The 56,050-nt window shown below is 55.9% G+C and carries 56 protein-coding genes, 1 tRNA gene and 1 pseudogene (2 of these 58 cut by a window edge); 24 read left to right on the forward strand and 34 right to left on the reverse strand.

Going from position 1 to position 56,050, the window contains the following annotated elements:
- Nucleotides 1-1,003, reverse strand: partial view of a cystathionine beta-lyase gene (metC, locus tag AC4OVS_RS03610; protein ID WP_023306940.1) — the 5' portion only. The gene continues 185 nt to the left of window position 1, outside the view; only the first 1,003 of its 1,188 coding nucleotides appear in the window; the start codon lies at nt 1,001-1,003; its stop codon lies off the left edge, out of view.
- Between the two features lie 251 nt (nt 1,004-1,254).
- Between metC and exbB the strand changes: the two genes are divergently transcribed.
- Together exbB and exbD are read left to right on the forward strand one after the other, a co-directional pair.
- Complete coding sequence (gene exbB / locus AC4OVS_RS03615) at nt 1,255-1,986, forward strand: tol-pal system-associated acyl-CoA thioesterase (RefSeq protein WP_023298602.1); 732 nt, start codon at nt 1,255-1,257, stop codon at nt 1,984-1,986.
- A 4-nt stretch (nt 1,987-1,990) separates the two neighbouring features.
- Nucleotides 1,991-2,416, forward strand: a complete 426-nt coding sequence (exbD, locus tag AC4OVS_RS03620; protein WP_023298601.1) for a TonB system transport protein ExbD — start codon at nt 1,991-1,993, stop codon at nt 2,414-2,416.
- Between the two features lie 91 nt (nt 2,417-2,507).
- On the opposite strand, the gene AC4OVS_RS03625 is transcribed toward exbD, so the two are convergent.
- The gene (locus AC4OVS_RS03625; RefSeq protein ID WP_023298600.1) at nt 2,508-2,945 is read right to left on the reverse strand and encodes a hypothetical protein; all 438 of its coding nucleotides are present in this window, start codon (nt 2,943-2,945) and stop codon (nt 2,508-2,510) included.
- Nucleotides 2,938-3,342, reverse strand: a complete 405-nt coding sequence (locus AC4OVS_RS03630) for a hypothetical protein (protein ID WP_023330187.1) — start codon at nt 3,340-3,342, stop codon at nt 2,938-2,940. The genes AC4OVS_RS03625 and AC4OVS_RS03630 overlap by 8 nt, the downstream gene beginning before the upstream one ends.
- A 102-nt stretch (nt 3,343-3,444) precedes the next feature.
- Between AC4OVS_RS03630 and AC4OVS_RS03635 the strand changes: the two genes are divergently transcribed.
- Nucleotides 3,445-3,948 (forward strand): ESA_00282 family adhesion-associated protein, encoded by a 504-nt coding sequence (locus AC4OVS_RS03635; protein ID WP_023298598.1) that lies wholly within the window; start codon nt 3,445-3,447, stop codon nt 3,946-3,948.
- A gap of 43 nt (nt 3,949-3,991) precedes the next feature.
- The gene (locus AC4OVS_RS03640; RefSeq protein ID WP_006811956.1) at nt 3,992-4,480 is read left to right on the forward strand and encodes a TIGR00645 family protein; all 489 of its coding nucleotides are present in this window, start codon (nt 3,992-3,994) and stop codon (nt 4,478-4,480) included.
- Nucleotides 4,481-4,593: 113 nt separating this feature from the next.
- Here the strand turns inward: AC4OVS_RS03640 and AC4OVS_RS03645 are convergent, their stop codons facing one another.
- A complete protein-coding gene (locus AC4OVS_RS03645; RefSeq protein ID WP_192970452.1) occupies nt 4,594-5,634 on the reverse strand; it encodes an aldo/keto reductase in 1,041 nt (346 codons plus the stop codon).
- Nucleotides 5,635-5,716: 82 nt separating this feature from the next.
- Here AC4OVS_RS03645 and yghX point away from each other — a divergent pair, with 82 nt between their 5' ends.
- Nucleotides 5,717-6,604, forward strand: a complete 888-nt coding sequence (gene yghX, locus AC4OVS_RS03650; RefSeq protein WP_048966576.1) for a YghX family hydrolase — start codon at nt 5,717-5,719, stop codon at nt 6,602-6,604.
- Between the two features lie 113 nt (nt 6,605-6,717).
- Nucleotides 6,718-8,265: a methyl-accepting chemotaxis protein gene (locus AC4OVS_RS03655; RefSeq protein ID WP_022649391.1), complete on the forward strand. Its 1,548-nt coding sequence runs from the start codon at nt 6,718-6,720 to the stop codon at nt 8,263-8,265.
- A 2-nt stretch (nt 8,266-8,267) separates the two neighbouring features.
- On the opposite strand, the gene fucR is transcribed toward AC4OVS_RS03655, so the two are convergent.
- Together fucR and yghU are read right to left on the reverse strand one after the other, a co-directional pair.
- Entirely contained in the window at nt 8,268-9,017 is a 750-nt protein-coding gene (gene fucR, locus AC4OVS_RS03660) for an L-fucose operon activator (RefSeq protein WP_038416725.1), read from the reverse strand.
- Nucleotides 9,018-9,093: 76 nt separating this feature from the next.
- Complete coding sequence (gene yghU / locus AC4OVS_RS03665; RefSeq protein ID WP_023298592.1) at nt 9,094-9,960, reverse strand: glutathione-dependent disulfide-bond oxidoreductase; 867 nt, start codon at nt 9,958-9,960, stop codon at nt 9,094-9,096.
- A gap of 183 nt (nt 9,961-10,143) precedes the next feature.
- Here yghU and gss point away from each other — a divergent pair, with 183 nt between their 5' ends.
- The gene (gene gss, locus AC4OVS_RS03670) at nt 10,144-12,006 is read left to right on the forward strand and encodes a bifunctional glutathionylspermidine amidase/synthase (RefSeq protein WP_155026025.1); all 1,863 of its coding nucleotides are present in this window, start codon (nt 10,144-10,146) and stop codon (nt 12,004-12,006) included.
- A 52-nt stretch (nt 12,007-12,058) separates the two neighbouring features.
- On the opposite strand, the gene pgaD is transcribed toward gss, so the two are convergent.
- The 4 genes from pgaD to pgaA are packed head-to-tail and all read right to left on the reverse strand — an operon-like array spanning nt 12,059 to nt 18,198.
- A complete protein-coding gene (gene pgaD, locus AC4OVS_RS03675; RefSeq protein ID WP_192970451.1) occupies nt 12,059-12,493 on the reverse strand; it encodes a poly-beta-1,6-N-acetyl-D-glucosamine biosynthesis protein PgaD in 435 nt (144 codons plus the stop codon).
- Nucleotides 12,490-13,821 carry a poly-beta-1,6-N-acetyl-D-glucosamine synthase gene (pgaC, locus tag AC4OVS_RS03680; RefSeq protein ID WP_022649386.1) on the reverse strand — a complete coding sequence of 444 codons (1,332 nt, stop codon included), beginning with the start codon at nt 13,819-13,821 and terminating at the stop codon, nt 12,490-12,492. The genes pgaD and pgaC overlap by 4 nt, the downstream gene beginning before the upstream one ends.
- Nucleotides 13,814-15,751: a poly-beta-1,6-N-acetyl-D-glucosamine N-deacetylase PgaB gene (pgaB, locus tag AC4OVS_RS03685; protein ID WP_154051593.1), complete on the reverse strand. Its 1,938-nt coding sequence runs from the start codon at nt 15,749-15,751 to the stop codon at nt 13,814-13,816. The genes pgaC and pgaB overlap by 8 nt, the downstream gene beginning before the upstream one ends.
- 8 nt (nt 15,752-15,759) lie before the next feature.
- Nucleotides 15,760-18,198 (reverse strand): poly-beta-1,6 N-acetyl-D-glucosamine export porin PgaA, encoded by a 2,439-nt coding sequence (pgaA, locus tag AC4OVS_RS03690; protein ID WP_491922182.1) that lies wholly within the window; start codon nt 18,196-18,198, stop codon nt 15,760-15,762.
- Between the two features lie 668 nt (nt 18,199-18,866).
- On the opposite strand from pgaA, the gene AC4OVS_RS03695 reads away from it, so the two are divergent.
- Nucleotides 18,867-19,394, forward strand: coding sequence for a helix-turn-helix transcriptional regulator (locus AC4OVS_RS03695; RefSeq protein WP_045308383.1), 528 nt, complete (start codon nt 18,867-18,869; stop codon nt 19,392-19,394).
- 61 nt (nt 19,395-19,455) lie between these two features.
- Here AC4OVS_RS03695 and AC4OVS_RS03700 read toward each other — a convergent pair whose 3' ends face one another.
- Together AC4OVS_RS03700 and AC4OVS_RS03705 are read right to left on the reverse strand one after the other, a co-directional pair.
- Nucleotides 19,456-22,503, reverse strand: coding sequence for an autotransporter family protein (locus AC4OVS_RS03700; RefSeq protein WP_063843662.1), 3,048 nt, complete (start codon nt 22,501-22,503; stop codon nt 19,456-19,458).
- A gap of 114 nt (nt 22,504-22,617) precedes the next feature.
- A complete protein-coding gene (locus AC4OVS_RS03705; RefSeq protein ID WP_003862457.1) occupies nt 22,618-22,932 on the reverse strand; it encodes a lipoprotein in 315 nt (104 codons plus the stop codon).
- Between the two features lie 175 nt (nt 22,933-23,107).
- Between AC4OVS_RS03705 and AC4OVS_RS03710 the strand changes: the two genes are divergently transcribed.
- The 3 genes from AC4OVS_RS03710 to AC4OVS_RS03720 all read left to right on the forward strand — a co-directional run bounded on the left by AC4OVS_RS03710 (nt 23,108) and on the right by AC4OVS_RS03720 (nt 26,252).
- Nucleotides 23,108-23,740, forward strand: coding sequence for a response regulator transcription factor (locus AC4OVS_RS03710; RefSeq protein ID WP_003862456.1), 633 nt, complete (start codon nt 23,108-23,110; stop codon nt 23,738-23,740).
- Nucleotides 23,737-25,524 carry a hybrid sensor histidine kinase/response regulator gene (locus tag AC4OVS_RS03715; RefSeq protein WP_491922183.1) on the forward strand — a complete coding sequence of 596 codons (1,788 nt, stop codon included), beginning with the start codon at nt 23,737-23,739 and terminating at the stop codon, nt 25,522-25,524. The genes AC4OVS_RS03710 and AC4OVS_RS03715 overlap by 4 nt, the downstream gene beginning before the upstream one ends.
- A gap of 401 nt (nt 25,525-25,925) precedes the next feature.
- The gene (locus tag AC4OVS_RS03720) at nt 25,926-26,252 is read left to right on the forward strand and encodes a hypothetical protein (RefSeq protein WP_023298582.1); all 327 of its coding nucleotides are present in this window, start codon (nt 25,926-25,928) and stop codon (nt 26,250-26,252) included.
- Here the strand turns inward: AC4OVS_RS03720 and AC4OVS_RS03725 are convergent.
- From AC4OVS_RS03725 to AC4OVS_RS03735, 3 genes and pseudogenes are all read right to left on the reverse strand, one after another.
- Nucleotides 26,230-27,048 (reverse strand): annotated as a pseudogene (locus AC4OVS_RS03725) (DUF4225 domain-containing protein). The gene AC4OVS_RS03720 and the pseudogene AC4OVS_RS03725 sit on opposite strands and share 23 nt — an antisense overlap.
- Nucleotides 27,049-27,569: 521 nt before the next feature.
- Nucleotides 27,570-27,645 (reverse strand) — tRNA-Phe (locus AC4OVS_RS03730).
- 95 nt (nt 27,646-27,740) lie between these two features.
- Nucleotides 27,741-28,454 (reverse strand): DUF554 domain-containing protein, encoded by a 714-nt coding sequence (locus AC4OVS_RS03735; protein WP_003862452.1) that lies wholly within the window; start codon nt 28,452-28,454, stop codon nt 27,741-27,743.
- Nucleotides 28,455-28,635: 181 nt separating this feature from the next.
- Between AC4OVS_RS03735 and AC4OVS_RS03740 the strand changes: the two genes are divergently transcribed.
- Complete coding sequence (locus AC4OVS_RS03740) at nt 28,636-30,771, forward strand: ornithine decarboxylase (RefSeq protein WP_491922184.1); 2,136 nt, start codon at nt 28,636-28,638, stop codon at nt 30,769-30,771.
- 99 nt (nt 30,772-30,870) lie between these two features.
- Here AC4OVS_RS03740 and AC4OVS_RS03745 read toward each other — a convergent pair whose 3' ends face one another.
- Together AC4OVS_RS03745 and AC4OVS_RS03750 are read right to left on the reverse strand one after the other, a co-directional pair.
- Nucleotides 30,871-31,563, reverse strand: coding sequence for a response regulator (locus tag AC4OVS_RS03745; RefSeq protein WP_022649373.1), 693 nt, complete (start codon nt 31,561-31,563; stop codon nt 30,871-30,873).
- Complete coding sequence (locus AC4OVS_RS03750; RefSeq protein ID WP_022649372.1) at nt 31,553-33,190, reverse strand: ATP-binding protein; 1,638 nt, start codon at nt 33,188-33,190, stop codon at nt 31,553-31,555. The genes AC4OVS_RS03745 and AC4OVS_RS03750 overlap by 11 nt, the downstream gene beginning before the upstream one ends.
- Before the next feature lie 345 nt (nt 33,191-33,535).
- Between AC4OVS_RS03750 and AC4OVS_RS03755 the strand changes: the two genes are divergently transcribed.
- From AC4OVS_RS03755 to citG, 8 genes are read left to right on the forward strand one after another with little or no spacing between them, the layout of a single operon-like run.
- Entirely contained in the window at nt 33,536-34,897 is a 1,362-nt protein-coding gene (locus tag AC4OVS_RS03755) for a 2-hydroxycarboxylate transporter family protein (protein ID WP_022649371.1), read from the forward strand.
- Between the two features lie 17 nt (nt 34,898-34,914).
- On the forward strand, nt 34,915-35,778 hold the full coding sequence (locus AC4OVS_RS03760) for a fumarylacetoacetate hydrolase family protein (RefSeq protein ID WP_015571851.1): 864 nt from the start codon (nt 34,915-34,917) through the stop codon (nt 35,776-35,778).
- A gap of 13 nt (nt 35,779-35,791) precedes the next feature.
- Nucleotides 35,792-36,814, forward strand: coding sequence for a [citrate (pro-3S)-lyase] ligase (gene citC, locus AC4OVS_RS03765; protein WP_022649369.1), 1,023 nt, complete (start codon nt 35,792-35,794; stop codon nt 36,812-36,814).
- Between the two features lie 16 nt (nt 36,815-36,830).
- Complete coding sequence (citD, locus tag AC4OVS_RS03770) at nt 36,831-37,124, forward strand: citrate lyase acyl carrier protein (protein WP_017382935.1); 294 nt, start codon at nt 36,831-36,833, stop codon at nt 37,122-37,124.
- On the forward strand, nt 37,121-37,996 hold the full coding sequence (gene citE / locus AC4OVS_RS03775; protein ID WP_032626185.1) for a citrate (pro-3S)-lyase subunit beta: 876 nt from the start codon (nt 37,121-37,123) through the stop codon (nt 37,994-37,996). Before citD ends, citE begins: the two co-directional genes overlap by 4 nt.
- Nucleotides 37,997-38,006: 10 nt before the next feature.
- A complete protein-coding gene (citF, locus tag AC4OVS_RS03780; RefSeq protein WP_045308348.1) occupies nt 38,007-39,524 on the forward strand; it encodes a citrate lyase subunit alpha in 1,518 nt (505 codons plus the stop codon).
- Nucleotides 39,525-39,526: 2 nt separating this feature from the next.
- Nucleotides 39,527-40,066: a citrate lyase holo-[acyl-carrier protein] synthase gene (gene citX / locus AC4OVS_RS03785; RefSeq protein ID WP_022649366.1), complete on the forward strand. Its 540-nt coding sequence runs from the start codon at nt 39,527-39,529 to the stop codon at nt 40,064-40,066.
- Entirely contained in the window at nt 40,044-40,847 is an 804-nt protein-coding gene (citG, locus tag AC4OVS_RS03790; protein WP_491922185.1) for a triphosphoribosyl-dephospho-CoA synthase CitG, read from the forward strand. Before citX ends, citG begins: the two co-directional genes overlap by 23 nt.
- Before the next feature lie 81 nt (nt 40,848-40,928).
- Here citG and AC4OVS_RS03795 read toward each other — a convergent pair whose 3' ends face one another.
- The 4 genes from AC4OVS_RS03795 to mutY form a co-directional block, all read right to left on the reverse strand.
- A complete protein-coding gene (locus AC4OVS_RS03795) occupies nt 40,929-42,185 on the reverse strand; it encodes a nucleoside permease (protein ID WP_022649364.1) in 1,257 nt (418 codons plus the stop codon).
- A gap of 291 nt (nt 42,186-42,476) precedes the next feature.
- Complete coding sequence (mltC, locus tag AC4OVS_RS03800) at nt 42,477-43,553, reverse strand: membrane-bound lytic murein transglycosylase MltC (RefSeq protein ID WP_032621902.1); 1,077 nt, start codon at nt 43,551-43,553, stop codon at nt 42,477-42,479.
- A 124-nt stretch (nt 43,554-43,677) separates the two neighbouring features.
- Nucleotides 43,678-43,950, reverse strand: a complete 273-nt coding sequence (locus AC4OVS_RS03805; protein WP_003862425.1) for an oxidative damage protection protein — start codon at nt 43,948-43,950, stop codon at nt 43,678-43,680.
- Nucleotides 43,951-43,976: 26 nt separating this feature from the next.
- Nucleotides 43,977-45,029, reverse strand: a complete 1,053-nt coding sequence (mutY, locus tag AC4OVS_RS03810; protein WP_023306917.1) for an A/G-specific adenine glycosylase — start codon at nt 45,027-45,029, stop codon at nt 43,977-43,979.
- 144 nt (nt 45,030-45,173) lie between these two features.
- Here mutY and trmB point away from each other — a divergent pair, with 144 nt between their 5' ends.
- The 3 genes from trmB to AC4OVS_RS03825 are packed head-to-tail and all read left to right on the forward strand — an operon-like array spanning nt 45,174 to nt 46,993.
- Complete coding sequence (gene trmB / locus AC4OVS_RS03815; RefSeq protein WP_022649361.1) at nt 45,174-45,893, forward strand: tRNA (guanosine(46)-N7)-methyltransferase TrmB; 720 nt, start codon at nt 45,174-45,176, stop codon at nt 45,891-45,893.
- The gene (locus AC4OVS_RS03820) at nt 45,893-46,219 is read left to right on the forward strand and encodes a YggL family protein (RefSeq protein ID WP_003862421.1); all 327 of its coding nucleotides are present in this window, start codon (nt 45,893-45,895) and stop codon (nt 46,217-46,219) included. Before trmB ends, AC4OVS_RS03820 begins: the two co-directional genes overlap by 1 nt.
- Nucleotides 46,220-46,276: 57 nt before the next feature.
- Nucleotides 46,277-46,993: a YggN family protein gene (locus tag AC4OVS_RS03825; RefSeq protein WP_491922186.1), complete on the forward strand. Its 717-nt coding sequence runs from the start codon at nt 46,277-46,279 to the stop codon at nt 46,991-46,993.
- An 83-nt stretch (nt 46,994-47,076) separates the two neighbouring features.
- Here the strand turns inward: AC4OVS_RS03825 and AC4OVS_RS03830 are convergent, their stop codons facing one another.
- The 6 genes from AC4OVS_RS03830 to AC4OVS_RS03855 are packed head-to-tail and all read right to left on the reverse strand — an operon-like array spanning nt 47,077 to nt 50,792.
- Complete coding sequence (locus AC4OVS_RS03830) at nt 47,077-47,415, reverse strand: endonuclease domain-containing protein (RefSeq protein ID WP_023298571.1); 339 nt, start codon at nt 47,413-47,415, stop codon at nt 47,077-47,079.
- A gap of 56 nt (nt 47,416-47,471) precedes the next feature.
- A complete protein-coding gene (gene hemW / locus AC4OVS_RS03835) occupies nt 47,472-48,620 on the reverse strand; it encodes a radical SAM family heme chaperone HemW (protein WP_491922187.1) in 1,149 nt (382 codons plus the stop codon).
- A complete protein-coding gene (locus AC4OVS_RS03840; protein WP_045308344.1) occupies nt 48,613-49,206 on the reverse strand; it encodes an XTP/dITP diphosphatase in 594 nt (197 codons plus the stop codon). The genes hemW and AC4OVS_RS03840 overlap by 8 nt, the downstream gene beginning before the upstream one ends.
- Nucleotides 49,207-49,209: 3 nt before the next feature.
- Nucleotides 49,210-49,506, reverse strand: coding sequence for a DUF167 family protein YggU (gene yggU / locus AC4OVS_RS03845; RefSeq protein WP_022649356.1), 297 nt, complete (start codon nt 49,504-49,506; stop codon nt 49,210-49,212).
- On the reverse strand, nt 49,503-50,069 hold the full coding sequence (locus AC4OVS_RS03850) for a YggT family protein (RefSeq protein ID WP_491922188.1): 567 nt from the start codon (nt 50,067-50,069) through the stop codon (nt 49,503-49,505). The genes yggU and AC4OVS_RS03850 overlap by 4 nt, the downstream gene beginning before the upstream one ends.
- 21 nt (nt 50,070-50,090) lie before the next feature.
- The gene (locus AC4OVS_RS03855) at nt 50,091-50,792 is read right to left on the reverse strand and encodes a YggS family pyridoxal phosphate-dependent enzyme (protein ID WP_023298569.1); all 702 of its coding nucleotides are present in this window, start codon (nt 50,790-50,792) and stop codon (nt 50,091-50,093) included.
- 17 nt (nt 50,793-50,809) lie between these two features.
- Here AC4OVS_RS03855 and AC4OVS_RS03860 point away from each other — a divergent pair, with 17 nt between their 5' ends.
- Nucleotides 50,810-51,790, forward strand: a complete 981-nt coding sequence (locus AC4OVS_RS03860) for a type IV pilus twitching motility protein PilT (RefSeq protein WP_022649354.1) — start codon at nt 50,810-50,812, stop codon at nt 51,788-51,790.
- Nucleotides 51,791-51,800: 10 nt separating this feature from the next.
- Here AC4OVS_RS03860 and ruvX read toward each other — a convergent pair whose 3' ends face one another.
- The 7 genes from ruvX to galP form a co-directional block, all read right to left on the reverse strand.
- Complete coding sequence (gene ruvX / locus AC4OVS_RS03865) at nt 51,801-52,217, reverse strand: Holliday junction resolvase RuvX (protein ID WP_006811925.1); 417 nt, start codon at nt 52,215-52,217, stop codon at nt 51,801-51,803.
- Nucleotides 52,217-52,777: a YqgE/AlgH family protein gene (locus AC4OVS_RS03870; RefSeq protein WP_022649353.1), complete on the reverse strand. Its 561-nt coding sequence runs from the start codon at nt 52,775-52,777 to the stop codon at nt 52,217-52,219. The genes ruvX and AC4OVS_RS03870 overlap by 1 nt, the downstream gene beginning before the upstream one ends.
- Nucleotides 52,778-52,851: 74 nt before the next feature.
- Nucleotides 52,852-53,799, reverse strand: a complete 948-nt coding sequence (gene gshB / locus AC4OVS_RS03875; protein WP_003860032.1) for a glutathione synthase — start codon at nt 53,797-53,799, stop codon at nt 52,852-52,854.
- 31 nt (nt 53,800-53,830) lie between these two features.
- On the reverse strand, nt 53,831-54,562 hold the full coding sequence (gene rsmE, locus AC4OVS_RS03880) for a 16S rRNA (uracil(1498)-N(3))-methyltransferase (RefSeq protein WP_003860033.1): 732 nt from the start codon (nt 54,560-54,562) through the stop codon (nt 53,831-53,833).
- 51 nt (nt 54,563-54,613) lie between these two features.
- Complete coding sequence (endA, locus tag AC4OVS_RS03885; RefSeq protein WP_023306912.1) at nt 54,614-55,321, reverse strand: deoxyribonuclease I; 708 nt, start codon at nt 55,319-55,321, stop codon at nt 54,614-54,616.
- 94 nt (nt 55,322-55,415) lie between these two features.
- On the reverse strand, nt 55,416-55,913 hold the full coding sequence (locus AC4OVS_RS03890) for a SprT family zinc-dependent metalloprotease (protein ID WP_032626162.1): 498 nt from the start codon (nt 55,911-55,913) through the stop codon (nt 55,416-55,418).
- Nucleotides 55,914-55,972: 59 nt separating this feature from the next.
- Nucleotides 55,973-56,050, reverse strand: partial view of a galactose/proton symporter gene (galP, locus tag AC4OVS_RS03895; RefSeq protein WP_023298566.1) — the end only. The gene runs 1,320 nt beyond the window's last position; 78 of the gene's 1,398 nt are visible here — the last part of the coding sequence; its start codon lies beyond the right edge, outside the window; it ends in the stop codon at nt 55,973-55,975.

Here is a 56,050-nt window from a genome sequence, read left to right on the forward strand (position 1 = left end):
TGAAGAGGGTAAAGTTATCCAGATAGCTTGCCAGCTCGGCGTCATTCAGGCGCTTCTTAAGAACAAATGAGAACAACCCGCTGCTGCCCGTAAAGTCACGTTGCCAGTATTCGTGGCCCTTGCTGCCCGGCAGCGCCGGATGGTTAACGCGCTCCACCTGCGGATGCAGCGCCAGCCACTGTGCAATTTGCAGGCTGCTTTCGTGATGCTGACGCAGACGCACGCCGAGCGTACGGATGCCCCGGCTGGTCATGTAGGCGGTATCGGCATCCACCATCTGGCCCATCAGGTAGGCGTTTTCACGCAATTGCTCCCAGCAGCGGGCATTAGATACCGCCGTACCGATCATGCCGTCTGAGTGGCCAATCAGGTATTTGGTCGCCGCCTGAATGGAGATATCGATGTCAAATTCCAGGGCTTTAAACAGCACACCTGCCGCCCAGGTGTTGTCGATCATGATGATCGCTTCCGGCGCTATGCTGCGCACCGCCTTCACGATGGCCGGGACGTCATGCACTTCCATAGTGATGGAGCCGGGAGATTCCAGGAACACAACGCGCGTGTTGGGCTGAATAAGCCCGGCAATACCGGCCCCAATCAGCGGATCGAACCAGCTGGTGGTGACGCCGAGCTTGCTGAGTATTTTGGTGCAGAAGTCCTGGCTTGGCTCGTAGGCGGTATTGGTCATCAGGATGTGGTCACCCTGTTCAACAAACGCCAGAATGGTATTGGCGACCGCCGCCGCACCGCACGGGAACAGCGCGCAGCCCGCGCCGCCCTCCAGTTCGCACATGGCTTCCTGCAACGAGAAATGGGTTAACGTGCCACGGCGACCGTAAAACAGCCCGCCCTTAGCGCGATTACGCGTGGCGATTTTTTTATCTTCGACGGTATCAAACACCAGCGAGGAGGCACGCTGGATCACGCTGTTGACCGAGCCCTGGGTGTATTTTTTACTGCGTCCTGCCTGCACCAGCGTGGTCTCAAGCTGCTTTTTAGTCATGTTCGCTAACCCTATTTTTATACGTCTGGACGTCCAGACTACCACGATTGTCACAATGTGCATCCGGATGCTTATCGAATAAGCAGAAAATATTATCAAATATTCGCATAAGAAATTTTTACTGCGTAAGCGCAAGGAAAGTGAGCGAAAATTACGGCACTATGTAAATACTAATGAGAACTACTATCAATTCGACGACGTTTTGATATTATTACGTTCAGATTGTGTGATTTGCGTCCTGGAGATACAGAGTGGGTAATAATTTGATGCAGACGGATCTCTCCGTTTGGGGCATGTATCAACATGCTGACATCGTCGTTAAGGTTGTGATGATCGGCCTGATTCTGGCGTCCGTGATCACCTGGGCTATCTTCTTCAGCAAGAGCGCCGAACTTCTTTCACAAAAACGCCGCCTCAAGCGTGAGCAGAAGCAGCTGGCGGAAGCCCGCTCTCTGGATCAGGCTTCTGATATCACCTCATCCTTCCATGCGAAAAGCCTGACTACCCTGTTAGTGAACGAAGCGCAGAACGAGCTGGAACTCTCCGCAGGCAGTGAAGATAACGAAGGCATTAAAGAGCGTACCGGCTTCCGTCTGGAGCGTCGCGTTGCGGCCGTGGGTCGTCATATGGGCCGCGGTAACGGCTACCTGGCGACTATCGGCGCTATCTCCCCGTTCGTCGGCCTGTTCGGTACCGTCTGGGGCATCATGAACAGCTTTATCGGTATCGCCCAGACGCAGACCACTAACCTTGCGGTCGTCGCGCCGGGTATCGCAGAAGCGCTGCTGGCAACGGCTATCGGTCTGGTTGCCGCTATCCCTGCGGTAGTTATCTATAACATCTTCGCGCGCATGATTGGCAGTTACAAAGCCACACTGGGTGACGTTGCCGCGCAGGTTCTGCTGCTGCAAAGCCGCGATCTGGACCTGAACGCCAGCGCCGTTAAACCGGTGCATGCGGCGTCCAAACTGCGCGTAGGTTGATTGTATGGCAATGCGTCTTAATGAAAATCTGGACGATAACGGTGAAATGCATGAGATCAACGTGACGCCGTTTATCGACGTCATGCTGGTTCTGCTGATTATCTTTATGGTTGCCGCGCCGCTGGCGACGGTGGACGTGAAGGTGAATCTGCCAGCGTCCTCCAGCCAGCCGCAGCCGCGTCCGGAAAAGCCTGTCTACCTGTCCGTGAAGGCCGATAAGTCCATGTTCCTGGGCAACGATCCGGTGACGGATGCCTCGGTTATTCCGGCGCTGGACCAGCTGACCGGCGGCAAGAAAGACACCACCGTCTTCTTCCGCGCGGATAAAACCGTCGATTATGAAACCATGATGAAGGTAATGGACACGCTGCATCAGGCGGGATACCTGAAGATTGGTCTGGTCGGCGAAGAGAAAGCGGCCGCGAAGTAAAACGAAGGCGAAGCCGCCTTCCGTGCCGGGTGGCGGCTTCGCCTTACCCGGCCTACAATCTCAGGCTAGCGCCGCCGGGCGAACCACGTTGTCAGCAGTTAGAAGATGTTGTTGACGCCTCTTCATCGAGCGCCACGCAGGTGACGTTTGATGTGCGATAGTTGCCTTCCGAGAGTTTACGGGTCAGGCGCAGGGTGGCTGTCTCGCGTGCCAGCAGGTACTGATAGTTCGTCTCCAGTCGCCCAAGGATCTTCTCTTTAAGCTCAGGGCGCAGCTCAATAATGGCGTTCATCACCGCGCCGTAAATCTCCTCTTTGGCCTGCAAGGCATAAATTTCCCGACGGTTCTGCCATTTCAGGCGCACCAGCGTGGCCGGAATCGAAACCAAGTCCTGCGTTATTCGCGTCATCTCGTCATTTTTTATCTTTTTCAGGGCGTCGAGATTCTGCTTTAAGATAAATTCATCGCTTTTCTTATCATCTAAAGTCAAATAAACGTTATTACCGCTATCATCATTCACGTTAATCATCCCCCAGGTTATAAAAAATGGGATTGCTTTTTTCACGCGTAATTAAGTTAAGCCAAATTTCATTGCCAGCTTCATTTATTTGCTGTGTTTTCTCGGCCATTATTTGACTTAGAGCCTGGGCATCTATTTCCCCTTCGGCCTGTAAATCATTTAGCAGATGAACTAAGGCTTCAATCTTGATGGCACGAAATAACCGTTCTTTTAAATGGCGATCGTGCTCTTCCAGCACCATATTACGGGATTTGCCGGTGCGTGAAACACCAATTAATATATCGGCTTCATAGTCGGAGAGTTTTCTTTTTCCTTGAGTGAAATTCGCCTCTTTATCTGCTTCCGTCGAAGGCTGTTCCACAGGCGTAATGTGGTACTTTGCCGGGACAAGATTGTCGGGCAGCATTTTAATTTCCTTTAATTTCAAAAGGGTGGGGTTGGAAAAAGGGTGAGATTCGTTGACAATATCATGAGGCAATTTTAAAATCAAAAAAAATGGAGCCTACCCATGAACAGCATTTTCTTCACGGTCGTAACGTTACTATTACTGACCGCTGGCGTGCTTTTATTGATGCAAGAGTTCAATAAAACGAAAGTGTCAAATGACGCCAGTGAACCACCGCAGCCTGAATTGATGTCCAAAGAGGAGGGGGAAGATCATTTCTCCGTCTTGATGAACGCCGTGACGCCAGTCTGGTACTGGCGGGTGAATCACGAATATATCGATTTTCTCCATGCGACAATTAAGCGAATGAAAATGGCCGAAATTAATGATACGCCCGGCCTGTTCGACGCGCAGCGCCGCTGTAGCGACCTTAATTCGGCGGTCTATAAATATTACGACAATATCAAAAAGCGCTGTCTGAATGGCGAGAAGGTGTCGTATTCCGATTTAGACGTATTAAATCTGCGCCAGTGTTTTCGCGAGTTTAGCCTGGAAGCCTACCCGGAACTGGTCGCACTGGTCTGGCCGGAGTATGCGCGTCCGGATGTGGATCCCAACGAGGTATAGTTGAGATATACTGAGCGCTGGTTTCGTTTGCAGACAGGATTTTATGGAACGCTTCTTTGAAAACGCAATGTATGCCTCTCGCTGGCTGCTCGCACCCGTCTATTTTGGTCTCTCTCTGGCGCTGGTCGCCCTGACGATCAAGTTCTTCCAGGAGATATTCCACGTCCTGCCAAACATTTTCTCCGTGGCAGAAGCCGATTTGATTCTGGTTCTGCTGTCGCTGGTGGATATGACGCTGGTAGGAGGATTACTGGTGATGGTGATGTTCTCCGGTTATGAGAATTTCGTCTCTCAGCTTGATATCGCCGAGCACAAAGAAAAGCTCAACTGGCTGGGGAAAATGGACGCCTCATCGCTGAAAAATAAAGTCGCGGCGTCGATTGTGGCGATTTCGTCTATTCACCTGTTACGTGTCTTTATGGATGCTAAAAACGTCCCGGATAATAAGCTGATGTGGTATGTGATTATCCACCTGACGTTTGTACTGTCGGCGTTTGTGATGGGATATCTGGATAAGATCAGTAAGAAATAAATTTACCAGGCCCCTCACCCTGCCCTCTCCCCAGAGGGGAGAGGGTGTTCAAGTTCCCTCTCCCCTCTGGGGAGAGGGTTAGGGTGAGGGGCGAAAGCATCGGACCGCACTATTTATTTATCCGACGACGCCTGCCACAAATTCAGCTCACCATCCGCCACGTGCTGGTCAATCCGCGTCAGTTCATCTTCGGTAAAGCACAGGTTATTCAGCGCCTGAACGTTCTCTTCCAGTTGCTCCGGGCGGCTCGCGCCGATGAGCACTGACGTTACACGTGTATCTTTCAACAGCCAGCTTAGCGCCATCTGCGCCATCGTCTGCCCGCGCGCGTGCGCCATCTCGTTCAGCAGACGAAGGCTGCTCAGGTTGGCTTCGGTCAGCATTTTCTCCGTCAGGCCGCGCGCTTTTTTCCCTTCGCGCTGCATACGTGAACCGTCCGGAATACCGTTCAGGTATTTCCCGGTCAGCAGGCCCTGCGCCAGCGGGGTAAAGGCGATACAGCCCGTTCCGTTTTTCTCCAGCGCGTCCAGCAGACCAGTCTTGTCGACCCAGCGGTTAAGCAGGTTGTAAGAGGGCTGGTGGATCAAAAGCGGGATCTTCCACTCGCGCAGCAATTCGGCCATCACCGTCGTGCGTTCCGTGGAGTAGGACGAAATGCCGACGTACAGCGCTTTTCCGCTCTGCACCGCGTGTGCCAACGCGGCGGCGGTCTCTTCCATCGGCGTGTTTTCGTCTACGCGGTGAGAATAGAAAATATCCACATACTCCACGCCCATGCGTTTCAGGCTCTGGTCGAGGCTGGCGAGCAGATACTTACGTGAACCACCCGAACCATACGGTCCTGGCCACATGTCGTAGCCCGCTTTGGTGGAGATGATCAGCTCGTCGCGATACCCGGCAAAATCTTCTCGCAGCAGGCGGCCAAAATTTTCTTCAGCGCTGCCTGGAGGGGGGCCGTAGTTGTTGGCAAGGTCAAAATGGGTAATGCCGAGATCGAAGGCCTTACGCAGCAGCGCGCGCTGGGAATCGAGCGCCTGAACGTGGCCAAAGCTGTGCCACAGACCCAGCGACAGCGCCGGTAAGCGCAGGCCGCTTTTGCCGCAGTATCGGTACTGCATGTTTTCGTATCGGCCGGTGTAAGGGTGCCAGGACATGATGTCTCCTTTCTTATCGGTGAATTTTCGAAACAGCGTTTTTATTCTAAGCTTATCAAATCATAAATCATGGAGATAAGCGATGACGCGCCTGACTGCCAAAGATTTTCCGCAAGAGCTGCTTGATTACTATGACTATTACGCCCACGGTAAAATCAGCAAACGCGAATTTCTGAATCTCGCGGCGCGCTATGCCGCAGGCGGCGTAACGGCGCTGATGCTGTTTAATATGCTTAAACCCAACTACGCCCTCGCGGAGCAGGTTAAATTCACCGATCCCGATATTCGTCCGGAATACATCACTTATCCCTCGCCCAATGGTCACGGCGAAGTGCGCGGTTACCTGGTGAAGCCGGCCAAAGCTACCGCGAAAACGCCCGCGGTAGTGGTCGTGCATGAGAACCGGGGGCTGAATCCGTATATTGAAGACGTGGCACGACGCGTGGCGAAAGCGGGGTATATCGCGCTGGCTCCCGACGGCCTGAGCTCGGTGGGGGGATACCCCGGCAACGACGACGAAGGAAAGGTTTTGCAGCAGAAGGTCGACCCGACAAGGCTGATGAACGACTTTTTTGCCGCCATAGAGTTTATGAAAAATCATCCGGAAGCCACCGGTAAGGTGGGGATTACCGGTTTTTGCTACGGCGGCGGCGTATCGAATGCCGCCGCCGTAGCGTATCCGGAACTCGACTGCGCGGTGCCCTTCTATGGTCGTCAGCCGCGGGTGGAGGATGTGCCAAAAATTAGCGCGCCGCTCCTGCTTCATTATGCCGAGCTGGACAAAAATATTAACGAGGGCTGGCCTGCCTATGAAGCCGCGCTGAAATCAAATAATAAGGTTTATGAAGCGTATATCTACCCCGGCGTAAACCATGGATTTCACAACGATTCTACCCCACGCTATGACCAGCCCGCAGCCGAGCTGGCCTGGTCGAGAACGTTAAGCTGGTTTAAAAAATATCTGGAATGATAAGCCCTGCTTAAATAAATCATCATAAAGGGTTATCTTTTCCCCTGTCCCTGCCGATAACGAGGGTAGTACTCGCCTCTGGGCGAATTCACCCTCACGGCAAGGAATACTCAATGAAGATGCTTCGTAATTTCACCATCCGTTTCGTCATGCTGACGGTACTGGGGATCTTTTGTGTCATGTGGGCAGGCGTGGGGCTTTACAGCACCTGGTCTCTGTCTCGTGTTTCTGATGGTAATGACGTTGACCGCCAGCTGGTCAGGCAGATGACGGTGCTGAGCCAGGGCAACGATCAGTATTTCCGTTTCGTCACCCGCCTGAGCCGGGCGATGGAAGCTAAAGCAGCGGGCGGCACGCCGGACCTGGCTCCTGCTCAGCAGGCGCTGGATAACATGAGTAAAAAGCTGGCAGAGATGAAAGCTATCTCCCCGGGCCCGATGGATGAAAAGGTCTCTGCGCAGGTGATTTCCACCTGGCAGGCGCTGCTCGATCGGGGCGTTACGCCTCAGATGGTGCAGGCAAAGCAGGCGACGCTCGAAGGCTATCGTCAGCATGCCAACAACGTTACGCCGCCGCTAAGCCGCGCGTTTGGCGCCGCGGTTGAGAACTTTAACAATTCTGCGGTGAAGGCGCTCGACAGTACGCGCGTTGTGGTCGACAGCCTGACCAGCATGACCCGGACGGTGATTATTACCGCCACGATCGTGGGTCTGCTGATCCTGCTGTTCACCGACCGCTACCTGGTGGCGCTGCTGGTAAAACCGCTGGAGCGTATCCGTCAGCAGTTCCGCCAGATTGCGCAGGGCGATCTCAGCCAGCCGATTGAGCCCATTGGCCGCAACTGCGTGGGGCAACTGGTTCCGCTGCTAAGCGCCATGCAGGACAGCCTGCGGGAGGCGGTCAGCACGATTCGTTCCGGCAGCGAGAATATCTGGCGCGGGGCAACGGAGATCTCCAGCGGGAATAACGATCTCTCTTCGCGTACCGAAGAGCAGGCCGCTGCGCTGGAAGAGACCGCGGCCAGCATGGAGCAGCTTACCGCAACGGTGAAGCTGAACGCCGAAAGCGCGCGCCAGGCCAGCCAGCTTGCGGATGTCGCCTCCAGTACGGCCAGCCGCGGCGGGTCGCTGGTAGACGATGTGGTCACGACCATGAGCGGCATTTCGGACAGCTCGAAGAAAATTGCTGAAATCACTACCGTTATCAACAGCATCGCCTTCCAGACCAATATTCTGGCGCTGAACGCCGCGGTGGAAGCGGCTCGGGCCGGGGAGCAGGGGCGCGGTTTTGCGGTCGTGGCGGGTGAGGTGCGTAATCTGGCCAGCCGCAGCGCGAATGCGGCAAAAGAGATCGAAGGGCTGATTGCGGATTCCGTTGCCCGCGTGGAGCAGGGGGCGCAGCTGGTGAACGATACCGGCACGACGATGGAAGCTATCCTGCGCGACGTGACGGAGGTGACCGTCATTATGAAGCAGATCGCCACCGCGTCAGAGGAGCAGAGCAAAGGTATTTCTCAGGTCGGCGTAGCCATCACGCAGATGGACGGCGTGACCCAGCAGAATGCCTCGCTGGTGGAGCAGGTTTCCGCCGCTGCGGCCGCACTGGAACGGCAGACCGAAGAACTCCAGCGCTCAGTGCAGAAGTTCCGTCTCTCCGCGTAACATCATCGCGTCAGGCCGTCTCTGGCGGCCTGACATTTATCGCTCTGAATAATCTGTGTCACCTGCGACAGCTGACCGATTTTCACTTCGCTTGCCCGCATAAATTTACTTTTGTCGATCAGCAGCAGCGACTGGCTGGCCCGGTTTAACAGCAGCGCCTTAAAGCCCGCGTTGTGCTCGGACGGATCCCAAAGGATGCCATGCTCATCAACCCCTTCACACGAGAAGATAAACAGATCGATCTCCAGTCCTTTAAGCTGCGTCACCAGCGCCGGATTAACATAGCAGCGATACTTACGCTCAAGCGTTCCGCCGGAGCAGATAAGCGTGATCCGCTCGCGCTTTGCCATCTCGTGGCAGACAGGCAGGCTATTGGTAAACACGGTGAGTTCGATATCCGGAAGCTGGCGCGCCAGATGAAAGCAGGTCGAGCTGGCGTCGAGGGCGATGGTCATCCCTTCGCTGATCCAGCCCAGCGCGTGTCGGGCAATATCGGCTTTGTCGGCATAATGGCTTTTCAGGCGTGCGCCAAAGGGTTCACCGCTGTCGCGGCTGTCCGGGTGAATCAGACGCGCACGCCCGTGCTGGCGCAGAAGTTTCCCCTGCTGCTGTAACGACTTCAGATCCCGGCGGATCGTCTCTTTGCTGACGGAGAGCTTTTCAGCCAGGGCATCGGTGGTCAGCCAGTCACTTTTACTCAGCAGGGTGATGATGCTCTGCTGTCGGGTCGCTTTTAGCGTCTGGTCTGACATTCGAGGATCCTTGCTCACGCGTGCTGACTCATTTTTCTCATCGCAGAAGAGGGGCGGCGAACCGCCCGGTCATGGGTCAATCCTGACGTTTATCTTCCGTCTGGGTATCGAAGTCGCTCGCTGAATGGCGCTCATGCAGCTGCTCGTTCAGCTCGCCGTTGGTGCGGTTAACAATGCGCCCGCGTTTAACGGCCGGGCGATTCGCCACATCTTTTGCCCAGCGCTGCACGTTGGTGTACTTCCCGGCGTCGAGGAATTCGGCGGCGTTGTAGACGCTGCCCAGCGCCACACAGCCAAACCACGGCCAGATCGCCATATCGGCGATGGTATATTCCTCACCCGCTACATAACGACCGCGCCCCAGCTGCTTGTCCAGCACGTCGAACAGGCGTTTAGCTTCCATGGTGAAGCGATCGATAGCGTACTCAATCTTCACCGGCGCGTAGTTATAGAAGTGGCCAAAACCGCCGCCGAGGAACGGGGCCGCGCCCTGTAACCAGAACAGCCAGTTCAGGGTTTCCGTTCGTCCTGCCGGATCTTTTGGCAGGAAGTGACCAAATTTCTCGGCCAGATAGAGCAGGATATTGCCGGATTCAAAGACGCGCGTCGGCGGGGTGGTGGAGTGGTCACGCAGTGCCGGGATCTTCGAGTTCGGGTTCACGTCGACAAAACCGCTGGAGAACTGATCGCCCTCACCGATGCGGATTAACCATGCGTCGTATTCCGCGCCCGTCACGCCCAGCGCCAGCAGCTCTTCCAGCATGATGGTAACTTTCTGTCCATTCGGCGTACCCAGAGAGTACAGCTGGAGCGGGTGCTCGCCCACAGGCAGCTCTTTCTCGTGCGTAGCGCCCGAGACGGGACGGTTGATATTGGCGAACGCGCCGCCGTTATTCTGTTTCCATTCCCACACTTTCGGTGGCTGATAGGTGTTATCTGACATGTTGGCCTGCCTTTTTGGTGTTGTGTTGAGGCAGTGTAGCAGGAGATAGGGGAACCGTTTAACGATGCGAGCGTAATGGGCAGGGCGGGTGTATGATAACGCCACCTCTGTCAGTTAATTACAACGTGCAGACGACGACAACCCCACAAAAAAATTGCCGCCTGCCTGTTTTAGGTTGGACACATGCGTAAAGGAACGTTAAGCAGTGACGCACCCTTCGGGACGTTATTAGGCTATGCGCCGGGTGGCGTGGCGATTTACTCTTCAAATTACGGCAGTCTCGATCCGCGGCACTATCCGGAAGACGCGGAATTCCGCAGCTATATCGGCAACGAATACATGGGCCATAAATGGCAGTGCGTTGAGTTTGCGCGCCGTTTCCTGTTTCTCAACCACGGGTTTGTCTTTACCGACGTCGGGATGGCGTGGGAGATCTTCTCCCTGCGTTTTTTACGCCAGGTGGTGAATGACAACATCCTGCCGCTACAGGCCTTTGCTAATGGCTCGAAGCGCGCGCCGCAGGCCGGTGCATTGCTCATCTGGCAAAAGGGCGGTGAATTTCAAGAGACCGGCCACGTCGCCGTCATCACCCAGTTGCTGGACGACAGAGTGCGCATTGCCGAGCAGAACGTTATTCACTCTCCGCTGCCGATGGGGCAGCAGTGGACGCGCGAGCTGCGTCTGAGCGTTGAGAACGGTTGCTATACGCTTCATGATACGTTCAGCGATACCGAGATCCTCGGCTGGATGATCCAGACGGAGGAGACGGAACACAGTATTCCTCAGCCGGAGATCGACGGTGAGCTGCTGAAAATCAGCGGCGCGCGGTTGAAGAACAACCGTCAGTTCGACGGAAAATGGCTCAATGAAAACGACGCCCTGCAACAGGCGTACATTCGCGCGAACGGCCACGTTATTAACAACGATCCCTGCCAGTACTTCACCATTACCGAAAGTGCCGAGCAGGAGCTGATCAAAGCCACCAACGAACTGCACCTGATGTACCTTCATGCCACCGACAAGGTGCTGAAAGACGACAGCTTACTCGCGCTTTTCGACATCCCGAAAATTCTCTGGCCGCGTCTGCGCCTCTCCTGGCAGTGGCGTCGTCACCATATGATCACCGGTCGTATGGATTTCTGCATGGATGAGCGCGGCATTAAGGTTTACGAGTACAACGCGGACTCCGCCTCCTGCCATACCGAGGGCGGGCTGATTCTTGAAGAGTGGGTGAAAAACGGCTATCGCGGCACCGGCCACAATCCGGCGGAAGGCTTGCTGGAGGAGCTGACCGGCGCCTGGAAGCACAGCCACGCGCGGCCGTTCGTCCATATCATGCAGGACAACGATATCGAAGAGGATTACCACGCGCTCTTTATTCAGCGCTCGCTGATCCAGGCCGGGTTTGAAACCAAAATCCTGCATGGACTGGGCGCGCTGAGCTGGGATGCCGCCGGGCAACTGATTGATGATGAAGGCCGTCACGTCAACTGCGTATGGAAAACCTGGGCGTGGGAAACGGCGATCGAGCAGATCCGCGAGGTGAGCGAAACCGAGTACGCCGCCGTGCCCATCCGTACCGGTCACCCGAAGGGTGAAGTGCGCCTGATTGACGTCCTGCTGCGCCCGGAAGTGCTGGTCTTTGAACCGCTGTGGACGGTGATCCCAGGTAACAAGGCGATCCTGCCGGTGCTGTGGCAGCTGTTCCCGAACCACCGTTACCTGCTGGATACCGATTTTGAGGTGAATGCGCTGCTGAAACGGACAGGCTATGCCGTTAAACCGATAGCCGGACGCTGCGGGAGCAATATCGATCTGATCGGCGCCCAGGATCAACTGCTGGACCAGTCCAGCGGCAAGTTTGTTGACCGCAAAAATATCTACCAGCAGCTATGGTGCCTGCCAAAGGTTGACGGCAGATACATACAGGTCTGCACCTTTACCGTGGGCGGAAACTATGGCGGAACCTGTCTGCGTGGGGATGACTCGCTGGTGGTGAAGAAAGAGAGCGATATTGAACCGCTGATTGTGGTGAAGGATAAATAACGTCTCCCTGTTATAAAAAAGCCCCCGCAGGGTATGCTGCGGGGGCTTTTTATTACTCTTCTTCCTTGACCTGCTGCTCGCTGATCTTCAAATCAATGATCCGGCCGATCTGGTCATGATAGACCGTCAGCAGGTTGTACTGGCTCATCTCGGACATAATGTGCGGCGTGACGTTAAAACTTTGGGCAAGCTCGTCATGGCGCAACATTTGCGGATGACGCCGCCTCACATGCGCGCGGCGGCGATTGTACTGATACCACAGGATCAGCAGCCAGCCGTTGAACGCGGCAATCAGCAGATAGACCAGCACTGTATTAAAAGAGGCGATAATCACGCTCCAGCGGTGATCGCTCTCCTCGGTTAACTGCATCCACAGCCTGGCATACAGGAAAAACAGGAATCCTCCCCAGGCTATCAGCGTTAATGCGGCATCGAAAAGACGCGGTGCCAGCCGATGTTCAGTCAAAATTAACGTATTCTCGTTCATTGAATGCTCCCTTTTCCCCGGTCCGGACTGATCCAGCGCGCGCGGGCGCGTTTACGTTTAAGCATGACTTTCGGAAATGCCACGAGGGTGGTAAACAGGCCAATCATCCAGTACACCATCGGGAACCAAATCACCCAGAACAGCGAGCCTGCCACTTTCCGCTCGTAGCGCCGCTCGATATACAAACTGACGAGGAATTGCAGCAGGCACATCACCCCCAGCAGCAGCCCGGTAAACGCCGGGGGAAACAGACTCGCAACGGCCAGGTTCGCGGGAAGAGGGATAATATGGCTAAGAATGAACAACACCACGGTCGCTCCATAGGCAAACGCCCACAGCGTTGATAGCGCGTACTCGAGAAACAGGGGCCACATCCGATGATGCTCCCAGCGGGCCATTTTGCGCAGGTTAACCAGAAACACCTCTGCACCGCCCTGAGCCCAGCGCAGACGCTGTTTCCACAGCCCCTTGAGCGTCTCCGGCATCAGGATCCAGCACAGCGCCCGCGGCTCGAAAAAGATATCCCAGTGGCGCAGCTGAAGCTTCCAGCTTATGTCAATGTCCTCTGTGATCATATCCGGGCTCCAGTACCCGACATCCGCCAGCGCCTGTCGGCGAAAGGCGGCGATGACGCCGGAGACCGTAAAGACCCGGCCATAGATCCGCTGCGTTCGCTTGATAAGACCAATAATGGAAGAAAACTCGCCCACCTGAATACGACCAATCAGCGTTGAGCGCGTGCGAATACGCGGATTTCCGGTGACGGCCCCAACGTGGGGATACTGAATCAGCGGTGCCACCAGATACGCGGCCGTATCGCGATCGAGCAGGGCGTCGCCGTCAATGCAGACCAGCAGATCGCCCCGGGCCGCCGCCGCACCAGCCTTGAGCGCCACGGCTTTCCCCTGATTCTCCGCGAGATTAATCACCCGCAGGCGCGGCTGCTCCTGCGCCAGTTGATGCAGCACCTGCGCGGTATTGTCCGAAGAGCCGTCGTTGATGGCGATAACCTCAACATTCCAGTACCGCTGACCCAGCGCGGCGCTAATGGTCTCCCGTGCGTTGCGTTCCTCATTAAAGCAGGGAATAAGAATCGAGATTAACGGTTCACCGGCTAAGGCGGGCGCGGGTGTTGCGTTATCCCACGACCAGTGCCGTTCAAGCTGAAACCAGAAATAGAGGCCGCCGGTTACCCAGAGCACGGACATAAACAGCGGCCAGAAAAAGACAAAGTCCAGAATCAGTTCGCCGGTAAACAGCGCGGCTACGCCTAACGGCAACCCGAATACCAGACACAAAATAGAGAAGGCGATAATGCGATCAGTCATTGTCAGGATACCAGTACGAAGAAAATTCAGGCCTGATACGCGAAATATCAGGTTGGTTGTTGAGGAAGTCGTCGGGGTAATAACCGTAATTTTTGATGCCGTTCAGCTGGAGCACCTGCATCCACTCCACCAGACGTTCATCGGCTACGGCACGCTGCGGTTTCTGCGCCCAGTCCCTGGCCTGTAGCTCAAAAATCGTTTTATTCAGCGCGCCGGGGCGTGCGGCGACGGCGTTGACTAAACGCGTCAGCCAGGCATTGCTCTCTTCTGCCGGGACGGACTCCATCAGTGGCATTGCCATCGGCACCGTCCAGTCGTAGGCCGACAGAAAATCATCCAGATTTTGCGCAAACCACGCTTCGCTTTCGGGCTGCAGAATGGGGAGGGCGAACATATTGCGCGCGGTCTTGATCTGCGGGCCACGGATGTTTTTCACCGCCTGGCTCAGCGTGCGGGTAAAGCCGATAAGCTGCTGGCTCTTCTGGCGGGTCGTCTCCTGTCCGGCATCATCAACGTCCGTCAGCACCGCGTCGTCATGGAACAAGATCCCGTTGAAGCTGGCATAGCGGGCCAGATCTTCATAGATCTCCGTCACCTGTTGGCGAACCTGTGGACTCCAGGGGGAGAGCCGGATATAGGGCTCGGCGGCCACGGTCAACTCTCCCGTTTGACGATCCCGGCGCTGCACGCGCGGCAGGGCTGGACTGAGATCGAAAGAGAGGACCGGCATCCACGCAAAGACTTTCACTCCCGCGCGGGTTTGTAGCTGCCAGGCGACAAAATTAAAGAGATCGGCCCGGACCGGAAGCCGGCGGTTGGGGAAATAGAGCGCGCCGATCCTGCCGTCGCCCCGCGGATCCGAAAACGCCTGGAGAAACACATGGCTGATTTTCATGTCGTAGACCCGCTGGACGAGTTTGTTGATGTTTTTCGTCTGCTGGGTCGGATCGGGATCGTAGACATAATCGAGATCAACATGCATGACGCGCACCGGGTCAAACTCCTGAACGCGGCTAACCGTGTTGGCAAAGGTTTTTATCGACGGATTTCCGGCAATCAGCAGGCGCGGGATGTTGCCGAGGTCGCGCACGTTTGCCAGCCCGTCCTCCAGGGTAAAGGCCAGCTGATAGCCCTGTTTCTGGGCGATAGCGAGCGATGTACCGTTGGCAGCCCCATAGGGCCACACCCAGGCACGCGGCGCTTTTCCCGTCACCTGGGTGATTTTTTCGGTGACTTTCCGTACGTCTGCGGCGATCCGCTGGTTGAAGTGTTCATCGGTTTCGTAATGCCCCGTCGCGTTATCGAAAAAACGGTTGGCGATAGCGGGTTCACGGCTTCCCTGCGGGTTGGCCGGGATGCCGTAATGCGAGGCCCAGGTATGCGAGCCAATTTCAACCAGCGGGGAGCGGCTTAACTCGCGCACCATGTCCCATGTCGCGAACCGATCGCGGGGCGTCATCAGACCGCCGAAGTTAACTTTTTGATTTGCCGGCGTATCCACCCAGCTGCCCACCGGCGCCCACAGCGCAGGAACGTTCCAGGCCTGAAGCAGGGGCCAAACGCGGGTGTAAAAGCTGCTGTAGCCGTCGTCGAAGCTGAGCAAAACGGCTTTCGGCGGCAGCGTTTTTTTTCCTTCATGCGCATCCAGAATGTCCTGCACGCTGATGGCGTGATAGCCGTTGTGCAAAAGCCAGCTTATCTGCTCGTTTAACGCGCTGGTGCGAACGGAGAGGTAGCGCTGATCGGCAGCATCATCTTCGACGTCGTGGTAGGCCAGGACCAGAAACTGATTCTCCGGCCAGGGTTTGCTGGCCTCCAGCTGCGGCCTCTCTTCAGGAGCCATAAAGGAGAGCGGCTGCGCGCAGAGACTCGCGCTGAGGCAGAGCCAGCCGATGACGATCAGGCTTACAGAAAAACGTGTATTCAGCATATTCATCCTTAAAAGCGTAAAGTCGCATCTAACGTGACGGAGAGATTACTCTCGCGTTTGCCGTCGTAAGGGCGTTTATCCCAGTTCAGCATCACGCCAGTATCGACAACGTTGTTCCACTGAATGCGTTGCCCGTAACCCAGCAGGGTAATGGCGCCAGGCGACTGATTTTTCTGCCAGTAGCTGCCGCCGCCTGCCACGAACTGCTGGTTCCAGAGGGTGTCGTAGTGGCGGTACATCTCATGGTCAACGGACAGGGCTGCCGTCACGGACAGATCCCGTGCCGGGTTGTAATAGAGCGTATTCCGCAGGCTGTTTTTACTGGCGGCGATCCCCGGTTCGAGATCCAGCGTCAGGGTCGGGGTCTGCCAGAGACGCTCTTTCCCAGAGAGGGTGTATTCCTGACGGCGGTTGTGGTCTGAGAAGCGGCTGACGGCGGCGTTGAACTGGTATTCACGTCGCTCGTTTTGATACCAGCGCACCCCACCTTCACCCCGGTTGGCGCTGATCCCATTGCGTAATGCCCGTAAGGGTGTCGCGCGTGATAAGCGCTCGAGGCTACCGCTGACCTGCCAGTTATCACTCAGGCTGTAGGTTGTTGAGAGCCGTGCACCCGGCCTGTTTGTGCCGTGATAGCGGTTGCTGGAGAGCTCGGCTTCGAGCGTGAGGTCACGTGGGCGCCACTCAACGCCGCCCAACAGGTGGCGGCTGATGCCTTTACCTTCGTCGAAATTCCCCTGTGCATAGCGGGCGCCAGCAAATAGCCGCCAGTTATCCGCCACGGGTGGGCCATAGAGCGTGGCGTCCCAGCTCATGTCGTGGCTACCGCTGACGGGGTTATCTGAATGCAATCCTTTACCCGCGTTCAGACGCAGCTCTGACATATGGTGGACCGCTCTGAGCCTGTCCAGGCGACGGGCGCTGCGATCGGCGGGGGCGCGAGCAATTACGTCATCAGCCAGTAAATCCATCTGGCGCCACTCCTGAAGGTCCATTGCGACGTAAGCCTGCTGTTTTTCAAGCTCCAGATTCGTGGGTTCGAGCGCCTCTGCTCGTTTAAGCTTTTGCTCGGCCGCGCGCGGCAGGCCCCTGGCCTGAAGAAGGGCGGCATAATCAATCTGTAATCCCTGATTTCCCGGCGCCGTTGACGCCAGACGATACGACAGCTTTTCGGCTTCCGACAGGGCGTTGGTCGCCAGCAAATAGTTAAGTTTGAGTGACTGTCCGGTGAGCCACCGATCGTTCGGCTGAGCGGTCGGGGATCCGAAATCGTAGCGGGTCCAGGGAACGCTGCGGGTCTCGCGCTCAACGTAGCGGCGGGCGGTTTGATACTGCCCCGTATCCAGCCAGGCGTAGAAAAGCGCATGCTCCTCATCCTGCGGATCGGAGGCGTAGTGTGGATAGCGTTGTACAAGCGAGAAGGCGGCGACGGTGTTTTTCTCCTGCAAATATGCAGAGATCACCCAGCCGATGGCCCAGTCCGGCACCGGATGCTGTGCGGTCGTCAGCGCCTCATATTCGCTAATAACCTGCCGGTAATCACCCTGCGCATACAGCGCGCCAAGCCGATCGATACGGGCAAGGATGATGTCTTCAGCCGCCTGCGGTTCGTTTTGCCAGCGGGAAAGCAGGACGTGATAGCGATCTAATGCGTTTTGTGCCAGCCGCAGCCGCTCTTTCTCCGTTCTGCCAGGCACATCCGCCAGGCGTACCTTTTCAGCCGCGGCGTTACGCTCAAGGCGGCGACGCTCCGCGGGGGACATCGCTGCGCTTTGCGACAGCCAGAGTGCGGGCGTGCTTACCCGGTTATCCGTTAACGCATCGATCGTCTCGCGAAGAAGGGCGTTATTCCCTGGTGCGGCGTTTAGAGCGCGCATGTCCGCCAGCAGCCGGTCCCCGTTTTTTCCCTGGCGCATCCAGACATAGGAGAGCGTCTCAAGGTGCGCGGGAGAAGGATCGTCCTTAACCAGCTGCCGGGCTTCCGAAAGCGCGAGGCGATCTCTGCGGGCATCGGCCAGGGTCTTAACATAGCCGATGCGGTAATCGTTGTTATCCGGCGCAAGGCTGAGCGCCTCTTTCCACAGCGATAAGGCGGATGGCCAGGCTTTTTGGTTTCTTCTGGACTGGGCGACAGCAGCGATGGCGCGAGCGGGCAGCGGCATATAAATACCATAACGCTGCCAGACTCGAATAACCACATCATCGCGTCCTGCCCAGGAGGCTACCTGTAACCAGTCCGCAACCTGTCCAGGTGTTAAAGCATGCTGTTGCTCATAGCGCTGTAGGTAATCAAGAAACAGAGCGTAATTACCGTTACGTGCCTGTTGTATCTGATGCTCATAAACGGATTCATCAGCCTGAACCAGAACAGGAAAGAGTAAAAGCAGGAACAATAATATTGTGGTGCGATAAAAGAATAACGTAGTGAAGCTAAGCGATCTTTCCATATCTATTTGCCATTTGTTTATCGTGAATCCATTGCATAACACGGCCGCCTTTTAACTCTGCGTTAAAGGGCATAAAGGAGAACATTAAATCTGAATGATGCTACGTTATGGGGTACTTACTTAAAGGTAATTATGCGCCCTCATCTCAGTGGTCTGATTGGACTTAATGTACACCCGATGTGTTGGGGGATAAATAAGTTGAAAAGCGGCTGGGAGGTTTTGAGATAATTCTGGAAGAAGTAAGTTTTTTAGATAATTCAGTGCAGGATTGTTCTTTTTAAATGATTGATATTAAATGTTTTTTTCTTTGCTGTTTGCAGTTTTTTTATATTTGAAATGAAGTTCTTCTGAGTTAATTAAAGTACTTTCCGGTGCATGTTTGGGAAGTTTCATGACAAAAATTCTTAATGTTCAGAGAAGTGACTTTTCTGAAATTCTTTTTTATTTATAATTAACGCCAGGCATTGAGTGATAGTCTGCAAAAAGTCTAGCTCACCAATGTCATATTGAGGGATGATCAAAGCCAGAAAACATTTGCCGTTAATGTAAAGCGCTATAAACGAAAGCGTCCTTGTTTCTTAAGAGGCGGGCTTGCTTTAATCTAAAAGGGATGATTAGTGGCGACTTCAATAGTGTTAGTGACTCAGGATTGTTTCCTTGTCAGGGGGATGCGGCTATTTTTCCCGGATATAATTTGCCTCTGTTCGATAGACAGAAACATATTTGATACCGACGCAAATGAATATACTGTACTGATTGATAGCCGTACGCCGCTCCGTTTATATGATTACCTGATACGCCATCCGGCCAGAACGAGAAAAACCATCTGCTGCGTTATGCTGGATATGCGCCCTCGAGAGGAGGATCTGCACAGTATGAAGCTGTTTATGAACACGTCGCTTACGCCTCCGGATATGGCGTCGTTATTCAATCTGGTGCTTGATATGAAAGGCTGGCGTCTGACAACCAAATGGCTGCTTAACTTACGGCTGAGTAGACATGAAGCGATAATGCTCCGGTTGCTGAAGGCAGGGAGGTCAATGGAAGAGATTGCAGATAAGCTGAATATGTCGGTTAAAAGCCTCTATCGCAAGCGAACGGCGCTATCGGAGCGGTTAGGGGCAGGGAACTTCAACGAGGCGTGTTTGTTTATCTTCAAAAACAAACTGCTGGACGCGGCTGGGAACGATCCCTAGCTTCGTCAGAAGCCAAAAGCACAAACCCGCCACGAGGGCGGGTTCTTTTAATGGAAATAATTCAGAACGACCAGCGCAGATTGGCGTTCACCGAGTTGACGCGGGTATCCGCACCATATTGTCCCTGGTAACCCACATCCAGCGTCGCAGCACGCGACAGCTGTACGCTCACGCCGATATCACCCACCATTACGTCCTCATCCACGGCTTGCCCCTGAGTAATGAACGCGTCGCTGCCCGCAAACGCCATGCGCGAAGAGGTATTCTTATCGCCATAAGCGTGCTGCCAGCCCAGCGAACCGTAGAGGTTAACGTTCTTCGGCAGCTCGGTCACACCGCGCACCCCGAGTGTGGAATAGAAGGTGTTCATCGTTTCGTTACGGACGCTCAGCGCAGCGGCACCGCCGTCTTCCCTGAAGCTGTCGGTATGCAGCCGGATGTACGATAAATTGACGAACGGCTCAATATTCCTGTCTGGCTGGCCGAAACGGTAGCCCGCTTCGGTAAACGCCAGCAGCGAGTTAGCGTCGTAATCTGACTTCAGCCGATCCGAGAAGCCGCTGAAATCAACATTGCGCTCGCCCTGGATCTTGTGCCAGGTGTAACCCAGCGCGCCGCGAAGGGAGAACGCATCCTGTTGACCCGCCGCATACAGGCCAAGGTGATAGTTGTCGGTATCCGTTGAGGAGCGACGGCTGTCGACGTCGTAATCACCCCGGCTGTAGCCGAAGTAGCCGCCGACACGCACGTTATGGTCCGCCAGCTTGCGATCTGCCCCCAGCAGGAAGCCGGTGGTGTTGCCGTCCAGCTTGCCCACGTTTCCGTCGCCGCTGTTTCGGCTCCAGGAGCTGAAGGTCTGGCCCCAGACGCCATTGTTTTGCGGCTCCGGCTGCTGCACCAGCGACATGGCTAACGGTGGGATCGGCAGGCTGTCGTTATCAAACGCGCGCTGCATACGCTGGTTTAACACGTTAAACACCTGCGTGCTGCCAGCGATCAGGTTGGACTGCATTGATGGATAAACTTCACCAGACAGCTGGTTGAACGCCTCGCGCGCTTCCGGCGCGCTCAGCAGAAGCAGCGAGTTATACAGCGCCAGCGACGGGCCACTTTGCGTCAGAGTGGAGAGCGCGCCAGCGGTATTCCACTGGTTGCTGCTTTGGGCCACGGTCTGGAAAATGCCCGGCTTGCCGCTGCCCGGGTTTTCTCCACCCGGGTTCTCACCACCCGGGTTTTCACCGCCAGGATTCTCACCGCCCGGGTTTTCACCTCCGGGGTTTTCACCGCCCGGGTTCTCGCCTCCGGGATTTTCACCGCCCGGGTTCTCGCCCCCAGGATTTTCACCTCCGGTCTCTTTCTGCGCGATGGTCAGATCGACGGCGTTGGTGCTTTGCTCAAGCGCCACGTCCAGGAAGGCGGATTTGGAAATCGCTCCGGCGAACTCACCGTCAATTCCCCCGTCGGAGGTCAAAATGCGGTAGCTTTGGCCCGTTTTATAGCTGGTTTGCGGATCCAGCGCGGTGACCTGTACCTTAGCCCGATCGCTGATGGTGGTTTTGCCCGATACCAGTAGCTGGTCGCTGCTGCCATCGCCCGCGATATCCACGTCATAGAAGGATTCGCCGATAAAGTTCAGATAGCGTTTCAGCGTCAACGTACCGATATTGCCGTCGCCAGGCGAGATATGCCCGCCAGACAGGATCTCGGTCTGGCCCAGCGTGCCGTTGCCGCCCAGCGTGCCGCCGGACTTGATTGACGCGGCGCTGCTGTAACCGACCCCGTCGCTGACGTCTGAACCCGCCGTCGCGTTGAGGATTAGCGTACCGCCGTTCTCGGCGCTAAGCGTCTGAACATCAAAAATATCGTCTTCTGGCTGGGTATTAATATTGCTGGCAATGATAACTTTACCGCCCCGCGCGGTTACGTTCGCCTTGAGTGCGGAAAGATCGCCGTTCAGCGTCGTTTGCCCGGAGGTGTTGATCACATCACCTTCACCGCTCATCGTGTTGCTGAAGATGTAATTTCCGTCGGTATGGTTGAAGTAGACATAGCTGCCGAACAGTCCGCCACGCAGGCTTATTGCCGTCTTCGCATCGAGGGTACCTGCGCCGCCCGCCGTGCCAAGCGTTGGCTCAGTTAAACCCGTGCCGGTGTCCATATTGCCGCGGCTGCCGATGATGAGCGCACCCCGGTTCGAGCCGGAACCCGATGTCCCCACGATCAGCGCATTGCTGCCAGCGGAAAATGAACCGCCGTCAATCACAGACAGCACGCCATTGCCGTAATCGCCCACGCTCACGCTGCTGCCGCTGGTAAAGCGCGAGTCCTCGCCCGCAATAACCAGCTCGGCGGTTTTCCCTGCCCCGGAGACGCCTGCCACCTGCACGCCGCCAACGTTAACCGCTCCGCCGTCCAGTACGTCCAGGTCGCCATAAAGCGTCAACGTACGGCCAACGTTCCACTGTGAGCCACTCCCCGTGACGGTGGCTTTCGGGCTCAGCGTGTCGGTTTCACCCGGTCCGGTACCGTTGCCGATGCGTGCATCGTAAGCGGTATTGAGCGCAGCGCCGTCTTCAATCGCAAGCGTGGAGCGTGCGCCCAGATCGGTGCCTACGCTGAGAAAATTACTGGTCACACGAGAGCCAGCACCCGTGGCGATAAGGTGGCTGTCGTAGCCGCGGGTGGTGCCGACAACAATCTCCTTTGCACTCGCCAGCGCGCCCTCTTCGACTCGCAGGGTGCCGAGGCCAAGATTCAGGTCGCCGCGCAGGACGTACCGATCGTTCACCGCGTTAAGCTCAGCGTCTGGCCCACGGACCGTGACCACGCTTTCATAAATTTTGCCGTCGAACAGCCGACCGATATTGATGTTATAGGCGGTGATTTTGCCATTATCGATCAGCAGGTTTCCGCGTTGGTTACGTCCAACATAAACATCTCCGGTGTAACCCAGCGTTTCGGTAATACGCGCGTCGCCATCAAAAAAGGCATCGGCTGCACGCGCGATATCGGCAGGTAAAAACAGTAACAGCGGCGCGGAAAATAGAGCGAGGTAAAGTCTGGAAAGCGGCGTCTTAACCGCTAAAGCATGCGATGTAGAGTTATTCACGGGCTATCTCCGTACTCATTAGCGTGATGTCTGGAAAATCGTTTTTATGAAAACTCAGATACGTCAGAAAATGTAAAAGGCGTTATTTATGTACGCCTTTTGATGCGGCGTTAATTATTTATGTGTGACAACAGGTGTACAGGTTGGCGCGCTTAGCGTCGGTGCGGATCCTAAAATCCCCGGCATCATCATTGATGAACAATCGAAAATACGCCCTTTTTCTGTCGTGGCGCGATAAGACAGTTTTTGTCCTCCCAGTGCGTCCGGCTGGGCGCCATTAACGTTGGTCACGGTTATTTCATCCGATGAGCCCAGTCCCAGCATTTTAGCGGTCTCCGCTTGCAGGAGTGGAATAGCCTGATCGGTTTTCAACGTGGAACAACCGGCTAGCATCAACGTAACGGTTAAAACGATTAGTGGTTTTTTCATAAATTATCCTTGATATCCAACCAGTTAATTTCACTGATTGTATTTATGTTTTCTTTTACCCAAATCAGCGAATAATATATTTCTCTTTCCTAATCGAAAAAACCCTCCTAAAGTAGGGTGGGTAGATAATAATTCATCTGTACTCTAAGATATGCGAAGGTAAAAGGAGGCTCCTTTGGGACAGAATTATGCGTTAGTCGTTGATGACCATCCATTGGTAGCAAGCGGCATCGCCAATTTTCTGATTACACATTGCCAGTTTAAACAGGCGTGTGTGGTGACGAATGAGGATGATTGCTACCGCCAAATTAGGGATCATGGCCCGCCACGTTTGCTGGTAATCGATTTTTGGCTCTCTTCCGGAACGGCCCTGAAATTACTCAAAGAAGTAAAACAACTTTACCCACAGGTACGACTCCTGGTGGTCAGCGGGGATGACAATAATGACATCTGGCGCAAAGTTAATGCCGCCGGGGGACACGGTTTTGTATTGAAAAGCGAGCCACCTGAGATGTTCTCGCGGGCCGTTTTCGCACTCACTGATAATCAGACCTGGTTTCCTGAGGGAAACGAAATTTCCGTTAAGGCAAATAATGAGAAGTTAAGTAAATTTAACTTAACGCCGCGACAAATAGACGTATTAAATATGATTATGCGCGGCCTGCCAAATAAACGAATCGCCGCACAGCTTTCAATTTCTGAGCCCACGGTCAAAGAACACATCAGCAATATATTGAAAAAGATAGGTGTTAACAGCCGGGTCGAAGCCATCACGCTTCTGCACGGCAAGCAGGAACCGTCGGAATGAGGTTTTTCCAGAGCTTACAAAACGAAGGTATCTCTGCTCCGGCGCAGATCCGTTTGCTAAACAACACCTTTCTGCGGCTGGTATTTAGCTTTAGTGCTGTGCCCTTTGTGGGTATTCCTTTCGCCATCTGGATTTATATGCTTGGGGACGACCTCGGCCCAACGATTATCTGGATAATTATTTATCTGCTATGTGCAGGGGCGATACGACTATTGCACCGACGCTATCAGCGTGAAGCGAAAGAAAACGGTGATAGGGACGTCCTGCGACGCTGGCTTCCGCGTATTAATAATATCGCCTTTATTCACGGGCTGGGCATTTCTTCACTCTATTTAATTACTCCACAGACGCAGAATTTTGACTTTTTCCTGTTACTTAATATCAGCATCGCCGCTATCGTCGCCGCCAATGCGACGCATCTGACGCCGGTCATCAGCACCTTTACGCGCTTTTTCTTCGCCTCCTGGGGGGTGCTGAACCTCGGTATTATCTGGCGGCTGGATGAGTTGATGTTCATCGTGCTCATGCTGAATCTGCTTTACGGCTTCGCAATTTACCGCCATGCGTTAACTTCCCATGCGTTCTTTATTCAGCAGGCACTGCTTGAGGAAAAAAGCTCACGCCTGGCGGAACAGTTTCGTCAGGCCAAAGAGGACGCGGAGCAGGCACTGCTGGATAAAAATCAGTTTCTGACCACCGCCAGCCACGATCTGCGCCAGCCCGTACACGCTATGGGCTTTCTGATCGAAGCCATCCTCCACCGAAACCGGGACGACAGCCTGACGCCACAGCTTCTTGACCTGCAGCAGAGCGTTCGCTCGGTACATTTAATGCTCAACTCTCTGCTCGATCTCAGCAAAATAGAATCCGGGAATGTCCTCTCTGTCCCGACCAAAGTGGATATCGGTGCTCTGCTCGACTCGGTCATCACGCTGTTTCGCGAAGAGGCCAACAGCCGCGCGCTTAGGCTGTGCATCCGGCGGCCTAAACGCCGTATCTACGTGATGGGCGATTCGCTGCTGGTACGACAGTCCCTGATTAACCTGATTCAAAACGCCCTTCGTTACACGCTCCAGGGCGGGGTGCTGATCGCCATCCGACCGCGCGGTGACGAGTGTATGGTGGAGGTGTGGGACACGGGAGTCGGTATCGCCGATGAAGAGAAGGGCAAAATCTTCTCACCTTACTACCGCCCCGAGCTGGCATGGAAGATCGACAGCGCCGGACACGGGCTGGGACTGGCCGTAGTGGCCCGTTGTGCCAAGCTGATGAAGGTGAAATACGGGATGCAATCCATTGAAGGTAAAGGCTCACGCTTCTGGATGCGCTTCACCCAATATGCTGGCGAAGATAGCGCCCTGGATATCCCGCCCGCCGCTGACAACACCGCCACGCCGGTACGCTATGCCCCGCTGCACGGTTCCTGCCTGGTCGTCGATGACGACCCGCTGGTGACGTCTGCCTGGGAGAGCCTGATGAGCGTCTGGGGAATCGACGTACGCTGTGCGGCCTCGGCTGAAGAAGCGTTTGCCATAATCGACGACGGCTTTACGCCGTTCGCCGTGCTGTGCGACCAGCGTCTGCGATCCGGCGAAAGCGGCTTCGATATCCTGAAAGCGCTTTTTGACCGTCTGCCGGATATGAGCGGCGCCATAGTCAGCGGCGAATTTAATTCACCGGTTCTGCTGGAGGCGGAGCAGGAAGGGTATCTGGTGCTGCGCAAGCCTCTGGAGCCGGCTAAACTGCATGCGCTGCTGACGCAATGGTCAGGGTGTCGTGGATAGGGGAATAGATAATAGCAGCATTGCGCTTCACTGTAGGGCCAGATAGTACGCGGTGTCCTGCTGTGATGCCAATGTGTCGGTATGGTTGAGCCGCTGAGGGAGGATTTCGCGGGCCTGATTAATGATTTCATCGTGCATGATTCAGCCTCCTGTGGTGATCTGCATGTTGCTTCTACCGGGCAGGGCGGGAGATGTTGGAAACGGCCCCGAAGGAGTCATTAGAGTTGCTACCTGCGAAGTTCCGCAGTGGGCAATAATGTCAGTTTTCGAGCGTATACTCTAAGATATCTTCAACTCGTTGATATATATAAATTTGACGAATATCGTCAGGTAGCGATTTATCCGCCAAATTAAGTTAAACTTCGTCACAGGTTTCAGTGAGTTATGGGACGGATAACAGAATGACCAGCGAAGAGGCACTTTTAAAATCAGGTTTTAGCAAACGAGATCTTCAAAAGTTAAAAAACAATATTGAAAATTACGGTGGTTCGTTTGATAGCGTAACTCATGATCTGGCCAATCGTTTTAAGGCTATGAAGTGGATAACTATTATTGCCTTCATCATACTGGCTTTAACTCTTTTACTTGCATCCAAGGATACAAGCCTGACACTTGCGCTCACATTATTGATTGTACTACCTTTCATCTGGTATATAACGCCAGCAAAACTTGGCTACAAATCCTGGCGTTATCGTAAAATGCTGACTAATTCTGGGACGGGTCGCTGACGGACAACAGATCAAAAATAATCTTAGCTTTCACGCCATAACCCGCTATTTTCATTGTAAGCTGCGGGCGGCTCAGTGTGCTCACCTTTCGGTAATAGTCAGCAGGGAGATAACGAAACAGTCGCCAGGTACCAGGTCGCCGTAACAAGCCAAAAATGGTGTACGCATTAGCGGCCAGTGAAATTGATTTGTAGACACCTAACCCATTCTCACGACTAAAGCCCATAAACTCAGCTGTAGACATCGCGGCATTCGCGACCAGCCCTTCACTGGTAGTGTTGTTAGTTGCGTAGCGAGCCACTTCTTTACTGATGCTGTTTGTCCCGTCAGTAACCAGAATCGCACCAGCAAGAACCCCGAGAGGGGTCATAGTGCCTATGAGGGTAAATCCTGCGGCTATTTCAGCACCGGCCAGGACAACACTAACAGCCGAGATCACATACCCAACAATTTTGTTATTCTCTCGGATAAACTCGACTTTAGCGCAAAGCTTCGCTGCCTTCGTTCTTAATTAACGCGCTTGTTCCAGCAGGTTACTGTTTTCTTCTCTGAGAATTTTAACGCATTCCATGCATTCTTCATCTGATTTAGCCCGACGAGCTAACGTAAACTGATGTTCTATGAGGTCCCGAATTTCCTGAACAAACTTCATTCGAGTCAAACTATCGCTGAGATGAAAAGCCGACAGAGTGTTGGCTGTATTTTCCAGTTTCCTGGCTTCCATATTCACCATAGTTTCCGCCCAGGCTTTATTTCTTCCATCTGAGCGCATCATGTTAAGTAATGCTGCATCCATTGTAGTTCCTCTCAATTGCTTTACCGGCCTCTGCTTAGACTGATAAACGCCCCCATGACAGCCATGCGTGCCAACGCACACACAATATAGTAGCAATGTGGTTACGGTGTCTGAAGTAGAAGTCGCTTTTTACAGCTTCGTTCCTCGGCCTACTTTACTGCGGTTAGCCAGGGCCTGTTCCAGCAGTGTACGGAACGCCGAAAGGTCACTTTTCAGGATGTCCCGGATGGATTTACCACCGATGAATCTAATAAAACAGTTAGCCGATGGGGGGTAATCACGGATACGTGATGCCGCTCTGTCGGGCTCTGTCCAATTGATATGTGCATTTGTAATGCTCAAATAGATCGGTGAAGGTCAGGTTTTTCTGCTTCTGTGTGGCGGTAAAGGCGGTAAACAACGCCAGTTGTACCACCGGGAAGCGGGGCCGGAGGAGAGATAAGGGCGGTAACTACTGTTCAAACAACGAGTTGCTGACTCAGAAAGCAAAAACCCCCGCCGAAGCGAGGGTTATAAATAAGTGGTGCCCGGACTCGGAATCGAACCAAGGACACGGGGATTTTCAATCCCCTGCTCTACCGACTGAGCTATCCGGGCAACGGGGCGCATTAAACCCGATCCTCCCTCCGACGTCAACGAAATTTGTTGTTTTCGGTGCAGACTGCACACTCTCTCACCATTTCGTCGCAAACTTAAGCGAAAAAGTGCGTCCAGAGCGCGGAAAGCGGCATCGCGAGCAGCAGGGCAGGGAGCATGTTCACCACTGCAAACATCTTAATGCCACAGATGCGCAGCCCTGTCGCCAGCAGCAGCAGGCCGCCGACGGCGGTAAAGTCCGCCATCATCGCAGGCGTCGTCAGCGGCAGGATCAGCGTGGCGCAGGTGGCCAGCGCCAGCTGTATAAGCAGCATCGGTACACAAATCGCCGCCACGGCGATGCCGAGGGTGGTGGCAAAGATGGTGGCAGTAAAGAAATCCAGAAACGCTTTCGCAATCAGTATGCTGGGATCGCCGGTCATCCCTTCCTGCATCGAACCGAATATCCCCGTGCCGCTGGCGCAGAACAGAATAATGATCGCAACGTAGTTCTGAATAAACGACTCGTGCGTGCCGTGCTTTGCCTTGCCCGGTCGGGCAATCAGATTTTTGGCTTTGCCTACCGCGTGATTAATGCCTTTTTCCAGATAGCAAAACTCGCCGATCAGCGCGCCGAGCAGTGTCGCCAGTACCATCACCGGCAGGTTGGCGCATTTCACCACTAAAAGGATACCAATCCCTAACGACGCCAGGCCAAAAATGGAGGGCATGGAGACGCGAATACGCTCCGGCAACCGCTGGCTTAATACTGCCCCAAGTACACCGCCCAGCAATACGGCTCCCGCATTGATAAAGGGTCCAATCACCACGTCTAACTCCTGTTATTTAAGCATTGGCATTGCATGATTATGGCACGTCCGTCCCTGATTATGCTTAGCTTTGGGAGGCGTAACGCATACTGATTCCTTCTTGCACCTGAAAATAAAAGGTGACATGATTGCGCGAATTTTCTCCTTCCTGTCTCACCGTTCGGTGAGGGTATTTGCGCTTATGAAAACCATGAAAATTGCCGTCAGCCGTGAGCTGGTATCCAAAGTTTCTACGCATCGCGAAAAGGTTATGCTGGATAACACCGATTTCACCGATGTGGCGGCAGTCGTCATTACGGTTGTTGAAAGCTACAGCGGCATTCTTGCGTTGCTGAAGCGTACGGGCTTTCAGCTACCGGTATTTATGTTCTCAACAGAGCCAGGAGAGGTGCCAGAGGGTGTCACGGCGATCATCTCGGGTAAAGCACAGGAATTGCTGGAACTGGAATCTGCCGCCTGCCGGTATGAAGAGAACCTGCTGCCACCCTTTTTTGACACCCTGAGCCAGTATGTGGCGATGGGAAACAGCACCTTTGCCTGTCCGGGTCACCAGCACGGCACCTTTTTTAAAAAACATCCCGCCGGGCGGCAGTTTTACGACTTCTTCGGTGAAAACGTGTTTCGTGCCGATATGTGCAATGCCGACGTGAAGCTCGGTGATTTGCTGATCCACGAAGGTTCTGCCAAGCACGCGCAAAAGTTCGCGGCGAAAGTGTTCAACGCGGATAAAACCTACTTCGTGCTGAACGGCACGTCGGCGGCCAATAAAGTGGTGACCAATGCGCTGCTGACCCGTGGCGATCTGGTGCTGTTCGATCGTAACAACCATAAGTCCAACCATCATGGGGCGCTGATCCAGGCCGGGGCAACGCCTGTCTATCTTGAGGCAGCCCGTAATCCGTTTGGTTTTATCGGCGGGATCGATGAACACTGCTTTGATGAGGCCTGGCTGCGGGAACTGATCCGTGACGTCGCGCCGCAGAAAGCCGCCGAGGCGCGCCCGTTCCGTCTGGCGATCATTCAGCTCGGCACCTACGACGGCACGATCTACAACGCCCGTCAGGTGATCGACAAGATCGGTCACCTTTGCGACTACATCCTCTTTGACTCCGCCTGGGTCGGCTACGAGCAATTTATCCCGATGATGGCGGAAACGTCTCCGCTTCTGCTGGAACTGAACGAGAACGATCCGGGAATTTTCGTGACCCAGTCGGTCCACAAACAGCAGGCCGGGTTCTCGCAAACCTCACAGATCCATAAAAAGGATAACCATATTCGCGGTCAATCGCGCTTCTGCCCGCACAAGCGGCTGAACAATGCGTTCATGCTGCATGCCTCCACCAGCCCGTTTTACCCGCTGTTTGCGGCGCTGGACGTGAACGCCAAGATCCACGAGGGTGAGAGCGGACGCAGGTTGTGGGCTGAGTGCGTCGAGCTGGGCATTGAAGCGCGCAAAGCCATTATCGCCAACTGCAATATGATCAAACCCTTTATCCCACCGGTGGTGGCGGGGCGGCCATGGCAGGATCACCCCACGCAGGCTATCGCCAGCGAGCGTCGCTTCTTTAGTTTTGAACCGGGTGCAAAATGGCACGGTTTTGAAGGCTATGCCCGCGAGCAGTATTTCGTCGATCCGTGCAAGCTGCTGCTGACCACGCCGGGCATTGATGCGGAAACAGGGCACTATACCGATTTCGGCATTCCGGCGACCATTCTCGCCCACTACCTGCGCGAAAACGGCATTGTGCCGGAGAAGTGCGATCTCAACTCCATCCTGTTCCTGCTGACGCCAGCCGAGAGCGCGGAGAAGCTAATGCAGCTGGTGGCGATGCTGGGGCAGTTTGAACAGCATATTGAAGACGATACGCCGCTCGTGGATGTGCTGCCGACCATCTATCAGAAATACCCGGTGCGTTACCGCGACTATACGATCCGTCAGCTGTGCCAGGAGATGCACGATCTCTACGTCAGCTTTAACGTGAAGGATTTACAGAAGGCGATGTTCCGCCAGGAGAGCCTGCCTGCCGTGGTGATGAACCCGCAGGATGCCAACCAGGAGTACATTCGCGGGAACGTCGAACTGGTGCGTATTCGTGACGCCGAAGGACGCATTGCCGCCGAAGGTGCGCTGCCATACCCGCCGGGCGTGCTGTGCGTGGTACCGGGGGAAGTCTGGGGTGGAGCAGTACAGCGCTACTTCCTGGCGCTGGAAGAGGGCATTAATATGCTGCCGGGTTTCTCGCCAGAGTTGCAGGGCGTTTACAGCGAGAAGGATGCCGACGGGATCAAGCGACTGTATGGGTACGTGTTAAAGTAGGGCCCCTCACCCTAACCCTCTCCCCAAAGGGGAGAGGGGATTGCACGGAGCCGTCTTTTCACCCTCGCCCCTTTGGGGAGAGGGCCGGGGTGAGGGGAGTTAAGTCGCACTACGCCGGTACATCCTTCTCGGATGCCCAATCTTCCCGTACAGCATCTCCACCGTCAGAAAACCCACCTCCACGCAGTGTTCCAGATAGCGCCGGGTGGTGGTTTTACTCAGGCCCGTCTCGCTCACCACCTCATCCACCGTAAAGCAGTGCGCCGCCTTGTTGTTAAACAGCGTTTGCACCCGCGCCAGCGTGTTCTCCTCTATCCCTTTGCTGCCGTTGTCCAGTCGATAATTTTTCGCCTGTAGCTGATAGAGTGAATCCACGTTCTGCTGGTCGACAATCTTCCAGACGCGCTGCTGTTCGGCAAACTGCACAAAACGTTCCAGCGACTGGCTCAGGCGTTTCCAGGAAACTGGCTTGAGGATGTAGTCGAACGCGCCGTTACGAATCGCCTGGCTACAGGTGTCCATATCGCTGGCGGCGGTGATGAAAATCACCGAGCAGTTGGCGCGGGTGAGCATCGGGTTGCTGATAAGGGTGATGCCTTTGCCGTCCGGCAGATAGTTATCCAGCAGCATCAGCTTCGGCTGTTTGCTCTCCAGTTGTACCTGCGCGTCGGCCAGTGACGCGGCAATCCCCACCAGCCTCAGGCGCGGATGTTTACCGATAAGCTCCGCGTGCAGTTGCGCCAGTTCGTTCTCGTCTTCAACAATCAGTACGTCGATAAGTTCATGTTGCATAGTCGGTATCTTCCAGTTCCTGTACGGGGTGCCGGACCGTTCCCGTGGCGGGAATAAACAGTGAGAAAATGGCACCGCGTGGGGTGTTATCGGCAACTTCAATTGCACCGCCAGCCTGCGTGACGTAGCTTTCAATCAAATACAGGCCAATACCGTGATCGCCGCGCGTTTTGGTAGTGATGCCGCGCTCAAAGATCCGGTCGCGGATCTCCGGTGTGATGCCGACGCCCTGGTCGGCGACTTCAATAATCAGTTCCTGCTCGTTCAACTTTATTAGCACGTCTACCGGGGCATGCGGGAGCGGGGCGCGCTGGGTCGCTTCGATGGCGTTATCCAGCAAGTTCCCGATGATCGAGACTAGTTCCGATTCGAGCAGCGGCAGGAAGGGTTTGTCCACCCGGCAGGCCGGATCGAAGCTCAGCTCAACGCCTTTTTCACGCGCGCGGGCGGCCTTTCCAAGCAGCAAACCGCACAGCGTCGGGGAGCTAAAGCGGGACGAGATAAAGTCCAGCAGCTCCTGAGCGTGTTCAGACTGCGCCTGTATATAGCGAATTGCCTCGTCATAACGGCCCATATGCAGCAGGCCGGACAGCGTGGTCATGCGGTTCAGCTGTTCATGGCGCATAATGCGCAGGTTATCAACATAGCGCTTCACCTGGCTGAGCTGGGCGCTGAGCGAGTCGATCTCGTTGCGATCGCGAAAGGTGATCACCCAGCCCTGCAACGCATCTTCCAGCATGATCCGCACCCGGCTGGCAATAACCGTGAGATCGTTAAAGCGACAGATCTCATCGTGGGTGTCTTTCGCAAGCATGGTTTGCGCGTTAAAGAACGGGACGGGCGCGATCACCTGGCTGATGAGTTGACCCCGCAGTTCGCGGGCGGGCTGGCGTAAGCCTAATAATTTACGCGCCGCCTGGTTAATCACCTCAATGCGGAGATCGTCGTCGATGGCAATCACCCCTTCATAAATGGATTCCATCATCGCCTTTTGCTGACGCACCAGCAGGCCGATTTCGCGCGGCTCCAGAGAGAATATCTGCTTCTTGATGCTGCGGGTGAAGAACCAGGAGAAAATAAACAAGGCGATAAGCAGCAGCACGGCGGCAATCAGGATATTAACCACCTTGCTGACGGTGATGGTGTCCAGATAGCTTGTGAGATAGCCTACCGAAACAATCCCTACCACCTGCCCGGCATCATTAAAAATGGGCGCTTTGCTGCGCAGCGAAATGCCTAACCCGCCCTTGCGGATGGTGATGGTGCTTTTGCCGTGTAATACCTCGTCGTTGTCTCCGCCAACCAGCGTTTTGCCTACCCGGTCGGCAAACACGGAATGGAAAAGATGCAGCCCTTTATTGTCACCAATCACAATAAAACTGGCGTCGCTGCGGGCGGCTATTTTCTGCATAAAGTCATGGATGCCCTGGATATCCTTTTGTTCGACTTCTTTTCGCAGAGAAGGAATAAGCGCAATTTCTTCGGCCTGTATTTTTGCGCGCGCGCTCATTTCCTGATAAAGCTGCCTGCCGACATCGACATAATAATATCCGCCCAGTAATGCGAACAGCACTGAGAAAAAGGCGACCAGCGAAATAAACAGCTTGATCTGAAACGATACTTTCATAACTATCACGCGAGATATCAACAGGTCGGCTGAATATATCATCTTTTAAGGCCAGGATGCCCGCTTTGCCGAAAACTTGTGATCCCTTGCACAGCGCAGCCTGTAAAAGATTTTTCCGAAAGTCTCATCCTCTTAAGGTTAAATGAATAAATGTTATTTCTTTGTTCAGTTAAGAAAAGAAACCATAAAAACCACGGCAATAAATAAGGCATAAATCACATTAAATAAAAGAAACCATTAAAACCATAGCGGCCATTAAAACTTCGCTTTTAATATGCCATTCCTCACATAAAGTAAGCCTTTGTGACTCTAAGCTGAACGCACAAAATAACTAAGGGGCTTATTATGAGCACAACTGACGATTCATTCTCTGTTACCCACGACCCGATTGATATTCAGCGGCCATCGCTCAAAGAGCGCTGGTGGCATATTATGGATACCTGGAAAATCGGCATTATTCCTCTGCCACTGTTCGTTCTGGCGGGCGCGCTGATTGCGATAGATTGCCTGGGCGGAAAACTGCCGAGCGACATCGTAGTCATGGTGGCCACGCTGGCCTTCTTCGGCTTTGCCTGCGGTGAGTTCGGCAAACGCCTGCCGATTGTCGGCAAGCTCGGCGCGGCGGCAATTTGCGCCACCTTTATCCCTTCCGCGTTGGTCTATTACGGCCTGCTGCCGGACGTGGTGGTCGAGTCCACGACCAAATTCTATAAATCCACCAATATTCTCTACCTCTATATCTGCTGCATTATTGTCGGCAGCATCATGAGCATGAACCGCACCGTGCTGATCCAGGGCTTCCTGCGCATCTTCTTCCCGATGCTGTGCGGTGAAATCGTCGGCATGATTGTCGGCATGGGCGTTGGACTAGCGCTGGGCCTTGAGCCGTTCCAGATCTTCTTCTTTATCATTCTGCCGATCATGGCGGGCGGCGTCGGAGAAGGGGCGATCCCGCTCTCTATCGGCTATGCCACCCTGCTGCACATGGATCAGGGCGTGGCGCTCGGCCGCGTGCTGCCGATGGTAATGCTCGGCGGCCTGACGGCGATCATCATCTCCGGTTGCCTCAACCAGCTCGGTAAACGCTATCCGCACCTGACCGGTGAAGGCCAGCTGATGCCTAACCGCGCCAACGCCGATGCCACCGTCTCTCAACCCGCGTTCTCCGGCAAAGCGGATGTGACCACCATCGCCTCCGGCGCGCTGCTGGCGGTGCTGCTGTACATGCTGGGCATGCTCGGTCACAAGCTGATTGGTCTGCCAGCGCCGGTCGGTATGCTGTTTATGGCGGTGCTGGTGAAGCTCTGCAATGGCGCCTCTCCGCGTCTGCTGGAGGGTTCCCAGGTGGTGTACAAATTCTTCCAGACCTCCGTGACCTACCCGATTCTCTTCGCCGTTGGCGTGGCGATTACCCCATGGCATGAACTGGTGGCGGCGTTCACCGTCAGCAACCTGCTGGTGATTATCAGCACCGTTTCCGCGCTGGTGGCAACCGGCTTCTTCGTTGGCAAAAAGATTGGTATGCACCCGATTGATGTCGCCATCGTCTCCTGCTGTCAGAGCGGGCAGGGCGGTACTGGTGACGTGGCGATCCTGACCGCAGGCAACCGCATGAGCCTGATGCCATTCGCCCAGATTGCTACCCGTATCGGCGGGGCGATTAACGTCTCTGTCTCACTGCTGATTCTGGGCAACTTCCTCGTTTAAGTTTTCAGGAAAGAACAATGAAACTCGCAAGCTTTTTATACCAGGGTAAACGCAGCTACGGCATCGTTCAGGCCGAGGGCGTGATTGATTTAGGCCGCCGCCTGGGCGACCGCTATGGCGACCTTAAAGCGCTGTTGCAGGGGAACGGGCTGGCGCAGGCCACCCGTTTTCTGAACGACGCGGTGGATGTACCGCTGAACGCCATCACCTTCTTACCGGTGATTGTCCAGCCGGAAAAAATTCTCTGCGTGGGCATGAACTATGCCGACAAGCGCAAGGAGTTTGATCAGCATAACCCGGCCCCGACCCTGTTTGTCCGCTTCCCGGATTCACAGACCGGCCACAACGAACCGGTGCTGAAGCCGCGCCACTCCAGCGAGTTCGACTACGAAGGCGAGCTGGCGGTGATCATCGGCAAAGGCGGGGAGAACATCAGCCGCGACGACGCCCTGCGCCACGTGGCGGGCTACAGCTGCTACATGGACGGCTCCGCCCGCGACTGGCAGCACACCTGGTTCACCGCCGGGAAAAACTGGCGGCAGACCGGGGCGTTCGGCCCGTGGATGGCGACGGCGGATGAGATCCCGGACCCGCACAGCCTGGCGATCCGCACCTGGCTGAACGGCCGCATGGTGCAGGAGGACAACACCAGCAGCATGATCCACAAGGTGGCGGAGTTGATCGAGTACATCAGCACCTTCACCCGTCTCAGCCCGGGCGACGTGATCATCACCGGCTCGCCTGGCGGGGTGGGTAAAAAGCGCAACCCGCCACTGTTTATGAAGGAGGGGGATCGCATTGAGGTGGAGATCGAACATATCGGTCATCTGAGCAACGTGATCGTGGAAGCGCCAGCCGTCGGGCTCGCGGCAGCGCACTGAGTAAGGCGGCAGCATGCAATCGCAACCCATTGATTTTCGCCACACCGTTGTGGCGAAACACCCGGAACGCTTAAGCCAGATCCGCTACCTGCTGGCAGACAGCGGCCTTGGCCTGGACAACGACATCACGCTGTTTGTTGAAGCCTGGTCCGGCGCGCAGCTGGTGGGTTGCGCCGGGCTTGCTGCCAACGTCATCAAGTGCGTGGCGGTCAACGAGCAGCTTCGTGGGGAAAACCTCAGCGCGCGTCTGCTGGCAGAGGTGGAAAATGCGGCGCTGGAGCGCGGCCATTTTCACCTCTTCCTCTGCACCCGTCCGTGTAATAAGGAGCGCTTTGGCCGCAGCGGTTTCTGGCCGGTTGCCCAGAGCGGGAACAACGCGGTGCTAATGGAGAACACTCCGCAAGGGATCGTGCGCTACTGCCGATCCCTGCGCGCTAGCCGCAAGTGTGGGGAGAAGATTGGTGCCATCGTGATGAACGCCAACCCATTCACCCTCGGTCACCGTCATCTGGTGGAGCAGGCGGCGGCGCAGTGCGATGCTCTGCATCTGTTCGTGGTGCGTGAAGACGCCTCGTTCTTCCCGTTCAGCGCGCGCCTTGAGATGGTGCGCGCGGGCGTGGCGCATCTGCCGAACGTGGTGGTGCATGAAGGCTCGCAGTACATCATCTCCCGCGCCACGTTTCCGGCCTACTTCCTGAAGGAGACCGGCAAAGTGCAGCAGGCGTGGAGCGAGATCGACGTGCTGATCTTCCGGGACTTTATCGCCCCGGCGCTGGGCATCACGCACCGTTTTATTGGTTCGGAACCGTTCTGCGATATCACCCGCCAGTACAACCAGACGCTGCACGATCTGCTGGCCTCGCACATCGACGTGGTGGAAATGCCGCGCATCAAAGCCACCGGCAACGCCATTTCGGCCTCGGAAGTGCGCCGTTTACTCAAGACACAGCAGTTTTCCCGGATCCGGGAGATTGTCCCGGACTCCACCTTCGCGCACCTCGAAGCACATTATCGTGCGAGTGCGGAAGTCGCATAACTATCAGGAATTTATCATGAATATTGTAAGGGAGGCGCTGGCCGGAACGCAGGAGTCCAGCGACCTGATGGTGAAAATCGCCCCCGCTCACGGTGAGCTGGAGATTGTCATCCACAGTGAAGTGATTAAGCAGTTTGGCGAGCAAATACGCCAGGTGGTCAACGACACATTGCGCGCCATGAACGTGCACCAGGGATTAATCATTATTGAAGACAAAGGGGCGCTGGACTGTGTGATCCGCGCCCGCCTGCAAAGCGCGCTTCTGCGTGCCGCCGATGAACAGGCCATCAACTGGGGGGCGCTGAAATGAGCAAACTCCGCCGCAGTATGCTGTTCCTGCCGGGCGCCAATGCCGCCATGCTCTCCACCGCCTTTATCTACCGCCCCGACTCCATCATGTTTGACCTTGAGGACGCCGTGGCCCTGCGCGAGAAAGACACCGCACGCATGCTGGTGTTCCACGCGTTGCAGCACCCGATGTATCAGGATATCGAAACCGTGGTGCGTATTAACCCGCTGAGCACGCCGTTTGGCCTGCTGGATCTGGAGGCCGCCGTGCGCGCGGGCGTAGACGTGATTCGCCTGCCAAAAACCGACACCCCGGACGATATCTACGAGCTGGAAGGCCACCTCGAGCGCATTGAGCAGGAGTGCGGGCGTGAAGTGGGTTCCACCCGCGTGATGGCGGCGATTGAATCGGCCATTGGCGTCATCAACGCCGTGGCGATTGCCCGCAGCTCCCCGCGACTTATCGGCATCGCGCTGGCCGCCTTTGACTACGTAATGGACATGCAGACCGAGCGCGGCGACGGCACCGAGCTGTTCTACGCCCGCTGCGCCGTGCTGCACGCCGCCCGCGCGGCAGGCATCGACGCCTTCGACGTGGTGTGGTCAGACGTTAACGACGAAGCCGGGTTCCTGCGCGAGGTCGATCTGATCCGCAAGATGGGCTTTAACGGCAAATCGCTGATTAACCCGCGCCAGATTGACCTGCTGCACAACGCCTACGCCCCGACACGGGAAGAGGTGGAGCACGCCAAACGGGTGATTGAGGCGGCAGAAGAGGGCGAGCGTAACGGCCTGGGCGTGGTCTCGCTCAACGGCAAAATGGTGGATGCACCGATTATTAACCACGCGCAGGTGGTGCTGGAGCGCGCGGCGGCCTCCGGCGTGCGTCGGTAAGGATGACATAATGAATCAGACAGAACTTCTCCATGTGAATTTCCCCCATCTGCGGGATCTGAAGCCTTTTGATACCGCCCACAGCGCGACGCCGTGGCTGGCGGACAGCGAGGCGAAACACAACCGTAAGCTTTGCGCCTCCCTCGAAGAAGCCGTCATGCGCAGCGGCTTGCAGGACGGGATGACCATCTCTTTCCACCATGCCTTTCGCGAAGGCGACCGGGTGATCAACACCGTTGTGGCGCTGCTGGCGCGGATGGGTTTTAAAAATTTGACCCTGGCCTCCAGCTCGCTGATGACCTGCAACGACGCGCTGATCGAGCATATTCAAAGCGGCGTGATCGCCCGAATTTACACCTCCGGTATGCGCGGCAGGCTGGCGGAGGCCATCTCCCACGGGCTGATGGACGAGCCGGTACAAATTCACTCCCACGGCGGGCGCGTGAAGCTGCTCCAGGATGGCGAGCTGAATATCGACGTGGCATTTCTCGGCGTGCCGTGCAGCGATGAGTTTGGCAACGCTAACGGCACGCAGGGCAAATCGTGCTGCGGTTCGCTGGGCTACGCCATGGTGGACGCACACTTTGCCCGTAAGGTGGTGCTGCTGACCGAAGAGCTGGTGCCGTTCCCGAATATGCCCGCCAGCCTGGTGCAGGATCAGGTGGACTACATCGTGCAGGTGGAGAGCGTGGGCGACCCGGCGAAAATCAGCGTCGGTGCGGCGCGCGTCACCAGCAACCCGCGCGAGCTGATGATTGCCCGCTATGCGGCGGACGTGATTGAGCACTCAGGCTATTTCAAACCAGGTTTCTCGATGCAGACCGGCTCCGGCGCGGCGGCGACCGCCTGCACCCGCTTTATGGAAGAGAAGATGGAGCGCAGCGGCGTGAAGGCGCGCTTCGCCCTTGGCGGTATCACCGGCAGCCTGGTGGATTTGCACGAGAAGGGGCTCATCGAAAAGCTGCTCGACACCCAGTGCTTTGACGGCCAGGCAGCGGCCTCGCTGGCGCGCAACCCGAACCACGTGGAGATCTCCACCAACGTCTACGCCAACCCCGGCAGCAAGGCGGCAAGCTGCGACCAGCTCGACGTGGTGATCCTCAGCGCGCTGGAAATCGACGTCGATTTTAACGTCAACGTCATCACCGGATCCGACGGCGTGATGCGCGGTGCATCCGGCGGGCACTGCGACGTGGCGTCGGCAGCCAACCTGACCATTGTGGTCGCGCCGCTGCTGCGAAGCCGCATCCCGACCGTCGTGAAGCGCGTTACCACGCGCCTCACGCCGGGGGAGAGCATTGACGTGCTGGTCACCGACCACGGTATTGCGGTCAACCCGGCGCGCCCGGAGATCCGCGAACGACTCATGGAAGCAGGCCTGAAGGTTGTAGATATCAACGCGCTCTATGAGCGGGCGATTTCCCTGACCGGCGTACCGAAACCGATTGAGTTCACCGACAAAATTGTCGGGGTGATCCGCTACCGCGACGGCAGCGTGATCGACACCGTTCGACAGGTAAAGGAGTGAATATGACTATTGCGACACCCGTGCGGACGGGTGTCAGCCTGGACGCGCTGCTGGCGGCGAAAGAGCGCCGCGCAGCCCGTCAGGCTGACTGGCTTACGCACCATCAACAACCGGTGATCTCCCTAACGCTGGTCACGCCCGGGCAAATCAAAGACAGCCTGCGCTATCGCAACACCATGGGCGTGGCGTTACAGATGTGCGACCAGCTGCTGTGGGAAAACCGCTGGCAGGTGCTGGACCGCCAGGTGCTCTGGCTACCCACCGGACCTGAAGCGCTGTGGTGCGTCGCGCATCCGGCGGCGGAAATTAAAGCGCACTGTGCTGAACTGGAGCAGACGCACCCGCTCGGCAGACTGTGGGATCTGGATGTGATCTGCCCTGAAAACGGCCACGTTGGCCGTCAGTCGTTGGGTTCACACCTCAGGCGCTGTCTGATTTGCGACGAGCCTGCCCACGCTTGTTCCCGTTCTCGGCACCATCCCGTTGAGCAGGTGGTTTCCCGCGTGGAGAAGATGATAGATGACTGGTTTGCTCGCGACTAAACCGCGCCCGGTTGATGTCCCTGCGCTTGCCGCAGAGGCGCTGTGGCAGGAGCTGGAGCTGACGCCCAAACCGGGGCTGGTGGACAGGCTCAATAACGGCTCCCATCGCGATATGGACCATACCTTATTCCTCCGCAGCATTGCGGCGATTACGCCGTGGTTTGCCCGGTTTGCGGAACTGGGTGAAGCACATGCGGCCAAACCTGCCGATCGGCAGTTGCGGATTCTTCGCCCAATGGGAATGGCCTGCGAGCAGGCAATGTACGCCGCCACGGGCGGGGTAAATACCCACAAGGGCGGGATTTTTGCCCTCGGTTTGCTCTGCTTCGCCGCCGGGCGTGTGAAAAATATCTCTGCGGATAGCCTCTGTTGTGAGGTAAGTAACATCTGCCATGGGCTGGTGGCGAGGGAGCTGGCCGGGCGCAGCGGGCAGGCAACGGCGGGGGAGCAGCAGTTTCAGCTGTACGGTTTAACCGGCGCGCGCGGTGAGGCAGAGAGCGGCTTCAGCACGGTGCGTAAGGCGCTGGCTCAGTGGAAGGGAAACACCCTTCATGACCTGTTATTGCGCCTGATGGCCATCAACCAGGACAGTAATCTCGTTTCGCGCGGCGGCACTGAAGGGCTGCGCTACGTCCAGGATTATGCACAGGAGCTGCTGGCGAACGGCTGGGATCAGGATGCGTTGCTTAGGATGGATAACGCGTTGATTGAACGAAACCTGAGTCCGGGCGGCAGCGCGGATTTGCTGTCGGTGGGGTGGATGCTGTCTGGAATAAAATAGCCGGGTGGCGCTAACGCTTACCCGGCCTACGATTTGCGGTTTGTAGGCCCGGTAAGGCGAAGCCGCCACCGGGCACAACAATCAATGCGCGATCGGCTGCGCACCGTGTGGTTCGCGTACGTGCTTGTACTTGAACAGCACGATGAACGCGAAGAAAAGCACCAGTGAGTACCCGGCGAAGATCAGCCACACTGGCTGCCAGTTGGTGATGCCGTTGGTGGTATACATCTCAACCACTTTACCGCTCACCACGCCGCCCAGAATACAGCCGAAGCCGTTGGTCATCATCAGGAACATGCCCTGCGCGCTGGCGCGAATTTCAGGTTTCACCTCTTTTTCTACAAACACCGAGCCGGAGATGTTGAAGAAGTCGAAGGCGCAGCCGTAAACAATCATCGACAGAACCAGCAGCACGGTACCGAACGCGCTTGGGTCGCCGTAGGCGAACAGACCGAAGCGCAACATCCAGGCAGCGATACTGATCAGCATGACGTTCTTGATGCCGTAGCGGCTCAGGAAGAACGGGATGGTCAGGATGAACAGCGTCTCAGAGATCTGCGAGATGGACATCATCACCGACGCGTGTTCAACGATAAAGCTCCCGGCAAACAGCGGATCGTTATCGAAGCTGTGCAGGAAGGTATTACCGAACATGTTGGTGATTTGCAGTTCCGCCCCCAGCAGCATGGAGAAAATAAAGAAGATCGCCATGCGCTTGTTTTTGAACAGGGCGAAGGCATCCAGGCCAAGCATGGTGCTCCAGCTCTGGTTTTTCTGCTGGTTAGAAACCGGAATGGTGGGCAGCGTCAGGGTGAACAGCGCCAGCAGCACGGAGAGCGCGGCACCAATATACAGCTGCATGTGGCTCAGCTCGAAGCCCGCGAAGCTCACGCCCCACATTGCCATGATAAAGCCGATGGTGCCCCAGATACGGATTGGCGGGAAGTCGGTGACGATATCCAGACCGGCAGATTTCAGGCGGTAGTAGGAGATGGTGTTGATCAGGCCAAGCGTTGGCATATACGCCAGCGAGTTAAGCAGGATCACCATAAACATCGCCCCCGGCGTGGTCACTTCGGCCGCCATAAACAGCGTCCCCGCACCCACCAGATGGCAAAGCATATACAGCCATTTCGCACTTAACCATTTATCCGCCACGATACCGAGCAGCGTTGGCATGAAAACAGCCGCAATACCCAGCGAGCTGTAGACGGCACCGATTGACGCACCATCGAACTTGAGCGTCACAAACATATAGGAGCCGAGTGTAGTCAGCCAGCTACCCCACAGGCAGAACTGCAGAAACGACAAGATTTTAAGCTGCAGCTTAAGGTTCATGTTACTTTCCTCACAAGTGAGCGGGAGATATGTTGTTATAGGAACATTCAGGGTTGTTATTTGATGCAATTCTATCAGTTGGCAACGATATGTTTTGTTACCTCCCGCAAAAAAATGCAATCCACATTAATTTGCAGTTTGGATTGTGATGCAAATAGCATTTTTGTATGGGTGGGATGAGATGGGTGCGGTCTGATGCCCCCTCACCCTAACCCTCTCCCCAAAGGGGAGAGGGAACTTGAACACCCTCTCCCCTTTGGGGAGAGGGCAGGGTGAGGGGGGGGGTGGTTTCTAGCGACGACGATAGTTCTTCTGCGCCGTATTCACCTTATACAGATAGCGGCGTGATTCCGCAGACGGGTGGCGAGTGGTGAGGGTTGAGTAGACATCCCCCGGCGCCATGCTGTTGATGATGTTCGCGGCCTGAACTTTATCGTTCGAGAAGACGCGCAGGACGCTGCCCGCGCCGCCGTTGTAGGCGGTGATCACCGCATAGCGACGTGAAGTCGGGTTATCAATCCCGCCGAGATAAACATTGTTCAGCATCGCCAGATATGCGGTACCGGTATCAATGTTGCTTTGCGGGTCAAACAGGTAGCTGCGGCTCGGCGTACCGGATTTCCCCTGCGCGCGGAACACGTCTTTACCGGCGCTGTGCTGCACAACCTGCATCAGCCCCAGCGCGTCGGAACGGCTCACCGCATACGGGTTGAACGAGGATTCGGTCTGCATAATCGCCAGGATCAGCGACTCATCCACGCCATACTTACGCGACGCCTGACGCACCATGCCCAGATACTTATGCGCACGCTTGTCGAGGTGGTTCGGCACCAGGTTTATCGTAACGCTATAGATCACCTTCAGGCCATTGGTGCGGCTTTTCAGGCGCGTTTGCAGCAAATAGTCTGCGAAGTTCGTCGCGCGACCTTCCCAGCGAATCGGCTGACCGGTCTGGTCAACGACCTGGCCATACAGAAACGGCTCTTTGGAGATGGTGATGTCATCGGCATCAGAGTAGAGGTCGATAGACCCCGGATCGTCGCCCATCAGCAGGGTTTTGATGATGGCCTGACGTAAATGCGCCGCAGGTTCAGTCCCCGCGATGGTTTCAATCGTAATCGTACCGTCATCGAAGTTGATGTGGCTACGGGTCTGATAGGCGTCGGTATACTTAACGTAGTCCTTCGGTCCGGCAATAAGAACTTCGTTAAATCCCCATATGTTCTCGATGTTATGGGCAAACTGCCCCATCAAAATGTCAAAACCGTTGGTGTCCTTAACCCAGGCTTCGTTATAGCTATCGCCCTTTTTGGAAGAACAAGACACAAGCAACGGCGCAACAAGTGCTAGCGCTAATAGTTTTTTCATCATTCCGGGAGTGCGTGTTGTGTTTGCTTTGAGGTTGCTGTTGCCGGGTGGCGCTGCGCTTACCCGGCCTACATAACCGTAGGCCCGTGCAAGCGCAGCGCCGCCGGGCAGCAGCCGCAGAGTATTATTTTTCCGGTGGCGTATAGCCTTCGATGTGGACGTCTTTACCCTCGAACAGGAAGTTCACCATCTCCTGCTCCAGCAGCTTGCGGTGTTCCGGGTTCATCATGCTGAGCTTTTTCTCGTTGATCAGCATGGTCTGTTTTTTCTGCCACTGTCCCCAGGCTTCTTTGGAGATCTCGTTGTAAATGCGTTTACCCAGGTCGCCCGGGTAGAGCTGGAAATCCTGGCCTTCAGCGTCGCGCTGCAGGAAAGTACAAAAAATGGTTCTGGCCATACTCATTCCTCTTTGTCTTGCCGATGCTAAACCATTGCACCGACACGTAATTGCTGTAACAGGCGCTCCACGGGAGCCGCCAGCCCGACTGATGGCGGTTGCGCTAAGTTATACCAGAGAGCGGTGCCTTCATCCATGCAGGAGGTGAATGAGGACACGGGAAGCCACATAGGCACAATATCCAGATGGAAATGGCTGAAGGTATGACGGAACGCGTTGAGTTGCGTCAGGGTATCGGCCGCAATGCCGCGCTGTTCAAGCCATGCCCGAAGCGAAGCTTCATCCTCAAACTGTGGGAAGCAGTATAGACCACCCCACAGGCCACTCGGCGGGCGCTGGGCGAGAAACACCTCGTCGCCATGCTGCATCAGCAGCATGTACCCGGTGCGTTCAGGCAGCGTCTGCTTCGGTTTTTTCCCCGGATACTGCGCCCAGGAGTGGTTCGCATAGGCCACGCAGAGGTTATTTACCGGGCAGAGTTCGCACTTCGGTTTTGAACGGGTGCAGACCATCGCGCCCAGATCCATCATCGCCTGGTTAAAACGCTCCACCCCTTTCGCCGGAGTGACCGCTTCACTGATCTCCCACAGGCGCTTCTCAACCTCTTTCTTGCCCGGCCAGCCTTCTACGGCGTAGCAGCGTGCCAGCACGCGCTTGACGTTGCCGTCGAGAATAGGGAAATGCTTGCCTAAAGACAGGGAAAGGATTGCGCCTGCGGTTGAACGCCCGACGCCGGGCAAATCCGCAACCTCGTCAAAGGTCTCTGGGAATTTACCGTTGTGGCGGGTGGCGACCTGCTGTGCGGCTTTGTGCAGGTTGCGCGCGCGGGCGTAATAGCCGAGGCCTGTCCACAAGTGCAGTACCTCGTCTAACGGCGCGTTGGCCAGATCGGTGATTGTCGGGAAGCGCGCCATAAAACGCTCGAAGTAAGGAATGACCGTCGCGACCTGCGTTTGTTGCAACATCACCTCGGAGAGCCATACTTTGTAAGGCGTTTTTTCAATTTGCCAGGGCAGGGTTTTACGCCCGTATTTGTCGTACCAGTCCAGCACCTGGGCTGAAAATTGAGAGGCTTGCATGGTCATCGATTCGCTTAATCAGGGAGGCAGATTGCAGCACAGCGTCAATCTGCTGTAAACCGGATCTTTCCCATGCTTGCATAGAAGCCTTAACTTTGGATAATGCCCGTTTCCCGTACACTCTCACAAGCAGACAACTCTTTTATGAAAAACGACGTCATTTCACCGGAATTTGATGAAAACGGTCGCCCGCTGCGCCGTATTCGCAGCTTTGTCCGCCGTCAGGGCCGCCTGACAAAAGGGCAGCAACACGCGCTGGACAACTACTGGCCGGTGATGGGCGTTGAGTTCAGCGAGCAGCCGCTCGACTTTACCGAGCTGTTTGGTCGCGATGCGCCAGTGACGCTGGAGATCGGTTTTGGCATGGGCACCTCGCTGGTCACTATGGCGAAAGCGCGACCGGAGCAGAACTTCCTCGGTATTGAAGTGCACTCGCCAGGCGTCGGTGCGTGTCTGGCAACGGCCCATGAAGAGGGCGTTGAGAACCTGCGCGTTATGTGTCACGACGCGGTGGAAGTGCTGCACAAAATGATTCCTGACAATTCTTTGAACATGGTTCAGCTCTTTTTCCCTGACCCGTGGCACAAAGCGCGTCATAATAAACGCCGTATCGTTCAGGCGCCGTTTGCCGAGCTGGTGAAAAGTAAGCTTAAGCTGGGCGGCGTCTTCCACATGGCGACCGACTGGGAACCTTATGCGGAACACATGCTGGAAGTGATGTCGTCGCTGGACGGGTATAAAAACCAGTCTGAAAGCAACGACTACGTACCGCGTCCGGATTCACGTCCGGTGACAAAATTTGAACAGCGTGGCCATCGTCTTGGTCACGGCGTATGGGACTTAATGTTCGAGAGGGTGAAATAATGGCAAAGAATCGTAGCCGTCGTCTGCGTAAAAAGATGCACATCGAAGAATTCCAGGAAGTGGGTTTCTCCGTTGCCTGGCGTTTCCCGGAAGGCACCAGCGTTGAGCAGATCGATCAGGACGTTGATGCGTTCATCAACGAGGTGATCGAACCCAACAAGCTGGCCTTCGACGGTAGCGGCTATCTGGCGTGGGAAGGTCTGATTTGCACCCAGGAAGTGGGGAAATGCACCGAAGAACATCAGGCGCTGGTACGCAAATGGCTTGAAGACCACAAACTGGAAGATGTCCGCGTCAGCGAACTTTTCGACGTTTGGTGGGACTAATAAAGCAAGAACGGGGCCAGCATTAGCTGGCCCATTTTGTCTGAGGGAGTGTTGAAGATGCGTAAAACGTTGCTGGCGGTTGCTTTACTGGCAATCGGAACCACCGCCCATGCGGAGTATAAATGTAGCGTCACCCCGCGTGACGACGTGGTATTAAGCCCGCGAACCGTGCAGGTTAAGGGCGAGAATGGCAATCTGGTGATCACGCCGGATGGCAACGTGACGTTTAACGGCAAACAGCAAAACCTGACGGCCGCCCAGCGCGAGCAGGCGATGGACTACCAGGCCGAGTTGCGTACCGCGCTGCCATGGATAAACGATGGCGCGCTGACCCGCGTTGAGAAGGGCCGCGTGGCGCTGGATAAAATCATCACCAAAGAGGTGGGGGAGAGCAGCAATATGCGCACCCGCCTGACGAAGCTGGATAAACAGCTGAAAGAACAGATGAACCGCATTATTGAGACGCGCTCTGATGGCCTGACGTTCCACTATAAGGCGATCGATCAGGTGCGAGCCGACGGTCAGCAGCTGGTGAACCAGGCGATGGGCGGCATTCTCCAGGACAGCATCAACGAGATGGGCGCCAAAGCGGTGCTGAAAGGCGGCGGTAATCCGTTGCAGGGTGTACTGGGTAGCCTGGGCGGACTGCAAACCTCGATTCAGAACGAGTGGAAGAATCAGGAAGCCGATTTCCAGCAGTTCGGCAAAGACGTGTGTAAACGCGTGGTGTCCCTGGAAGACAGCCGGAAGGCGCTGGTGGGGACGCTGAAGTAACGCCTCTGCGCGTAGGGCCCCTCACCCCGGCCCTCTCCCCAGGGGAGAGGGAGTAACCAGTTCCCTCTCCCTGTGGGAGAGGGTTAGGGTGAGGGCATCAGGCATTGCAATCGTTGCAGAATAGCCATCAGCATCTCCTCCTCATTAGCCCTGAATTCATGATTCCAGAACCGTACGACTTCCCAGCCGTTCGCATTCAAAAACTCGGTGCGACGAGAGTCATAGGCCTCTTTATCCTGATGTTGCCCCCCGTCCAGCTCAACAATCAGTTTCGCCTTAAAGCAGGCAAAATCCACGATGTACGGCCCAACCGGCATCTGTCGGCGAAACTTATACCCAAAGAAGCGGCGACCTCTGAGCAGATACCAGAGGCGTAATTCTTCGGGTGTCATTTGTTTGCGGAGTTGTTTTGATTTTTCCATCCCCACACTCTGCCAGCCTTTCCCTCAACCAGCAGAACGGGATGTAAAATCCTGAATCAGCCTTCAGGATTTTCAGCGAGGAACAGCTCAAGAAGGGAGTTTAGGAACAGCTTACCGTGCTCGGTGATCTGCCAGTACTCATTACACTCGGTCAGATACCCCTGCGCCAACGCCTCGTCAATCTGCGGACGAATCACCGACTCTGACAACCCGGTGTAGAGCGCAAACTCCGCGCGCGGTGCGGCTTCCAGCAGACGGAAGCGGTTCATAAAGAACTCAAACGGCTTATCCACCGCCTCGACGTCATGCTGACGCTCCAGGTAGCGGCCTTCCATAAACCCGCGCGGATGACGCGTTTTTGCAGTGCGCAGAATGCGCCCGTCCGGGAAGGTCACTTTGCCGTGTGCCCCGCAGCCAATCCCCAGATAATCACCAAAGCGCCAGTAGTTCAGGTTGTGCTGACACTGATAGCCCGGCTTCGCATACGCCGAGGTTTCGTATTGCTGATACCCCGCCGCGGTCAAAAGCTGGTGGCCCTGCTCGAAGATATCCCACAGCGCGTCATCGTCCGGCAGCACCGGAGGACGGGAACCAAACAGGGTGTTCGGTTCAATGGTCAACTGATACCACGACAGATGCGGCGGGTTCAGTTCAATTGCCTGACGCAAATCGTCCAGCGCTTCTTCCAGCGACTGATCCGGCAGGCCGTGCATCAAATCGAGGTTAAAACTGCGCAGCCCAAGCCCCGTTGCCAGGTTCGCCGCGCGCTTTGCCTCTTCCGGGCCATGAATGCGCCCCAGACGCTTCAGCTTTGGCTCGCTAAAGCTCTGCACGCCGATAGAGATACGGTTCACGCCCGCGCGCTGATACTCGACAAAACGGTCGGCCTCAACGGTGCCCGGGTTGGCTTCCATCGTAATTTCAGCATCCGCTGCCAGGTTCAGGCGCACGCGCACGCCGTCCAGCAGCGTCTGCATCGCCGGGCCTGAAAGCAGGCTCGGCGTACCGCCACCAATAAAAATGGTCTTCACTTCACGTCCCTGTGCGTACGGTACATCGGCATCCAGATCGGTCAGCAGATGCGCGACGTAATCATCGTGCGGCACTTCGCCCTTCAGCGCGTGCGAGTTGAAATCGCAGTACGGGCATTTCTGCACGCACCATGGGATGTGAATATAAAGACTCAGAGGCGGCAAATTAGCCATTACGCAGTGCTTCCAGTAACAGTTTCAGGGCGCGTCCACGGTGGGAGATCGCGCTTTTCTCTTCGCGGGTGAGTTCCGCAGCGGTTTTGCCCTCGGTCGGGACAAAGAAAATCGGGTCGTAACCAAAGCCGCCGTTGCCCGCCGCTTCACGGGTGATCACGCCCGGCCAGCTGCCGTGACAGACAATCGGCGTGGGATCTTCCGCGTGACGCATGTAGACCAGCACGCAGTGGAACTGCGCGGTACGCTGTTCGTCAGGGACGTCGTTCAGGGCCACAAGCAGCTTTTCCAGGTTCTGCTGGTCGGTGGCGTCCACCCCGGAATAGCGGGCGGAGTAAATCCCCGGCGCACCGCCCAGAAAATCCACGGCCAGACCGGAGTCATCGGCAATCGCGGGCAGCCCGGTTACCTGCGCCGCATGGCGCGCTTTCAGAATGGCGTTTTCGATAAACGTCAGGCCGGTTTCTTCGGCGGAGTCCACGCCCAGCTCGGTCTGAGCCACCACGTCCAGCCCAAAATCATGTAATAGCGAGGCCAGCTCGCGCACTTTACCGGCGTTACCGGTGGCGAGAACAACTTTCTGCATGGTTTAGTCCTGTTTTGTCAGAGCCGCGACTTCCGTCGGGATAGATTGCGGGTTAAGGATTTTTACCTGTTTATGCCGGCCAAGTTCACCTTTCTCAATGATGACCTGGCTTTTAGCGACGCGAAACTGTTTTGCCAGATATTTAGTCAGATGCGCATTCGCCTGGCCGTCAACGGGCGGGGCAGTGATGGCGACTTTTAGCTCGTCGCCATGCAGCCCAACAATGCTGTCGCGGCTGGCTTTCGGCTGAATGTACAGCCGTAAAACCAGCCCGTCGGCGCAGGGGCTAACTGCACTCATAACGCCATCCACAGCCCCGGCAGCAGCATATTACCCGTCGCCTGTAACAGTTCCGCGATACCCATATTCAGCACGTACAGCAGCAAAACGAGAAGCATCGGGGAGAAGTCGATTCCGCCCATCGCAGGCAGCAGGCTTCGGATCGGACGCAGTAACGGTTCAGTCAGCTGAATCAACGCGTACTCCACCGGGCTACGGCCCCGGCTTACCCAGCTCATAATCGCCATCACCAGCAGGACCCAGAAGATCAGCGAGCCGACGGTTTTAACCAGGATCAGAACGGCTGAAATCCAGATAATCGGCTGGAAAGTGATGACCATAAACAGTACGATCGCTTTGATAACGCTCAGAATAGACGCCATCAGCAGAGATGAACTGTCAATCGGCCCCATTGCCGGAATGATGCGGCGAAGCGGCCCCACAATGGGCTGCGTGATTTTCACGATAAATTGTGAGAATGGATTGTAAAAATCACAACGGGCCCACTGCATCCAGACGCGCAGTAGCAGCGCCATCGTATACAGTTCAATGACCGTTGAAAGCAGGAAAGTCAACGTCTTCATGGCGTTCCTCAGGTTTCCTTATTATTGGGTGTAATCGCGCGCACCGAAAATTGCTGTGCCGATGCGCACCATGGTGCTGCCTGCCGCGATGGCGGCTTCCATATCATCCGACATGCCCAGAGAAAGCGTGTCTACCGTGTCATAGCGCGCTTTAAGCGCCTCAAATGCTACAGCCATTTGCTGTGCTACGGCAAACTGCCTTTCATAACTTGACTCTGGTGCCGGAATGGCCATCAGTCCGCGCAGGGTTAAGCGCGGCAGCGCCGCCACGTCCGCCGCCAGCGCATCCAGTTCGCTCAGCGTAATGCCGGACTTGCTGTTTTCATCACTGATGTTGATTTGAATCAGCACGTTAAGCGCTGGCATCTCCATAGGGCGCTGGTCGCTCAAACGGGTAGCGATACGCAGACGATCGATGGTGTGACACCAGTCGAAGTGCTCTGCTACCAGACGGCTTTTGTTCGACTGTAGCGGACCGATAAAGTGCCACTGCAGGTCTGTATTTCCCCGCTCCCGGAAAGCGCGAATCTTATCTACGCCTTCCTGCACATAGTTTTCACCAAAGGCACGATGACCGGCGGCTATCGCTTCTGCGATGGCGCTCGCAGGCTTGGTTTTGCTGACTGCAAGCAACGTAATTTCTTCTGAAGCACGGCCGCAACGCGTTGCCGCGGCTGAGATTTTGTCCCGGACCTGTGCCAGGTTATGCGCAATGTCGTTCATTTTCCGAGGAGTTGTCTATGGATGTGGAAGAAATTGTGGCCCTTAGTGTAAAGCATAACGTCTCCGATCTACACCTGTGCAGTGATTCACCACCGCGCTGGCGCAGGTCAGGCCGTCTTGAACCTGCGCCGTTTCCGCCCCCGGATGTGGAGGCGTTATTAAAAGCGTGGCTCAATGACGAACAGCAGGGCGCCTGGTGGGCAAACGGGCAGGTAGATTTTGCCGTTACCCTCACAGGCGGTCAGCGGCTGCGCGGCAGTGCGTTTAAGCATATGCACGGCGTTTCGATCGCGCTACGCCTGTTGCCGCTGACGTGTCCGCAGCTCTCTGCGTTAGGCGTGCCGCGCGCGATCCCGGAGCTTTTGTCCAATGACAATGGCCTGATTCTGGTCACTGGCGCTACCGGCAGCGGGAAATCGACCACCCTGGCCGCGATGGTCGATTTTCTCAATCACCATACGGACGGGCACATTCTGACCCTGGAAGATCCGGTGGAGTTTATGTACCAGAGTGAACGTTGCCTCATCCGGCAGCGGGAGATAGGCCAGCATAGCCCGTCCTTTGCCGAGGCCCTGCGCAGTGCGCTGCGTGAAGATCCGGATGTGATTCTGCTTGGTGAGCTGCGCGACAGCGAGACGATACGCCTGGCGCTGACGGCGGCTGAGACTGGCCATCTGGTGTTGGCCACGCTGCACACGCGCGGTGCGGCGCAGGCGATCGAGCGCCTGGTCGATACCTTCCCGGCGCAGGAGAAAGATCCGGTTCGTAATCAGCTGGCGGGAAGCCTGCGTGCGGTACTGGCGCAGAAGCTGCGTCAGGATGTCCAGGGCGGGCGCGTGGCGCTGTATGAGCTACTGGTGAATACGTCGGCGGCGGCAAACCTGATCCGCGAAGGTAAAACCTGGCAACTGCCGGGCATTATTCAAACGGGGCAGCAGGCGGGGATGCAGAACTTTGAGCAGAGTCTGGCGGAGCGACGGGCGCAGGGGCGGCTGTAGGCCCCGGCGCTCAGTAACCCTGTTCGAAATAGCTTTCGAGGATAATGACGGCTGAAGCTGAATCCACGCTGCCTTTGTTCAACGCCCGGAAGCCACCGTGCTCGAACAGGCCAGCGCGTGCCTCGACGGTGCTCAAACGTTCATCGTGCAGCTTAACGGAGACACCAAAGCGGCCATGAATTTTGTTCGCGAACTTGCGTGCGCGGGCGGTAAGCGGTTGCTCGGTGCCGTCCATGTTCAACGGCAGACCGACAATCACGTCGTCCGGCTGCCACTCTTTGAGCAAGCGCTCAATAAGGTTCCAGTCCGGCGTGCCGTCGTTAGCTTTCAGCGCCGTGAGCGGGCGGGCGGTGCCGGTGATCCGTTGACCCACAGCGACGCCGATGCTTTTGGTGCCGAAGTCAAAGGCGAGAAGGGTGCCGCTCATTACGCGTGCCCCGCAACGCCAGGCATGGTCAGAATATCAATGCCAATCAGTTTTGCCGCGTCACGCCAGCGATCGGCGATAGGGGTTTTAAACAGGATATTCATATCCGCAGGGGCCGTCAGCCAGGCGTTGTCCAGAATTTCTTGTTCCAGCTGCCCTTTTTCCCAGGAAGCGTAGCCGAGCGCAACCAGCACCTCAGAAGGCTGATTTGCCGTGCCCAGTGTTTCGAGCACATCGCGAGAGGTGGTGACGACGGTGTTATCGGAGATACGAATGCTGGACGAGAAAACCGGCGGGGTATGCAGGATAAAGCCACGATCTTCTGCAAGCGGTCCGCCGAGCATCACCGGTTTATCAAGACGGATTTCCGGCAGCCGCGCTTCAGCGGGGATTTTCAGCTTGTCCAGAATGCCTTCAACCTGAAGGTTTTCCAGCGGCTTATTGATGATAATCCCCATTGCGCCGTCTTCGTTGTATTCGCAAATATAGACCACGGCGCGGCGGAAAATCGGATCCTGGAGAGCAGGCATGGCAATAAGAAAGTGATGCTGTAAATTCATTGTCAGAGGTACTGTTTCCTGGTTTAAAAAGCGACAGCGCCCAGTATGGGGATAAACACAGGCGCTGTCACAGGTTATTTCTGTAAACGTTTTTCGATAGCGTCCATTAGCATTCCGGTGATCGAGATCGGGAATTCCGCTTCGATTTCACGAATGCAGGTCGGGCTGGTGACGTTCACTTCGGTCAGACGATCGCCGATGATATCGAGGCCAACGAAGATCAGGCCTTTGGCTTTCAGCGTAGGGCCGACGCGGCGGGCAATTTCCCAGTCGCTTTCGCTTAACGGACGCGGTTCGCCACGGCCTCCGGCCGCCAGGTTGCCACGGGTTTCACCACCCTGCGGGATACGCGCCAGGCAGTACGGCACCGGCTCGCCGTCTACAACCAGCACACGCTTGTCGCCGTCTTTAATGGCCGGCAGATAGTTTTGCGCCATGCAGTAGCGGGTTCCCAGCTCGGTCAGCGTTTCGGCAATCACGCCAATGTTCGGGTCGCCCTCTTTCACGCGGAAGATCGATGCGCCGCCCATGCCGTCCAGCGGCTTCATGATGATGTCGCCGTGCTTCTGCCAGAATTCTTTCAGCTGCGTTTTGCTGCGGGTGACCAGCGTTTCCGGCGTCAGGTCAGAGAACCATGCGGTATAGAGCTTCTCGTTGCAGTCGCGCAGGCTCTGCGGCTTATTGACGATCAGCGTGCCTTTCTCTTCGGCACGCTCAAGGATATAGGTGGAGTAAATGTATTCGGTGTCGAACGGCGGATCTTTACGCATCAGGATGACGTTAAGGTCGGCCAGGGCAATATCCTGCTCGGTGCCGAATTCGTACCATTTTTCGTAGTTCTGCTCGACGTTAACGATGCGGGTACGTGCGCGGGCTTCACCGTTGATGAGGTACAGATCGTTCATCTCCATATAGTGGAGTTCATAGCCGCGACGCTGCGCTTCCAGCAGCATAGCGAAGCTGGAATCTTTCTTAATGTTAATGTTTGCGATGGGGTCCATCACGATGCCGAGCTTAATCATGTTCTTCTCCGGTTATGGGTCAGGCTTTGCTTCAACCCAGATCGCCAAATCGCACCTGTAGGGCGGTAATGGCGGTGAGTGCCGTTGTCTCAGTGCGCAGAACGCGAGGTCCCAACAGAATATCAGTAAACTGGTAACGCGCCGTCATGGCGATTTCGTCAGCCGACAGGCCGCCTTCCGGGCCAATCAGCAGGCGTACGCGCTCAACGGGCAGCGGCAGCGTATTGATGCTGGCGCTGGCGCGCGGATGAAGATTAAGCTTAAGCCCGCTTTCCTCTTCTGCACACCAGTCCTCCAGATCCATCGCCGGGCGGATCTCCGGGATGCGGTTGCGGCCACTCTGTTCACAGGCTGCAATGGCAATTTTCTGCCACTGCTGGATCTTTTTGTTCAGACGTTCCGCATCCAGTTTAACGCCGCAGCGCTCAGAAAAAAGTGGCGTAATGAGGCTTACACCCAGTTCAATGGATTTCTGAATGGTGAACTCCATCTTTTCCCCGCGCGACATCACCTGGCCAAGGTGAATGTGCAGCGGGGATTCCCGGTCGTCCACATCGCCACGCAGCACCTTCACGTGCACGCTTTTTTTATCGGCGCGCGTAATTTCAGCGTCAAAAATCTGATTAGAGCCGTCAAAGAGCTGAATCGCCTGGCCTGCGCCCATGCGCAGCACGCGGCCTACGTGGTTTGCGGCATCATCAGACAGGGCGATTTCGCCGCCTGGGGTAATCAGTTCAGGGTGATAGATGCGAGGGATGCGCATAGTCAGAAATTCCATGTGTCATGCGATATAAGCGAATTGCCGTAGTGTAGGTTAGCTCTTTTGCGCCTGGCAAGCCCGCTGGACGTAAGGGTTGTGATTCCCCTGGACTTTGGCGATACGTTCGTCGCGCTGGCATTCCCAGTCCGTCACCGGGTAGAGCTTGTCCCAGGCATTGAAGAGCTGCGTCTGCTGGCGGGAAAGGTTGAGATCGTAGCGGTCGCGCATATAGAAGTAAGTGCGGGCGATGCTGCCGCGCGCGCGGGCAGGCGGTTCGGCGAGTTTCTCTTTGAAATCGACCTTCATGGCGCACTGACCGTACTGGCCTTCGCCACCGTTCCACTGGCTGTACATGAAGTTTCCGCGGTCGCCATTGACTTCACCCACGGCGGGTTGCAGGTTGTGCATATCGCTTTCCATCTGGCGGTAGACCGGATCTTTTGCGCAATTTTTACGTCCACCGTCCTGCCAGCACTGGCGCTGGTGGCCAAACTGCCAGGCCGGAACAACGTGTTCCCATTCGATTCGGCTGGCGCGGTTCTCGTTCTTGCGCACCTTATAGCCGCAGGATCCCAGATCCACGACCCCTTTCTTACCCTGCCAGTTAATTTTACAGCCGCAGTAGAAATCACCCGGTACGTCGGCGTTAATCTTTACGCCTGCGGTTTTTGCCTGTGAGAAACTGTGAATACCGTCGGCCAGAGCATGGCCGGAGAGCGCCGCCGCCAGAAAAGCGACTGCGAGAGAAACATTACGGGACATCTTACACTCCGTGTCAAAACGAGCCCGCAACGTAACGAATGTTGTTCCCGTATGCAATCAGTCAGATCAGGAAAGTTCCTGAAAGTTCGAGTGATTATTCCGCCACCAGTGGTTCGCCGCACTTTACGCAGCGATAGGTCGCCTCGCCGCGCACCACGCGGTTGTGACGGCGCACGGTAAGCTGGTGCTGCTGGCACTGGCAGCGGTAGGGAAATGTATTGCGGCGTACCGATTCCAGCTCGAACTGGTGGGTGCGGCGAGCCGGAACGCCGAGCACCGCCTCCATCATCCATTTCCACTCTTTGCCGTGCGGCGCGACGCGGCCAAAGTGTTTCCACACCAGAAGGTGGGCCAGCTCGTGCGGCACCACTTCTTCGATAAACGCCTGCTGATTTTCCATCATCAACACCGGATTCAGGCGGATCTCATACGATTCCAGCCAGGCGGTGCCTGCCGCGGTGCCACGCTGCTGATAGACCAGCTTCGGTTCAGGATAATTGCGGCCGAGCTTCAGGTTGGCCTGGGCGAGTTTTTCCCGCAGGCTGCGCATGACGGCTTGCTGAATGGCGATGGGGAGACGGGGAGATTTCATAGGGGCAGAGCATAAAGCGGGAAGCGGGGAGGCGCAAGAGGCGCCTCCCCGCAGGAGGATCAGTCGTGTGCGCCGATTTCGCGCAGAGGACGACCTTTCATCAGGTTACGTTCAATGTGTTCCAGTGAAACATGTTT

It is taken from the genome of Enterobacter sp. 4974935 (assembly GCF_058661735.1).

Coding starts and splice junctions, on each gene's coding strand:
- exbD (WP_023298601.1), top strand. CDS start 1,991: ATGGCAATGCGTCTTAATGAAAATCTGGACGATAACGGTGAAATGCAT.
- AC4OVS_RS03655 (WP_022649391.1), top strand. CDS start 6,718: ATGAAGATGCTTCGTAATTTCACCATCCGTTTCGTCATGCTGACGGTA.
- AC4OVS_RS03705 (WP_003862457.1), bottom strand. CDS start 22,932: ATGAAAAAACCACTAATCGTTTTAACCGTTACGTTGATGCTAGCCGGT.
- AC4OVS_RS03805 (WP_003862425.1), bottom strand. CDS start 43,950: ATGGCCAGAACCATTTTTTGTACTTTCCTGCAGCGCGACGCTGAAGGC.
- AC4OVS_RS03860 (WP_022649354.1), top strand. CDS start 50,810: ATGGATGTGGAAGAAATTGTGGCCCTTAGTGTAAAGCATAACGTCTCC.
- AC4OVS_RS03640 (WP_006811956.1), top strand. CDS start 3,992: ATGGAACGCTTCTTTGAAAACGCAATGTATGCCTCTCGCTGGCTGCTC.
- pgaB (WP_154051593.1), bottom strand. CDS start 15,751: ATGCTGAATACACGTTTTTCTGTAAGCCTGATCGTCATCGGCTGGCTC.
- AC4OVS_RS03715 (WP_491922183.1), top strand. CDS start 23,737: ATGAGGTTTTTCCAGAGCTTACAAAACGAAGGTATCTCTGCTCCGGCG.
- AC4OVS_RS03840 (WP_045308344.1), bottom strand. CDS start 49,206: ATGCAGAAAGTTGTTCTCGCCACCGGTAACGCCGGTAAAGTGCGCGAG.
- AC4OVS_RS03625 (WP_023298600.1), bottom strand. CDS start 2,945: ATGATTAACGTGAATGATGATAGCGGTAATAACGTTTATTTGACTTTA.
- AC4OVS_RS03850 (WP_491922188.1), bottom strand. CDS start 50,069: ATGAAGACGTTGACTTTCCTGCTTTCAACGGTCATTGAACTGTATACG.
- AC4OVS_RS03635 (WP_023298598.1), top strand. CDS start 3,445: ATGAACAGCATTTTCTTCACGGTCGTAACGTTACTATTACTGACCGCT.
- AC4OVS_RS03830 (WP_023298571.1), bottom strand. CDS start 47,415: ATGGAAAAATCAAAACAACTCCGCAAACAAATGACACCCGAAGAATTA.
- AC4OVS_RS03630 (WP_023330187.1), bottom strand. CDS start 3,342: ATGCTGCCCGACAATCTTGTCCCGGCAAAGTACCACATTACGCCTGTG.
- AC4OVS_RS03750 (WP_022649372.1), bottom strand. CDS start 33,190: ATGAAAGTATCGTTTCAGATCAAGCTGTTTATTTCGCTGGTCGCCTTT.
- AC4OVS_RS03820 (WP_003862421.1), top strand. CDS start 45,893: ATGGCAAAGAATCGTAGCCGTCGTCTGCGTAAAAAGATGCACATCGAA.
- pgaD (WP_192970451.1), bottom strand. CDS start 12,493: ATGAACGAGAATACGTTAATTTTGACTGAACATCGGCTGGCACCGCGT.
- yggU (WP_022649356.1), bottom strand. CDS start 49,506: ATGAGTGCAGTTAGCCCCTGCGCCGACGGGCTGGTTTTACGGCTGTAC.
- AC4OVS_RS03760 (WP_015571851.1), top strand. CDS start 34,915: ATGAAACTCGCAAGCTTTTTATACCAGGGTAAACGCAGCTACGGCATC.
- AC4OVS_RS03740 (WP_491922184.1), top strand. CDS start 28,636: ATGAAAACCATGAAAATTGCCGTCAGCCGTGAGCTGGTATCCAAAGTT.
- citX (WP_022649366.1), top strand. CDS start 39,527: ATGACTATTGCGACACCCGTGCGGACGGGTGTCAGCCTGGACGCGCTG.
- hemW (WP_491922187.1), bottom strand. CDS start 48,620: ATGGCTAATTTGCCGCCTCTGAGTCTTTATATTCACATCCCATGGTGC.
- AC4OVS_RS03825 (WP_491922186.1), top strand. CDS start 46,277: ATGCGTAAAACGTTGCTGGCGGTTGCTTTACTGGCAATCGGAACCACC.
- endA (WP_023306912.1), bottom strand. CDS start 55,321: ATGTCCCGTAATGTTTCTCTCGCAGTCGCTTTTCTGGCGGCGGCGCTC.
- AC4OVS_RS03755 (WP_022649371.1), top strand. CDS start 33,536: ATGAGCACAACTGACGATTCATTCTCTGTTACCCACGACCCGATTGAT.
- citC (WP_022649369.1), top strand. CDS start 35,792: ATGCAATCGCAACCCATTGATTTTCGCCACACCGTTGTGGCGAAACAC.
- AC4OVS_RS03855 (WP_023298569.1), bottom strand. CDS start 50,792: ATGAACGACATTGCGCATAACCTGGCACAGGTCCGGGACAAAATCTCA.
- yghX (WP_048966576.1), top strand. CDS start 5,717: ATGACGCGCCTGACTGCCAAAGATTTTCCGCAAGAGCTGCTTGATTAC.
- rsmE (WP_003860033.1), bottom strand. CDS start 54,562: ATGCGCATCCCTCGCATCTATCACCCTGAACTGATTACCCCAGGCGGC.
- AC4OVS_RS03645 (WP_192970452.1), bottom strand. CDS start 5,634: ATGTCCTGGCACCCTTACACCGGCCGATACGAAAACATGCAGTACCGA.
- AC4OVS_RS03795 (WP_022649364.1), bottom strand. CDS start 42,185: ATGAACCTTAAGCTGCAGCTTAAAATCTTGTCGTTTCTGCAGTTCTGC.
- mutY (WP_023306917.1), bottom strand. CDS start 45,029: ATGCAAGCCTCTCAATTTTCAGCCCAGGTGCTGGACTGGTACGACAAA.
- citF (WP_045308348.1), top strand. CDS start 38,007: ATGAATCAGACAGAACTTCTCCATGTGAATTTCCCCCATCTGCGGGAT.
- AC4OVS_RS03745 (WP_022649373.1), bottom strand. CDS start 31,563: ATGCAACATGAACTTATCGACGTACTGATTGTTGAAGACGAGAACGAA.
- AC4OVS_RS03695 (WP_045308383.1), top strand. CDS start 18,867: ATGCGGCTATTTTTCCCGGATATAATTTGCCTCTGTTCGATAGACAGA.
- fucR (WP_038416725.1), bottom strand. CDS start 9,017: ATGTCAGACCAGACGCTAAAAGCGACCCGACAGCAGAGCATCATCACC.
- AC4OVS_RS03870 (WP_022649353.1), bottom strand. CDS start 52,777: ATGAATTTACAGCATCACTTTCTTATTGCCATGCCTGCTCTCCAGGAT.
- citD (WP_017382935.1), top strand. CDS start 36,831: ATGAATATTGTAAGGGAGGCGCTGGCCGGAACGCAGGAGTCCAGCGAC.
- citE (WP_032626185.1), top strand. CDS start 37,121: ATGAGCAAACTCCGCCGCAGTATGCTGTTCCTGCCGGGCGCCAATGCC.
- trmB (WP_022649361.1), top strand. CDS start 45,174: ATGAAAAACGACGTCATTTCACCGGAATTTGATGAAAACGGTCGCCCG.
- gss (WP_155026025.1), top strand. CDS start 10,144: ATGCGTAAAGGAACGTTAAGCAGTGACGCACCCTTCGGGACGTTATTA.
- pgaC (WP_022649386.1), bottom strand. CDS start 13,821: ATGACTGATCGCATTATCGCCTTCTCTATTTTGTGTCTGGTATTCGGG.
- mltC (WP_032621902.1), bottom strand. CDS start 43,553: ATGAAAAAACTATTAGCGCTAGCACTTGTTGCGCCGTTGCTTGTGTCT.
- AC4OVS_RS03890 (WP_032626162.1), bottom strand. CDS start 55,913: ATGAAATCTCCCCGTCTCCCCATCGCCATTCAGCAAGCCGTCATGCGC.
- pgaA (WP_491922182.1), bottom strand. CDS start 18,198: ATGGAAAGATCGCTTAGCTTCACTACGTTATTCTTTTATCGCACCACA.
- ruvX (WP_006811925.1), bottom strand. CDS start 52,217: ATGAGCGGCACCCTTCTCGCCTTTGACTTCGGCACCAAAAGCATCGGC.
- gshB (WP_003860032.1), bottom strand. CDS start 53,799: ATGATTAAGCTCGGCATCGTGATGGACCCCATCGCAAACATTAACATT.
- yghU (WP_023298592.1), bottom strand. CDS start 9,960: ATGTCAGATAACACCTATCAGCCACCGAAAGTGTGGGAATGGAAACAG.
- citG (WP_491922185.1), top strand. CDS start 40,044: ATGACTGGTTTGCTCGCGACTAAACCGCGCCCGGTTGATGTCCCTGCG.
- AC4OVS_RS03720 (WP_023298582.1), top strand. CDS start 25,926: ATGACCAGCGAAGAGGCACTTTTAAAATCAGGTTTTAGCAAACGAGAT.